Raw genomic sequence first — 56,885 nt, 5'->3', positions numbered from 1 at the left:
GAGGAGCTGCAGCGCCTTGCCCTGCGGCAACGCTGCTGTGTGGCGGTGGATTTCGAATACCGGGCTGTGCCGTTGTTTCAGCAGATGGCAGCCCTGATCGCAGAGGGGGTGCTGGGTGATCCCTGGCTGGTGAAGCTGGATTGGCTGATGAGCAGCCGCGCCGATGGCCAGCGTCCCTGGACCTGGTATTCCCAGGTGGAGCAGGGCGGCGGGGTGCTGGGCGCCCTCGGGACTCACGCCTTCGACACGCTCCACTGGCTGGTGGGCCCGACCCGCAGCCTTCGGGCCCAGCTCAGCACTGCCATCACTGAGCGTCCCCTGCCGGGGCCGGGCGAGGGTCGGGCGGCGGTGGATGCCGAAGACATCGCCCTGCTGCAGATGGTTCTGGGCACCGCCTCTGGCGTCCGCACCCCGGCCCAGGTGACGCTGGCCTCGGTGACCCGTCAGGGCCGGGGCTACTGGATCGAGCTCTATGGCAGCGAGGCCACCCTGGTGCTGGGTTCGTCCAACCAGAGCGATTATGTGCACGGCTTCCAGCTGTGGATGGCCCGGCCGGGCGAGGCGCTGCGGCCGCTCCCAGCCGATCCGTCACTCGCCTTTGCCCGCACCTGGGAGGACGGCCGGGTGGCACCGGTGCAGCGGATTCAGCAGTGGTGGGCCGAGGCGATCCGCGAGGGCCGTCCGATGCTGCCGGGCCTGGCGGAAGCGGTGGCGAGCCAGCGTTGCTGCGACTGGGCACGGCAGGGCACGTCGGGCGAGGCGTCCCTGGCGCTTGATCCCTGAGTCAGGCCGTGGAGCGGCACTGGTGAGGGCCTGGGTCTTGAGGGGGATCCCCTAGACTCGCCGCCAGACCAAGGCGGGTTGACCGACCCCGGCCCGGCTCCTGAGCCGGACCCCTTCAGAGCACGGCTCCACCCGAGCACGGCCCTACCTGTCCCCTGGTGTCACCCAGTCCCATACCCACCGATCCGAGGTTCTATCCATGGCGCTCGTTCCGCTTCGGCTGCTGCTCGACCACGCCGCTGAGAACGGCTACGGCATCCCTGCCTTCAACGTCAACAACCTGGAGCAGGTGCAGTCGATCATGGAGGCTGCCTACGAGACCGACAGCCCCGTCATCCTGCAGGCATCCCGCGGTGCCCGCCAGTACGCCGGTGAGGCCTTTCTGCGGCACCTGATCCTGGCCGCCGTTGAAACCTATCCCGACATCCCGGTGGTGATGCACCAGGACCACGGCAACAGCCCTGCCACCTGCTTCGGTGCCGCCGCCAACGGTTTCACCTCGGTGATGATGGACGGCTCACTGATGGCCGACGCCAAGTCGCCGGCCAGCTACGAGTACAACGTGGCTGTGACCAAGGAAGTGGTCGACGTGGCCCACGCCATCGGCGTGAGCGTCGAAGGCGAACTGGGTTGCCTGGGTTCCCTGGAGACCGGCATGGGTGAGGCCGAGGACGGCCACGGTTTCGAGGGCAAGCTCGACCACAGCCAGCTGCTCACCGATCCCGCTGAGGCCGCCGACTTCGTCGCCAAGACCAAGGTCGACGCCCTGGCCATCGCCATCGGCACCAGCCACGGCGCCTATAAGTTCACCCGCAAGCCCACCGGTGAAGTGCTGGCGATCAGCCGCATCGCTGAAATCCACAAGGCCATCCCCAACACCCACCTGGTGATGCACGGCTCCTCCTCGGTTCCCCAGGAGTGGCTGGACATGATCAACAAGTACGGCGGCGCCATCCCCGAGACCTACGGCGTACCCGTCGAAGAGATCCAGGAGGGCATCCGCAATGGCGTGCGCAAGGTGAACATCGACACCGACAACCGCCTCGCCTTCACTGCCGCCGTGCGGGAAGCCGCCTTCAAGGATCCCGCCAACTTCGATCCCCGCCACTTCAACAAGCCCGCCCGGGCCTACATGAAGCAGGTGTGCCTGGATCGCTACCAGCAGTTCTGGTGTGCCGGCAACGCCAGCAAGATCAAACAGCGCGACATCAACTACTACGCCGCTCTCTACGCCAAGGGCGAACTCGATCCCAAGACCGCCGTGGCCGCCTGATTGATTCCCGGTACGTCACCGGTCGACAAGCAGGCCACATTGAATCGGTCCAGGGGAGCATAAGCTCCCCTTTTTTCATGGATGCATGCCGCTCTGGCTAAGGATCAGCTATCGGTGCCTGAGGTGAAGGACTCGCTTGGGTCGCCAGGTTGGAACGACGCGGATCGAGGAGGGCCTCAATCCCTTTCTCCAGGGTCTCCTCCATGGCGATGCGAGTACCGTCGCTCACCACCACCCGCGTCAAGGTGGGCAGACCGCCGTTGCGCGCCTTGAGATACACCGGCTCGACATAGAGCAGCGCCTCGCCAACCGGCATCACCAGCAGATTTCCCTGGATCACCTGGGAACCAGCTCGATCCCAGAGACCGAACTGCTGACTGATCCTGGGATTCTGATTGATCAGGGCCTGAATCTGCTCTGGCCCGAAGATCGGTGTCTGGCTGGGGAAGCGCAGCAGCACCAGTTCACCGTAGTGGGGAGCATCGCTGCGTGCCGCAAGCCAGCCCGCCAGGTTGGGGCGTGCCAGGGGGGTGAGGGGCTGCAGCAGCAGGAATTCAGGTTGTTGCCGGCCAGCCACCTGGCCGCTGATGTGATAAGGCTTCACCGGCACCTGACTGTTGCCGTAGAGCTCCATCGGCACCTGCCAGACGTCGTCGCCGCTGTAGAACACGCGGGGATCGGTCACGTGATAGCGCAGCAACTGGGTCGTCTGTAACTCAAACTGGCGCAGGGGATAGCGGATATGGGCCTGCAAAACGTCGGGCATCTTCCAGAGGGGTTGAAACAACCCCGGGAACAGACGCCTCCAGCTGGCGATGATCGGGTCAGTGGGCTCACTCACATACAGCTGCACGGAGCCGTTGTAGGCATCGACCACGGCCTTGACGGAATTGCGCAGATAGCGGATGTCCGGGTCGCCTGGCACGGCGGCGCTGTAGGGATAGGTGCGGCTGGTGGTGAACGCATCCACGATCCAGTACTGATGCTGCGCGCGGGGGAAGTGGCCATCCTGCCTGAGTTGGACTGAAACCAGATAGGGCTCATTCTCGAAGCGGAGAAACGGCGCCAGGGTGCGAAGTCGTTCACGCACCTCGCGGCGCAGCAGCAGGCGGGTCGAGCTGGTCAGAGCCCCCTGGCTGAGCAGTTTCGGTTCGCTCAGGTAAAGCGATGCCGCCAGCCGCTGCCAGGGATGGCCGATCGGTACGCCGGCGGTGCCGCTGTACCGCGAATAGAAGTTGTCGTCTCCCTGGGGGTAATCGAACTCCTCCACCTTCGACGGAGCCAGGGCATAGGGGGAGCTGAGGGCGCCGAAGTAGAGCGCCGGCCGGCCGATCGGGATGCCGGCCTTCACGGCTGCGGCGCTGATCCCCAGTTGACGACTGCCCTGCACTCGGGTGGAAGCGCCCAGATCACTGATGAAGAATTCAGGCAGTCCATCCGGACCGCTGGTGTTCACCGGCGACACCGTGAAGCCATTGCCGTGGGTGAAGACCAGATGGCGGTTGAGCCAGGTGCGCGCCGCCGTGGGCAGGGCCGCCTGATCCATTTCCCGTGGCGTGATGATCACCTGTTGCCGCCCGCTCCCCTGGCTGTGGCGCAGTGCGTAGCGATCGACGGCCGGCTCGGAGAAGCGGTAGTAGACACGGAGCTGCTGCAGCTGGCGGTTGGTGGCCAGCAGGGGCTGGCTGTCCCAGAGGCGGATGTTGCGCAGGGTGGCCTGACCCTGCTCGACATCGGCGCGGGTCAGCCGGTCGCGTGGGTTGACATTGCGACTGGAGATCCGATCCAGCTGAAAGGCATGGCGGGTCGCTCGGATCGAGCGCTCCAGGTAGGGGGTCTCCCGCTCGAGCTCCCGCGGCTTGACCACCAACAGCTGAACCAGCGGCAGCAGCAGGGCCTCCACCAGTGGCGTGGCCGCCAGGGCGAGAGCCGTGCAGCCGATGGCGGCCCCCCGCAGGCCCCGCCGCGGCAGGGGCACCAGGATCACCACCGCCAGCGTCAACGCCAGCAGGGCAGCGAGGGTGCGCAGGGGTAAGGAGACGTGCACATCGAACCAGCCAGCTCCGGGCACGCTGCCCACGGTGCTGAGCAGGAGCTGGTGGCGTCCCAGCCAGAAGGCGGCGGCGGCCAACAGGGACAGGGCCGCCAGGGGGGCGCGCAGGGCCAGCAGCTGGGGGGGGGTGAAGCCGGCGAAACGGCCATCGCTGAGCTGGGGTGGCCGGGCCAGCACACCCCAGAGTCCGCAGGCCAGTCCTCCGATCAGCAGACAGCTCAGCAGGGTGAGCAGAAAGGCGAGTGCGGGGAAACGCAGCAGGGCGAAGCTGATGTCGGCCCCGAGCAAGGGTTCGGTGATCCCCGCATCGCGGGCCACCAGGGCCACGCTCCAGAGGCTCCAGCCTCGAGCCAGGGCCATGGCTCCCGCGGCACCCAGCACACCCGCCACCAGCCGCGCCGTTGCCATCGGCCGGATCAGCAGAGCCAGCAGGACCAGGGCGCTCGCCAGCAGCATGGGCAGGGAGGGAGGCCCCTCCAGGGCGATCAGGCCATGCAGGCGGCTCGGATCGAACGGGGCCAGCAGCAACCGCCGGGCCAGCCACAGCGCAATGGTCAGGGCCACCACCTGCAGCCCGGCCAGCAGGGTCAGAACGCCGCCATAGGCCAGGGGCGGCAGGGTGTGGCGCTCCGGAGCGAGGCGCGGCAGACGCCAGAGATGCCGCAGCCAGAGCTGCAGCCCCAGTGCCAGGGCCAGACCCACCCCGAGCCCTGCCAGCTGCAGGGTCCAGCGCAGCAGAAGCACGCCGCTGAAACCGAACTGGGCGAACCACTGCCACTCGATCCAGAGGCGCGCTGAGCTCCAGAGCAGCAGCACGCCCATCATCCCCACCACCAGAGAGAGCAGCAGGCGCTGGGGAAGGGAGAGGCCGGACAGCCGCGGCGTTGTCATGGGCACGCGGATCGCTGATTGAGCGTAGGCAGGCGCGTTGCAGCCAGCACCAGCAGCGCGACAGCCAACGTCACGATTGAAATCCCGACTCTCAAAGTCGGGATTGATGCAGGCTGCTCGAAACCGCTGATAGCCTCTGTTGAGCTTCAGTCGTAGCCGTGACGGTCACCCTCTCCCGCTCCACCCTGACGGGGCCCACCTTCACGGGGCTGCGCTGCAAGGAATGCGGCCACGCCTATGAGGCCACCGCCCGTCATGTCTGCGAAGACGTCTGCTTCGGGCCGCTGGAAGTGGTGTACGACTACGACGCGATTCGCGCCCGCGTCAGCCGCGCCACGATCGAGGCCGGCCCCACCTCGATCTGGCGCTATCGCGAGTTTCTGCCGATCCAAGGCGACCCGATCGATGTCGGCACCGGCTTCACGCCCCTGCTCAAGGCCAACCGTCTGGCCCGCCGGCTCGGTCTCAAGAATCTCTACATCAAGAACGACGGTGTCAACATGCCGACGCTCTCGTTCAAGGATCGGGTGGTGTCGGTGGCGCTCACCCGGGCCCGCGAACTGGGCTTCACCACGGTGAGCTGTGCCAGCACTGGCAACCTGGCCAATTCCACCGCCGCCATCGCCGCCCATGCCGGCCTGGAATGCTGTGTGTTCATCCCCAGTGATCTGGAGCTGGGCAAGGTGCTCGGCACCCTGATCTACAACCCCACCCTGATGGCGGTGAAGGGCAACTACGACCAGGTGAACCGCCTCTGCTCCGAGGTGGCCAACACCTATGGCTGGGGGTTTGTGAACATCAATCTGCGCCCCTATTACTCCGAAGGTTCCAAGACCCTCGGCTACGAGGTGATCGAACAGCTCGGTTGGCAACTGCCCGACCACATCGTGGCGCCCCTGGCCTCTGGTTCCCTGTTCACCAAGATCCGCAAGGGCTTTGATGAATTCATCAAGGTAGGCCTGGTGGATGAGAAGCCGGTGCGCTTCAGCGGCGCCCAGGCTGAAGGCTGCTCCCCGATCGCCCAGGCCTTCGCCGAAGGCCGCGACTTCATCACCCCGGTCAAGCCCAACACCATCGCCAAGTCGATTGCCATCGGTAACCCCGCCGATGGTCCCTATGCCATCGACATCGCCAACAGGACCGGTGGCAGCATCGCCGCGGTCAACGACGAGGAGATCGTCGAGGGCATCAAGCTGCTGGCAGAAACTGAGGGCGTGTTCACCGAGACCGCCGGAGGCACCACCATCGCCGTGCTCAAGAAGCTGGTGGAGCAGGGCAAGATCGACCCCAACGAAACCACCGTGGCCTACATCACCGGCAATGGCCTCAAGACCACCGAAGCCATTGCCTCCGCCATCGGTGAACCCTTCCTGATCGAAGCCCAGCTCGACAGCTTCAACAGTGCCTGGGAGCGGGCCCAGGCCCTGCACCGGGCCGACTGGGACACGATCGGCTGATCGCTCGTTCTTCGCTCTGTTTCTTCTTTCTTTCCTCCATGGCGATTCAGGTTCTGATCCCCACCCCCCTGCAGAAGTTCACCAGCAACGCCGCCAGCGTTGATGTGGACGCCACCAGTGTCGACGAGTTGCTTCAGGCCCTCGAAGGCCATTTCCCCGGGATCCTGGCCCGTCTGTGTGACGAGAACGGCAAGTTGCGCCGTTTTCTGAACGTCTACGTCAACAGCGAGGACATCCGCTTCCTTGACAACCAGGCCACCCCACTCAAAGACGGCGACGAAGTCAGCATCGTGCCCGCCGTAGCCGGCGGCTGACCAGGAGAGGAGGCCCATGGTTTTCCGCGCCCAGCTGTGCCTGCCAGCACTCAATGGGGCAGGGATTGTCCATAGGCTCAGCGCATCTTCCGTGCAGCTGGATCCATGACCCAAGCTCCCGATGCCCCCATGGCACTGAAGCCGGATCAGAGCGCCGCCCTGTCGATGGCGGCGGCGGGCAAGGCCCAGCTCTTTGACTACCGCCAGGCCGCCAATCCGGTGCGGCGCGGCCTGACCGAGCCGATCCCGGAGGGGCGCTGGGGGCCTGAGCTGCACGCCAACGGCCCCAGTGCCATCCTTCCCCTCGATCTCAGCGACGAACTGGGTTGTCGGGGTCCGGCCACCAGTCCTGCCCTGAGTGCCAACTTCATCCGCATCCTGGCGGGTGAAACAATCAGCGCCGGGGCCAATGCCACCAGCTTCCTGTTTTATGTCTGGCGTGGGGCCGGCCATTGCCGGCGGCCGGCCGGTGCCTACGGCGGTCCGTTCAATCAGCCCTGGAGCCAGGGGGATCTCTTCGTGCTTCCCTGCGGTGAGGCGGCCCAGCTGGAGGCCCAGGAGGAGAGCGTTCTCTACTGGGTCCATGACGAGCCCCTGCTCAACCACCTGGGGGTGAGCGCCGATCAGCCCCGCTTCGAGCCCACCCACTACCCAGGCGAGTGGCTGCGGCGGGAGTTGGCGGCCCTGGCGGCCGACCCCATCAGCGCCCGCAGCAACCGCCTCAGCCTGCTTCTGGCCAACAGCGATCTGCCCAGGAGCCGCACCGTCACCCACACCCTCTGGGCCATGTATGGGTTGGTACCGGCCGGGGCCATCCAGCCCCCCCACCGCCACCAGTCGGTGGCCCTCGACCTGGTGATCGCCTGCGCACCGGGCTGTGCCACCCTCTTTGGGCCCGAGCTCAATGCTGATGGCACGATCCGCAATCCCCTGCGCATGGAGTGGGAGCCCGGTGCAGCCTTCGTGACCCCGCCGGGCCACTGGCACGGTCACATCAACGAAAGTGGCGAAGACGCCCTGCTTCTGCCGATCCAGGACGCCGCCCTGCACACTTACCTGCGCAGCCTTGACATCCGCTTTTCCGCTCCTTGAACGACACTCTGACCAGCATTGAGCAGCTGCGGCACACCGGGCATCCCTTCATCTTGGCCGATCACCAGGGTCTGATCCTGGAAGTGAACGACAGTTTTGAACAGGTGTATGGCTGGCATCAGGCCGACCTGGTCGCCAAGCCGCTCAGTGTGATCCTGCCGGATGCCTTCAAACTGTCCCATCACCTTGGCTTTTCTCGCTTTCAGGTCACTGAAGAATCGAAGGTGCTCAACCATCCCCTGCGTCTGCGCACGGTCTGCAGCTCCGGCGCCGAAGTGGTGTCGGAGCACTACATCGTGGCCGAAAAGCGAGGCGATTACTGGTGCTTCGGCGCCACGCTCACACCCCTGCCTGAAGGCACCGAGCCCACCGTGGGCTGACCTGATCAGTGAGGGCGGATCAGATCCGGCAGGCTGAAGAGACCGAGGCTGCAATGTCTTCGGCCACTGCAGGCGATGGCTGGCCGGCACCGGCTGAAGCGGCGGCGGATTCATAGGCCTCCACGATCCGGCGGAAGTCCTCACCCTGCAGCGTTTCTTCCTCCACCAGGCGATCCACCAGGTCGTCGAGCAGGGGGCGGCGTGTCTCCAGAAGAGACACCGCCTGATCGAGGGCTTCCTGGGCCAGCGTGCGCACCCGCAGGTCAATCTCGCGGCCGGTGCGATCGGCGTAACCCGGACGGGTATGGATCAGATCACGGCCCAGAAACACTTCGGCGCCATCACCCTCCAGGGCCACTGGCCCGAGGCTGGAGAAGCCATAGCGGGTGACCATTTCGCGGCAGATCCTGCTGACCAGCAGCAGATCTCCACTGGCACCCTGGGTCACTTCGCTGGCCCCGAACACGACAAGCTCAGCGGCTCTGCCGCCCAGGGCCACCACCAGGCGAGCCTGCAGATAGGCCTTGGTGATCAGGCCGGAATCGAGGATGTCCTCGTCGGGCATCATGCGAGCAAAACCGCCCACACCACCAGCCCGAGGGAGCAGGGTCACCTTGTCGAGTTTGTCGGCATGGGGCACCAGCGTGGTGAGCAGGGCATGGCCCACCTCGTGGTAAGCGATCAGGCGTTTCTTGGCACCGTCCTGCAGGGGAGCCACCGTCAGCCCCATGGTGATCCGCTCGAGCGCATCGGAGAGGGCGGCATCGTCGAGAACGGTCTGCTGTCTGCGGGCGGTGAGGATCGCGGCCTCGTTCAGCAGGTTGGCCAGGTCGGCACCTGAAAAGCCTGGGGTGCGGCTGGCCCAGACCCCGAGGCTCACCTCGGGACCCAGGGGCCGGCTGCGGGCATGGACCGCCAGGATGGCCTCGCGGCCGCGTCGATCCGGCAGGTCGACAGTGATGCGGCGATCGAACCTGCCGGGCCGCATCAGGGCCGAATCCAGCACATCCGGACGGTTGGTGGCCGCCAACAGAATCACGCCGGAGTTTTCCTCGAAGCCGTCCATCTCGGTGAGCAGCTGGTTCAGCGTCTGCTCGCGCTCGTCATTGCCGCCACCGATGCCGGCGCCGCGCTGGCGTCCGACCGCATCGATCTCGTCAATGAAAATGATGCAGGGCGCCTTGGCCTTGGCTTTGCGGAACAGATCGCGAACCCGGCTGGCGCCGACTCCCACGAACAATTCGACGAATTCCGATGCCGCCATCGAGAAGAACGGCACACCGGCTTCGCCGGCGATCGCCTTGGCCAGCAGTGTCTTGCCGGTGCCGGGAGGGCCCACCAGAAGAACACCTCTGGGGATCTTGGCACCGAGGCTGGTGAAGCGCTCCGGTGACTGCAGAAAGGTCACCACCTCCTGCAACTCCTCCTTGGCCTCGCCGATGCCGGCCACATCTTCGAACCGCACCGTCACGGTGCCGTCCTCCTGAAGCCGCGGCTGGCTGCGGCCGAAGCCCATCGCCTTGTTGGCCGCCGAGGCGGAGCGGCGTAGCAGCAGACTCAGCCCTGTGAGCAGCAGCACCACCAGCAGCACGTTGCCCAGCAGGCCTGCCGCGGCCTCGTCCTTGCGGTCGTCGCGCACCGTGAGCGGCACGCGAGCCTCCTCCGCGGCGCGCAGCAACATCTGGTCGTTGCTGAACACCGCCACCGACTCCTTGCGGCCGTCCTGGAAGGTGACGCGCACCTCCCGCTGACGTGGCGACAGCTCCAGGTCCTTCACCAGGCCCTTGTCCAGATCCCGGAGCAGCTGGCTGTAGCTCAGCTCGGCAGGGCGGCCTGAACTGGTGCCAGCAGCCGAAGGAGCAACAGAAGAATCTGCGGCGGCTTTCGCCGGAGCCTCTGCGCCGGAGGAGGGAGAGGCGGCACCAGGAGCGGCACCATCAATGGGTTTGGACTTGGGATCCCCGTTCGGGGAGGCCGTTGAAGGGCTGGCGCTCACGGGATCTTCGTTCTGAAGACGAGCTTAGCGATTTGACGAAAGGCAAGTTGACCACGGAAGATCGTTGTTTGGCTGCTAAGGAAACCCAGGGATGGCTGTTCCCAAGAAGAAAACCTCCAAGGGCAAGCGCAATCAGCGCCATGCCACCTGGAAGGGCAAGGCTGTTGTGGCGGCCCAGAAGGCCCTCTCGATCGGCAAAGCCGTGCTGAGTGGCCGTGCCCAGGGCTTCGTCTACCCCGTTGCTGACGACGACTCCAGCGCAGACTGAGGATGGAGGTCGGCCTGAGGGCCTGGCCCGCTCCAGAGGCAGCGGCGTCTGCTGTCCAGCAGGATCACAGCTTCAGCGGACAGGTTCTGGTACCAGTTGGGCGGCAGGCTGTAGAGGCAGGAGCGCACCAACCCCTCCAGACGCTCCATCGGTAAAGCCGATCCACTCAGTCGGCGTTGCCTGGCTTCGGCCTGAAAGCGCCAGCGCCGCGCCAGGCTCCAGCGCTGGGGGCGCAGTTGCCATAGCGCACTCAGCTCCTGCCAGAGGGGCTGATAGCTCTTGAGATGGCAATTCCAGATCGGCAGCCAGGCCTGTTCCTCCGCACTCAACCCCGTAGGGATGGGGCTGATCAGCCGATCAGCAGTGGCGCTGTGCGTTCCTGCGAATCTTTTTTCGGCCGCGTAGCTCTCGTTGGAAAGAAGGGCCTGAAGAGTGGCTTCCGATACCTCCCGGCAGCCCAGGAGCCAGCCGTCGAGCAGGAGCAGCTGCGGTTCGCCTTGCCACTGGCCACAGCGATCCCCTTCCCCCTGCCGCAGCCGCTTATCGAAGCGGGGCAGCACCAGCGTTCCGCCCCGGCGCCACTGGGCGATGGCAGCCTGGGCCAGGGCGGGATCGTGGCTGCCGGGTGGACCGCGCAGCACACCGAAGGGATTGCCGGCCATGGCCTGCTTTCGCTCCGTCCAAGGCAGATAGAGGTCGTCGATCGATGCCACCGCGATCGGCAGGTCCAGCTCCCGGGCGAGCCGTGTGATCAGGGCCAGCAGGGTGCTCTTGCCAGCGCCGATCGGGCCATTCAGGCCGAACACATGGCGTTGGCCGCTGTCGACCAGCTGGCGGCAGCGTTCCAGCAGCGGCAGCCAGCCGCCCCAGAGCAGCGATGGATGGGCCGTCGGCGCTGGGCTCAGGTGCGCCAGTTGGGTCTTCCACTTCTGCACCCAGCTGACCGGCTCAGTGACGCCGCCGATGGCCAGCAGGTCTCTGTAGGGCTGTTCAGGAAACATCCTGGCCGGTTCCGGTAGCCAGAGCGGGGCGGCGGAATCGTTCATCCCCGAATCGGTCACGACGCGACTCACGATCCCAGCTTGAACGCCTCCAGCACCACGGCGTACACCCCACCCATCCGCAGGTTGTCAACCAGAACCCAGATCAGGGGTGGCTCCTGCCGGACCCAGCGGGTGCGGAGCCGCACCAGCAGTTCGGTCCCCAGCACACAACCCAGCACCACCATGGGCCTCCCTCCTGGGGCCTTCAGCAGGAGTAGGGAGGTGAGGTTCTGGCCCAGGTAGAAGCCGATCAGCAGGGCCAGCAGGGCCAGGCTGCGCACCCGCCAACCTCCTGCCACCGCACCGCGCAGCTGCTGCAGCCAGCGGTCCTGGGCCTGTTGCCAGCGGGTCTGGCTGAGGGGAAGGCGGGTCATGGGCGTGCCGGATTTCAGGCCGGATCCAGCAACGATTGCAGATAGGAGAGCGTGATCTGCCCCTGCACGCAAGTCGGCCCCCGCTCGATCCGGTTGGGATGCTCCGCCTCACCAAGGTGATCCACCACGGCGGCGGCCTTGGCGAAGGCCTGGGCCGGCTCGGCCGCGCTGAAGGCGCTGCGGCTGATCAGGCAGGTAAGCCCCGCCCCGCAGGCGGCCCGCAGACCGTTGACGGAATCCTCAAGGGCGAGGCTGCGGCCGGGCGCCACCCTCAGCCGCTCGCAGGCGAGCTGATAGGCCTCGGGGTCTGGTTTCTTGCGGGTCACGTCGCCTCCGCAGATCCACACCGGAAGCAGGCTGACCGCTTCAGGCAGCTGCGCCTCCATCAGAGCTGCCACCGCCTCGCGTCCGCTGGTGGTCACGATCGCCTGGGCCAGCCCTGCTGCTGCCGCCTGCCTCATCAGCCGCACCACACCGGGTCGCAGCTCCACCCGCCCCTCGCCCAGCAGGCGGCGGTAGTGCTGTTGCTTGCGGCGTTGCAGCGCCTGCACCCGTTCCGGGTCCGGCGCGACGCCCTCCACCGCGGTGAGGAAGGCGCTGATCCGCTCGTGGCCGCCGCTGATCGCCAACAGGCGGCCGTAGGTGTCCACATCCCAGTGCCAGGGCAGGCCCGCCTCGGCGAAGGCAGCGTTGAAGGCCGGCCGGTGTCCGTCGCGCTCGGTTTCGGCGATGGTGCCGTCCACATCCCAGAGCAGGGCCTCCAGTGGCATCGGCAGGTTGACAACGTCTGACCTCAGGCTGCCAGGCCTGCGGCAGCGCCGCAGAATGGGGAGCCTTCGCCGCGCACCGTTGCTCCCTGAGCATCCCGAGCAACGCTGGCAGCTACCGCCGCCCTTGCCCGCAGGCGATCTCACGCCCTCGCTGGATGGCCAGGCATTGCCAGCCGAGCTGCTGGCGGTGTTGCGTCGCCGCGGGCTGGAGAGTGCCGCCGCGATCGAGGCCCTGCTCGATCCACCGGCAGCCCCCGATCCCCATGCCCATTTCGCCGATCTGGCCGTGGCGGTGCAGCGGCTGGAGCAGGCCTGTCGCGAGGGTGAACGGTTAGCGATCTGCGGCGATTACGACGCCGATGGCATGACCAGCACGGCCCTGCTGGTGGGGGTGCTGCAGCGCCTGGGCGCCCGGCCGATGGCCGCCATCCCCAGTCGGCAGGACGATGGCTACGGCCTCAATGCCGCCATGGTCGAACGGCTGGCTGGCGAAGGGATTGCCCTGCTGGTTACGGTCGACAACGGCATCGCCGCCGCGGAGGCCCTTGAGCGCGCCCGCCAGCTGGCCGTGGAGGTGATCCTCACCGACCATCACACGATTCCTGAGCAGCGGCCGCCCTACCTGGCCCTGCTCCATCCGGCCTGCACGCCGCCCGAGTCCCCCTTCCGCAGCCTGGCCGGGGTGGGCCTCGCCTACGTGCTGGCCATGGCCCTCAGCCAGCAGATGGGCAGCCGCCAGGGTCTGGACGCTGCCCGCGATCTGTTCTGCATCGGCACCATTGCCGACATGGCGCCCCTGCTGGGGGTGAACCGGCGCTGGTTGCTGGATGGCCTGCCCCAGCTGCGCCGCAGCCGCCTGGCCGGCCTGCAGGCCCTGCAGCGGGTGGCGGGCCTGGAGGACGATGCTGTGGATGCCCAGGTGGTGGGTTTCCAGCTCGCTCCGCGGATCAACGCGGTGGGGCGCCTCGGCGATCCCGAGCTGGTGGTGGAGCTGCTCACCACCGACGACCCTGATCGCGCTCTGGAGCTGGCGCGTGACTGTGAAGCCCTCAACCGCCAGCGGCGCGAACTCTGCGGCGCCATCGAGGCCGAGGCCATTGCCCTGGTCGACGCCGATGGCCCCCATCGCAGCCACTTCCTGCTGCTCGCTCAGAGCCATTGGCACCACGGGGTGATCGGCATCGTCGCTTCGCGCCTGGTGGAGCGCTATGGCCGGCCGGTGGCCCTGCTGGCCGGCGAGGGAAACGGCCGCTTGAGGGCCTCGGTGCGGGCCCCGCGTGGTTTTGCCGTGGACAGGGCTCTGCAGGAGTGCACCGATCTGCTGGAGCGCCATGGCGGCCATCCCGCCGCCGGGGGGTTCACGGTGCTGGCCGAACGGGTGGCGGCCCTGCATGAGCGGCTCGATGGCCTCGCCGCCGCCTGGCTGGGGGGCCAGGCCGGTGGCCCGGTGGTGGAGCCGGATGCGCTGCTGCGGTTGGAGCGGATCGACCGGCCGTTCTGGCGGCAGCTGCAGCGGCTCGAGCCCTTCGGGATCGGCCATGCCACGCCGGTGTTCTGGGCTGCGGACTGCCAGGTGAGCAGCCAGAAGTTGCTGCGTGGTGGCCATCTCGAGCTGGAACTGCGCCAGGGGGAGGCGGCCCTGCGGGCAATCGCCTGGCGCTGGCAGGGCGAGGCTGTGGTGCCACCGCGGGTGGACGTGGCTTTCCAGCTGCGCAACAACCGCTGGCAGGGGACCGAACGGCTGCAGCTGGAGTTGGTGGCCCTGCGACCCAGCGGTGCCGAGGAGGTGCTGCTGCAACGGGCCCATCGCACCTACCGATGTCGCCGCCAGGGGGAGGCGGTGCTGATCTGCAATGCCGCCGGTGAGAAGCTGCTGTCTCTCCCCGATGGTCGCCTCACCGACGCCGATAGCGGCTGCAGCCGGCCCGAGCATCCGTACCTGCGCACCCTGGTGCAGGAGGCTTCGATGGCCTTGGGACTGGTGGCCTGATGGTGCGCCCCAGCCCCCGTGCCCAGATCCAGCATCTCGGTCGCCATCTGATCGACCTGGGATTTCTCGGCCTGATGGTGGGGGCCGCCTGCTGGCCCCTGAACCTGGTGGACCGCTGGCAGGATCGCCTGCTGGAGAGGATGCCCGGTTTCGGCGGGGGGGCGTGGTCGGCCGCCAGTCTGGCGCTGGTGCTGGTGCCGCTGGTGGTGATGCCCCTGCTGCTGGTGCTGCAGGCGGGCCCCTGGAAGGACGGGCGGGGATCGGGCATCCCCCAGACGATGGAAAGCCTTCACGATCCGGAGCGGCGGGAGCTGCTGCTGGCGGCCACGCCCACCTGGCGGCGCTCCCTGCTCTGGACGGTCGCCAGCCTCGCCCTGTTCTCGCTGGGACGGGAAGGCCCGGTGGTGCAGGTGGGGGCCAGTGTGGCCCATGCCCTGCGCCGTCGCTTCCCGGCGCTGCTGCGGGGGCTGGTTCCTGGAGGCGTATTGGCGATCGCTGCCGGAGCCGGTTTGGCGGGTGGCTTCAACAGCCCCCTGATGGGGGTGGTGTTCATGGCTGAGGAGCTCACCGGTCGCTTTCAGTCGGCCCTGATCTGGCCGGGCTTGATGGTCTGTGCCACCGCTGCCCTGATGAGCCATTGGGGTGGCGAACCGCTCTACGGACTTGGGGTGGTGGCCAATGCCACCCCTGAGACCGAACTGCTGCTCTGGGCGGTGCCGATTGGCCTGTCAGCCGGACTGCTGGGGGGGGCGTTTGCCTCGCTGCTGCTGGCGACAGCGCGACAGCTGCGCGTTCGGGTGCTCCGCCACCCCTGGCTCTGGGGGCTGGGGCTGGGTCTTCTGTTGAGTCTAATGCTGCTGGTCAGCGGCGGCCTCAGCGGCGGGGATGGCGAGCGCCTGATGACCCTGCTGATCGATGACCAGAAGCCCATTGCCACCGGCTGGCGGTGGTTGGGGCTGTTGGTTCTGCGAATTGTGGCCCCGATCATCCCGCTGGCGGCAGGTGTGCCAGGCGGCCTGATCGATCCGGCCTTCACCCTGGGGGCCGTCTTCGGCTCCGGGGTGATCGAGTGGTTCGGTGGTGATCCTCACGTGGGTCTGGCTCTTGGCATGGTGGCGGCCCTGGCCGGCGCCACCCAGTTGCCGGTGATGAGCATGCTCTTTGCCCTGCACATGGCAGGAGATCAGCAGCTGCTGGCCGGCCTGCTGCTGGCAGGTGCCCTGGGGGCCTATGCAGGGCGGATGTTGCTGAAATTGCCGGTGTACCACGCTCTGGCGGCCCTGGATCAGCCGAATTCGAACGCAGGCAGCGAGGCTACGTCGTGAAGTGATGTTGCATCGTCTGAGGCCCAGACCGCTTGCATTGGTGCGCGGCATTGCTGGCACATAGAATTGGATTTGGAGGAGTCCTGACTCAGGAATCGCCTCCCTAGGGCTATCTCCTCTCCGGTAAAGGCCCACCACAGACGAGGCAGTACTGCATCATGGGTAAGGCCATCCCTGGTCGTGGTGGTGGTCGCAGTGACGAGAGGAGCGGAGCCCATCGAGGACAAAGCAAGCGGGCCAGGCCTGCCCGTCCTCACAGTGATGTTTCGAAGGACTCGAACTTTTCGCCCACCTCCGTCGGGCTGGCTGAGCTGGAGGCACCTCTCGATCTGATCGAGTGCAATGACCTCTCGATTCGGCGACCCGATGCCGTACAAGCTTGCGCAGCCGTACTCATCTTCGCCGAGGGAGAGCATCCCTTGGTGGCAGCCTCGGAGAACTGTGCGGCTCTGTTTGACCTCAGCCTGCCGGAGCTGTTGAAGCGCTCACCTGAGCAGCTCTTCGGTGGGGAGGCTGCCGCCGTTCTCGCCGGGGTGTTGACCCAGGATCGAGGTCTTCAGAATTTTTCCCTCGAGACCAGCAGCGGTCTTTCCCTTCAGGCGAGCTGTTTCTCCTGCAGGCCCTACGTGGGGCTCTGCCTGGAGCACCCGAGCCTTGCGGACCATGCCGGTCGGCAAGAGGAGCCGAGTCCAACGGAGCTGTTGCGGTCCATCACCACCGCCACTTGCCTGCTACAGACGATCGATGAAGCCTCGGAGGATGGATTGGAGCCTTTCTCCAACACCATGGTGAACGTGGTGCGCACCATCACCGGATTTGACCGGGTGATGCTCTATCGCTTTGATTCTGATTGGAACGGCATTGTCATTGCTGAAGATCGGGCCCCAGAGGTGGCGACCTCCTACCTGGGATTGCACTTTCCTTCTTCGGACATTCCCAGGGCAGCGCGGCATTTATTTCATGCCAATTCGGTACGCACCTTGGTGGACATGCAGCGCCCAGCTTCAGCTCTGCAGTACACCAAGGCGTATAGCCAGGCTCAACCTGTCGATTTGGGCCAATGCCATTATCGCGATGTGTCGGATGTTCATCGTCGCTATCTAGTCAACATGGGAGTGCGTTCTTCCCTCACTTTCGCATTGTCGGTCAATAACAAGCTCTGGGGGCTGATTGCCTGTCACAACATGGACCGCTCCCGGCAGATCAGTCCCACTCAGCTGGTCATCTTCAAAAGTTTTAGTGACATTATGTCAGTGGGGCTCTCGCGGATCTTGGCGCGGCAAGAGAAGCAGGCTCTAGATGAGATCACGAGGCTTTGCAATTGGATTCGCGATCAGTCGGCCAAGTCAGTTTCCACTAACTTTGTAGAGGTAATTCTCAGGCCAATCGTTGATCAACTGCCTGATCTTATCGGTTGCGATGGATTTGTCTACATCTCTCCGGCGGTACTGTTTTCCAGTGATAACGCTCCCAGTGCTTCCGGCATCGAGAAAGTGCGTTGTTTCTTTCGTGATTGGTCGCGTCATCAGCAATCATCCAGTCTAATCACAGCACGTCTGCGTGATTACGGTGTTTCCCTCTCCAGTTCAGATCAAACGAAGGCTGCTGGTGTCATTGCGATTCAAAATGCTGATGATGCTACGAAGATGTTGTTATTCCGCCGACCCCGATTATTCTCCAGCACCTGGGCTGGAGATCCGAAGCATCGTGTGGTCAGGCTTGAGGGTGGTGGTGGGCTTGACCCCCGTTCCTCCTTTGAACGTTTTGTCGAGGAAAATCATCACAGCTGCTTGGAGTGGACCCTGGCCGACCAGGCCGTGGCGTTCCAGCTGTTTGATACGCTCAGCCATGCTCAATTTGTGATGGATCGCCGCGACAGTTTCGAGGCACTGAAAATCGCGAAGCTAGAAGCGATTGAGGCAACCGAACGCATGACTCATGCAGCCATGCACGATGAGCTCACGGGACTGGCAAATCGGCGCATGCTTGAGATTGAACTGCAAGGCTCGATTGAACGGAGTCTCCTCAGCCTCGATGAGCCTGAAGCTAAGCTCACGGCACTATTGCATCTCGATCTTGATGGATTCAAGCGGGTGAACGATACCCTTGGTCATGATTCAGGTGATCAGTTGCTGGTCATGGTCGCTAATTCAATTCGTGGATGCCTTCGGCGCGAAGATCTGGCGGCGCGAATGGGTGGCGATGAGTTCATCGTGCTAACTTCTTGCGGCCGAAGTAAGGATGCTATTGAAGCATTGGCTTCGAGATTGCTTCAGGTTCTGAGCAATCCAATCCAGATTTCGGGTAAAGTCTGCCGGATCAGCGCAAGCATCGGCATCGCGATTGTCAATCGCCAGGATAATTCGTCCTCAAGCCTGCTGCGTCGAGCGGATATTGCTCTGTATGAGAGCAAGCGAAAAGGCAAGGGCTGCTATTCTTTCTATGATGAAAATCTCGACAAGGCTTTTAATCAGGAAGTTCAGCTTGCCGAGGAATTTGAGATCGGTTTTTCCCGATCCGAATTGCTACTTTATTACCAACCCCTCTTTCGTGCCGATTCTCGCCGCTTGGTAGGGGCTGAGGCTCTGGTGCGCTGGAATCACCCCAGGATGGGATTGCTTGCACCGGGACAGTTCTTCAATGCTGTGGATCAGGCCAGGATGATGCCCGCATTAGATCATTTCTCCCTGAGCCAGGCGCGTGACGATCTCCGGAGATGGATGGAGCAGGGGTTGTCGCTGAGCAAACTATCCGTGAATGTGTCTGCGGATCGGTTGCTATCACAGGATCTTGTCAAGCACGTCCGCGCTCTGGACTTCCCTGATGGGGTACTCGTGTTTGAGCTGCTTGAGTCGATTTATCTGGATTATCCCGATCAGGATCTCCTGGACAAGATCCGCGACCTGCAGGATCTGGGGGTACGAATCGAGCTGGACGACTTCGGCACAGGACGCACCTCTGTGATCAGCCTGATGTCCGTCAAACCCTCCGGCATCAAGCTGGATCGAGGCCTGGTGATTCCAAGCCAGGAATCGCAAGACGCTCGGTGTCTGATGAAATTGGTGGTCGATATGGGCCACTCACTGGGGATCTCCGTAACGGCAGAGGGAGTGGAAAACATGGGAACCGCAAAGCTGGCGCACGACTTTGGATGCGACATGTTGCAAGGATATGGACTGGGAAGGCCAATGCCCCCAGATCATTTCCTGGGCTTCGCACTGAAAAATCATGCAGAAACCATGGCCTAGATCAGCATGCACCCCCATCATGCCACGACCGAAACTAATAATATGATGGCGTGATCCCAACCGTTTCATTATCTCTCTTAAGCATCATCAAGTAATGCTTATTCTGTTCACGCGCTCGTTTTTGATGCAAATCCCAGCTGCTTAAGTGGGAAAAGTAGATACAGGATCAAATGACTGCGAAATGAGTGAATTGATCGTGCTGATAAATAATCAACGAACTATTTGAGATCAGTGCAACTCACAGCGGCTCGGACGTCATTGAGCCAAAGGAGTTGATCCGTTGGGCGCTTTTCAGAGTGCGCCGCGACGGTAAAAGAGGATGAAGATCACGGCCGGCCCGGCAATGGTGATCAAGGCCAGGGCAGCGAAGTTGGCAATCAGGTGAAAATCAATGCCCATGACGGGTCAGGTCGGTTGTGGATTTGCCCCGCACTCTACGGATGGCCTGGGGGGAGGTCCTGACCTGCGCGTTGATTGTGAAGCGATGTCACAACCGCCCGGCTTCGGGCTGCCAACCCGCTGTCTGCGAGGCCCCTCGCCATGCTGATCGCTGGAATCACCATTTTCTTTGCATGAGTAAGCCGGAACGCTGGCAGTGCATCGCCTGCTGCGGCGCCTGCTGCCGGCTCGATCCCAGCCTGCGCGAGGACGCCATCGCGGCGCTCAGCGACGAGCAGCGCCGCACGTACCTCGCGATGGTGGGCGAAGACGGCTGGTGCATCCACTACGACACCGGTGCCCGTCGATGCCGGATCTACGAGGATCGGCCTGATTTCTGCAGGGTTGAGAACCTCATGGCCCTGTTCGGCGCCGAGGCCGGTGAGGCGGATGCCCTGGCGATCGACTGTTGCAAACAGCAGATCCGCAGCGAATACGGCGGCCGTGGCAGGGTGATGCGGCGATTCCGGCGCGCCATTCGCCAACGGCCATGAGCAGCACCTCCGGCAGCGACAACAGCCACGCCGGCAGCTGGGGAGCTGCCTTCCTCACCACAGCCACCACCGTGTTTCTGGCGGAGCTGGGGGACAAGACCCAGCTGGCCGCCCTTCTGCTGTCGGCGCAGTCCGGTCAGCCGGTGGTGGTGTTCATCGGGGCCTCCCTGGCCCTGATCAGCTCCAGCCTGGTGGGGGTGGTGCTGGGCCGCTGGCTGGCCAGTGTCATGCCGGCCCATCAGCTCGAGCGACTGGCCGGGCTGGTGATGGTTGCTCTGGGGCTCTGGCTCGGTCGCCAGGCCGTGCTTCACCTGTCTTCGCTGCACCCTGACCTGCTGCATCTCCCCCAGATCCAGCCCTGAAGGGCCTCGCACCGAGGTCTAACCCTGTGGCTTCCTTCGAACTCCCGCCCTTGCCATGCCGCTCGCCCTCCTGGCTTCAACCTTCGCCACGGTGTTTCTGGCGGAACTGGGCGACAAGACCCAGCTCGCCATCGTCACGATCAGCGGCACCTCGAGCCGCCCCACGGCGGTGTTCGCCGGCAGTTCCGTGGCCCTGGTGCTGGCCAGCCTGCTTGGGGCGGCTGCCGGTGGCTCCCTGTCCAGTGTGGTGCCCACCGATCTGCTGCAACTGGTGGCCTCCCTTGGCTTTCTGGTGATCGGCCTGCGCCTGATTCAGCGCTCCAGGGTCAGCGAGGACGACCTGGCCGGTGGCGAAGCACTGGCCGGTGACGATCTGGTGAGGGTCGACGGGGTGGTGTCCAGCGCTCAGGAACCCCCGGCCTGAGCGATCCGATCCCCGGCTTCACATCGATCCGGCACTGAGATCGTTCCTCCTGGTTGGTCGACTGGCTGGTCGTCTGGTTGTTCGCCTGGGTTCTCCCCTGGTCATGGTCTCGGCTTTGTTGTGGGGCCAGGGTCGGCTGCTGCCTAAAGTCTTGTCTAGAAAAGCATCGCTGCCGCGCCCACGCTTCACGGCCGGACAGCTTCGGTGCCTTTTGCCGTCACGGTTCCACCAGCGCACCCTCGCCGCATGAAGTTCACGGTCGCCGACCTGCTCGACCAGCTCACACCCGACAGCACCGTGCCCGTGGCACAACTGGAGAAGGCCCTCGGTCTCTCCGGAGAGCCTGAGCAGCAGCACCTGCGCATCGGCCTCGATGGTCTGGTGCGTCTGGGTCTGCTGGAGGAGAGCGAGGCCGGTCTGCAGCGGCGCCAGGATGACACCCTGATCGAGGCGAGGCTGCGCTGCTCGAGCAAGGGCTTCTGCTTTGCCCTGCGGGATGACGGCGGCGAAGACATCTACATCCGTGACCACCAGCTCAACCACGCCTGGAACGGCGATCGGGTGCTGGTGCGCATCACCCGCGAGGGTGGCCGCCGCCGTTCACCCGAAGGCGGCGTGCAATGCATTCTGGAACGGGCCACCAGCAGCCTCCTGGCCCAGGTGGAGGAGCAGAACGATCGGCTGTTGGCCGTGCCGCTTGACGATCGGCTGCTCACCAGCCTGGAGCTGCCCAGTGCTGATGCCGTTCACCTCGACCCCAGTCAGTCTTCGGTGGTCGAGGTCATGGTGGACCGTTACCCGGTGGGCCAGTTCGCTCCCCAGGGCCACGTGGAGCGCCAGCTGCCCATCCACGGTGGCGTGGAGGCCGACCTCGACCTGCTGCTCACCAAACATGGCTTGCGGGAGCGGCCTGCCGCACCGCGCGCCACCCTCCGGACCCCGGCTCCCAAGGATCGGATCGATCTCACCGCGCAGACCACCCTTCTGCTGGAAGCCTGGAGCAACGAGGCCCCGGGGCTGCCGGCGCTGGCTCTTGAACCCCGCGAAGACGGCGCCGGCTGGCGACTGTGGGTCCATGCCCCCTGCGTGGCGGAACGCCTGGCCCTTGGCTCCTCGCTGGATCTGTGGCTGCGGGAGCAGGCCGAGGCCTTCTGCGTCGGTCCCTCCTGGCTGCCCCTGCTCACCCCTGCCCTGGCCAAGGCGAGTGCGTTCCAGCCCGGCCGCAGTGAGTCGGCCCTCTCGGTGGCCCTTGATCTTTCCCCCGACGGCGCGCTGGAGCATTACCGTTTCAGCCGGAGCATAATCCGCCCCACGGCACGGGTCGACCTGGCCGCCCTCACGGCCCTGGCGGAGCGCAAACCCAAGGCCCGCACGGTGCCGGCCGGCCTCAAGGCGCTCAAAGATCACATCCCGCTGATCGAACAGCTGATTGGTGTGGCTGAGCTGTTGCGCCAGCGCCGTTTGGCGGGGGGCTCGATCGATCTGGCCCTGCCGATGCCTGCGATCCCCGGCCTTGGCGATCTGCTCACCCCTGGCCCCGATGGCGCCAGCCAGGGCTGGATGGTGGACCTGCCGCTGCAGCATCCCGTGGCCCTGCTGCGGGAAGCCGTGTTGCTGGCCCATCGTGCTCTGGGGGGGCACCTGGCCGCCCTGAACCTGCCGGCCCTGTATGCCATCAATCCAGCCGCCGAAGCGAGCGAACTGAACGAGGTGGCCAAGGCTGCCCTGGCCCTCGAAATCCCCCTGGAACTCTCGGCTGAAGGCAATGCCAGCGCCGCCGAGCTGGCCGCCGCCTTCGCCGCCACCGACCGCAGCCGGGTGTTGCAGCAGCAGTTGCGCGACACGCTGGAGCCTGTTCAGATCAGCGAGGTGCCGGGTCCCAATGCGGTGGCAGGCGAGGAGGTGGCGGTGGCCCCCTGGTGTTGCCCCGGTCTGCACTACGCCGACCTCTGGAACCAGCAGCTGCTCACCAGCCTGCTGGTTGATGGCAAGGATCGCCCCACGGTCCGTCACAAGGTGACCGTCGATCTGGCCAGTGATGCCTGCCGTTCCGCCACGATCGACTGGTCGTTGCTCACTCCCAGCCAGCTGACTCCTTATCAGGAGGCGATCGCCCACGGCCTGGCCCAGAGGCTTCAGGGCCGGGCTCGCTTCCTGCAGGAGGTACAGAGCGATGCCCTCGCCATGGCCCAGGCCCGGCAGGCCGAGCCGCTGGTGGGTCAGGTGATGCCGGGGGTGATCAGTGGCGTGCAGAGCTACGGGTTCTTCGTGGAAGTGCCGCCCTCCCAGGTGGAAGGTCTCGTGCACGTCAGCTCCCTCAAGGACGACTGGTACGAGTACCGGGCCCGCCAGAACCGATTGGTGGGGCGTAAGAACCGCCGCACCTACATGTTGGGCGATGCCGTGGAGGTGGAGATCCAGAAGGTGGATGCCCTGCGCCATCAGATCGACCTGGTGGTGCTCCTGCCCGAAGGCGATGACCTGACAGACAGCAGCGAGATGACCAGTAGCTCCGGGCCTGATGCTCTGGGTGCCTCCTCCTTCGACAGCCCTGGCTTCGCCGCCTCTGCTGACGGGACTTCCCAGTTCGGTGCTGACGAGGACGAATCCTCCAGCGACGACGACCTCAGCCAGGACTGAGCGCGTGACCCTGCCGGTGGTTCTAGCTGTGTCCGGGGCCTCCGCTCAGCCCCTGGCTGAACGGGCCCTGCAGCTGTTGCTGCAGGCCGGAGAAACCGTGGAGATGGTCACCAGCCGTGGCGCCATCGGGGTCTGGCAGGCGGAACTGGGCCTGCGGGTTCCATCCGAACCCGACCTTCAGGAGCGGTTCTGGCGAGAGCGCACCGGTTGCAACGGCGGCCAGCTCCGCTGCCACCGCTGGAATGACCAGGGGGCGGCGATTGCCAGTGGCAGCTACCGCACCCGCGGCATGGTCATCCTGCCGGCGAGCATGGGCACGGTGGGGCGGATTGCCTCGGGCGTGGCCCTCGATCTGGTGGAGCGTGCCGCCGATGTTCACCTCAAGGAGGGCAGACCGCTGGTGATTGCCCCGCGGGAAACTCCCTGGAGCCTGGTGCATCTGCGCAATCTCACGGCCCTGGCCGAGGCCGGCGCTCGGATCGCGCCGCCCGTTCCCGCCTGGTATCAGCAGCCCCGCAGCCTCGACGACATGGTGGATTTTCTGGTGATCCGCGTCTTCGACGTGCTGGGTTACGACCTGGGCCCGCTCAACCGCTGGCAGGGCCGGCCGGCGCTGCGTTGAATCTGCGTTGCATTGCACCTGTGCTGTGTTGAGTCCCTGCCGAGCTGATCCCCTGCTGTGACTCCGCTTCTGCGTCGCCTGCTGTTGCTGCCCTTGCTGGCGCCCCTTCTGGCGGTGCTCGTGGTGGCTGCCCTCAATCCCCGTCCGCCCTTGCGGCTGCGGCTGCTGCTCTGGGTCAGCCCGCCGCTGCCCAGCGGGCTGTGGCTGGCCACCGCCGGCCTTGCCGGAGCGGCCCTCAGCGCCACCGCCACGGCCCTGGCCCTGCGGGGGGGATCATCAGGCCCCACTGCGGCGGAGTCGCCGCCGTTTGCAGCAAGGCGTCGCTCCCGCACGGGTGCCGAGGCCGGTTCGGAGTCCTGGTCGGAGGGGGCTGGTCGCCAGGAACCCTGGGACGCCCCCCCTCCCGGCACTGCCGGGCCGGGCCGCTCCCCCGGCGAACCACCGCCGACTGTGAGTGTTCCCTATCGGGTGGTGCGGCAGGGATCGGCAACGGCCCAGGCGACCACGACAACAGCGGCCCGTGCCGCGTGGACAGCTGAGCCGAGGGCCGCTGCCTCCAGGTCCGCGGGCGCCGCATCCTCGGATGGGTCCAGCGCAGACCTTGGAGACTGGGGAACCCCGCCGCCCGGCGAAGACTGGTGAGCAGGTACTCTGTCAGGACTGCCTAGAGTCGATACCAGCACCCCGCTACGAGGCCAGCTCCGGTGAGCGATTCCGCCAATCCCGCCCCTCAGCCTGCCGCCAGCCCGGCTCCTGCCAGCCCAGCCGCCGCTGCTCCTGCTGCTGCCGCTGCTGCGGCGAAGCCCAAGGCCAAGCCACCGGCCCCGGAAGACCAGCCCTTCGCCAGCTTCGTGCCGGACCTGCTGCTGCCGGCCCTGGCCAAGGAGATCGAGGCCTATGGCGGCCCAACTCCCGACCTTCGCTTCTGCGAGGGCCCGATGCCGGTGGTGGGCAGTCCCTGTTGGATGGTGCAGGGCAGCCTGCCGGGGGATCGCCGCTTCTGGCTCTGCTTCACCCAGCCGGACATCTCCAGCGCCAAGACCGTGGCGGTGGCCGAGTCGGGCAGTGAACCCAGCCTGCTGGAGTCGTTTCTGATCGACGAGCGCAAGATCACGCTGGCTCTCCTGGTTTCTCGCCTGGTGCAGCGGCTGAATGGCCAGAAGTGGCTCGGCCCGAACTGATCACTGCCTCCAGATCGAGACGCACTGTCACATCCAGTCGGCAGCGGAGTTGCCCCCACTACGATGGGGCCACGCTCGATGCCGACCTGCGCGATGGTGCCACCCGCTGCCACGACCGCCCCAGCCGCAGCCGCGATCCCCGATGCCGCCATCGGCACCGCGGATGCGCCGGCGTTCAAGGATCCGGTGAAGGACACGATCCTGACGCCGCGCTTCTACACCACGGATTTCGACGCCATGGCGGCGATGGATCTGCGGCCCAACGAGGTGGAGCTGGAGGCGATCTGCGAGGAATTCCGCAAGGACTACAACCGTCACCACTTCGTGCGGAACGAGGAGTTTGAGGGCGCGGCCGACAAGCTCGACCCTGAAACCCGCAAGGTGTTCGTGGAGTTCCTTGAGCAGAGCTGCACCTCCGAATTCTCGGGCTTCCTGCTCTACAAGGAACTCAGCCGTCGGATCAAGGAGAAGAATCCGCTGCTGGCGGAGTGTTTCGCCCATATGGCCCGCGATGAGGCCCGGCATGCCGGCTTCCTCAACAAGTCGATGAGTGATTTCGGGCTGCAGCTGGATCTTGGCTTCCTCACCGCCAACAAGGCCTACACATTCTTCAAGCCGAAGTTTATCTTCTACGCCACCTATCTCTCCGAGAAGATCGGCTACTGGCGTTATATCGCTATCTACCGGCACCTTGAGCAGCACCCGGAAAGCAAGATCTTCCCGATCTTCAACTTCTTCGAAAACTGGTGTCAGGACGAGAACCGCCATGGCGATTTCTTTGATGCCCTGATGAAGGCCCAGCCCGACACCGTGCGCGGCTTCACCGCCCGCCTCTGGTGCCGCTTCTTCCTGTTGGCCGTGTTCGCCACGATGTATGTGCGCGACGTGGCCCGCAAGGAGTTCTATGAAGCCCTGGGGCTCGATGCCCGCGATTACGACAAGTACGTGATCGCCAAAACCAACGAGACCTCCGCCCGCGTCTTCCCCGTGGTGCTGGATGTGGAGAACCCCAAGTTCTACGAGCGCCTTGAGCGCCTCGTCCAGAACAACGCGGCCCTCGCCGCTGCCGACAGCTCCGAGGCTCCCGCTCCGATCAGAGCCCTGCGCAAGCTTCCCTTCTGGGCGGCCAACGGCCTGGAGATGGCGAAACTGTTCCTGATGGCGCCCATCCGCAGCGAGCGCTTCCAGCCGGCGGTGCGCTGAGGCCGGGCTGCCTGGCTAGCCTCACTGCCATCACCACTGGTCTGCAGCCCGCTGCGACTGGCCGGTGATGGCTTTTTGATTTCTGCAAGACACCGCCTTGGTCGCGTCCCTCCCCAGCAACGCTCCAGCGGCCGAGGCGCCGCGCGCCAGTGCCGGCCCTTCCGGTTTTGATGCCAGCTGGAGTGGTCGCCTGGAGCCTCTGCTCAGCGCCGGCCGCGGTGCTGGTGCCGATCTGGTGGAGGTGTTTCTCGAGCGCACCGACCACCTTGGCGTGCTCGCCGAACAGGACACGATCACCAACGTGAGCCCGGCCTTAGGCATGGGTGCCGGCATCCGCGTCTTCCTCGGGGAACGGGATGGCTTTGTCTCCACCAATGATCTCAGTGCGGCGGGTCTGATGGCCGCCCTTGATCAGGCTCTGGGCATGCTGGCTCTGGTGCGCAGTGTCCCGGATCGATCCCCCTTTGAGGGTCTTCCCGGTCTGCGTGACTTTGGTGCCGCCAAGCTCGACTGGCTCGACCGCTGCCCCGACCTGCGCGAAGCCACCCATCGTTTGCTGGAAGGCACTGATCGGCTGCAACGGCATGGCAGCCACCTTCAGGCCCGCCGCGGCAGTTACGCCCGCGACTGGCAGGAGGTGCTGGTGGCCGCCAGCGATGGCACCTTTGCCCGCGATATCCGGCTGCATCAATCCGTGGGACTGAATGTGCTGGCCGCCGATGGCGATCACCGCGCCGGCGTGGGACGCCGCTACGGCACCTCCGGCCGACCGGACGACCTGCGCCAGTGGAACGCCGAGACCTCAGCCCAGGAGGTCTGTGCCAGCGCCAGCACCATGCTCTACGCCGACTACGTCGAGGCCGGACAGTGCCCGGTGGTGCTGGCCAACCGCTTCGGCGGCGTGATCTTCCACGAAGCCTGCGGCCATCTGCTGGAAACCACCCAGGTGGAGCGGGGCACCACTCCCTTCGCCGACCGGGTCGGCTCCGCGATTGCCCATGAGGCCGTCACCGCCATCGACGAAGGCCTCAGCGATGGCGCCTTCGGTTCCCTCTCGATGGATGACGAGGGCATGGAGCCCCAGCGCACCGTGCTGATCGAGAATGGCGTGCTGCAGCGTTTCCTCAGCGACCGCGCCGGCGAGCGGCGCACCGGCCATGCGCGCACCGGCAGCGGCCGGCGCCAGAGCCATTCGTTTGCCGCCGCCAGCCGCATGCGCAACACCTACATCGCCGCTGGACCCCATACGCCCGCTGAGCTGATCGCCTCGGTGGATCGGGGTCTCTACTGCAAGGCCATGGGTGGCGGCAGCGTCGGACCCACCGGCCAGTTCAACTTTGCCGTGGAGGAGGGCTATCTGATCGAGAACGGTGAACTCACCAAGCCGGTGAAGGGCGCCACCTTGATCGGTGAGGCCAAGGAGGTGATGCCCCGCATCTCCATGTGCGCCGATGACCTTGAACTGGCTGCGGGCTTCTGCGGCTCGGTGAGCGGCAGCATCTTCGTGACCGTGGGCCAGCCCCACATCAAGGTGGATTCGATCACCGTGGGAGGCCGCTGAGTCATGACCCGCTCTCCTTCCGGTCTCGATGCCGAGACCCTCCGCTCCCGCCTCGATCAGATGGCCGCCCGTTCGGGCATTCGCCAGTGGGATCTTGGTGCCGCCTGCAGCACCGACACCTCGGTGCAGGTCGACCGCGGCGAGGCGAAGCAGATGAAAGGGGCTCAGCGCAGCTCCATCACCGTGCGGGTCTGGAACGACGACGGCCTTGTGGGCATCACCAGCACCTCTGATCTGTCCGATGCCGGCCTGGAGCGGGCCCTGGCCGGTGCCAGTGAGGCCAGCGCCTTCGGGAATGCCGACGACATCCCCGCCTTCTCGCCACTGGCCACTGCGCCGTTGCAGCCCCTGGATCAACCGATCAAGGACCCGGTCAGCATCCTTGATCTGCTCGCCACCCTCAAGGATGCGGAGCACCAGCTGCTGGAGAGCCATCCCGCCATCGACACCGTTCCCTACAACGGTCTGGCCCAGCGCAGCAGCGACCGCATCTATCTCAACAGTGCCGGTGCCTGCCGCCAGCAGCAGCTCACCACTGCCAGCCTCTATCTCTACGCCCGGGCCGAAGAAGCCGGCCGCAAACCACGCAGTGCCGGTGCGGTGCGCCTGGCCTACGGCGCCGCTGACCTCGACATCGCCGGCTGCATCGAGGAGGCCGCTGGGCTCACGGCCTCCCACCTCGATTACGCCCCGATCGAGACCGGCCGTTACACCTGCGTGTTCAGCCCCGAGGCCTTTCTTGATCTGATCGGCGCCTTCAGCAACCTGTTCAATGCCCGCGCCGTGCTCGATGGCGTCAGCCTCAGCAACCGGGAGTCGCTGGGGGAGTCTCTTGCCGTTCCCTTCCTCGACCTGCACGACCACGGCCGCCATCCCGGCAACATCGGCGCCTCTGCCTTCGATGGTGAAGGCACACCCACGGCCCGCTTGGCCTTGCTGGAGGGGGGCGTGTTGCGCCATTTCCTCCATTCGGAAGCCACCGCCCGTGCCTTTGGTGTGGCTCCCACGGGCCATGCGGGCATGGGTGCCAAGGTGTCGGTGGGTCCCGATTGGTTTGAGATCGGTCCCACCCCGGGCAGCGGCGGCGGCCAGCAGGGCCTGAATCGCTTCACCGCTGCCGATCCGATCGTCTGGATCGACTCACTCTCGGCGCTTCATGCCGGCGTCAAGGCCAGCCAGGGGTCGTTCTCCTTGCCCTTCGACGGCTGGTTGCTCAGACGCGGTGAACGCCGCTCGATCGAGGCCGCCACCGTGGCCGGGGATATCCGCCAGGTCTTGAAGGCGATCGTCGGTTTCGAGGGGGAGCCGCAGATCACCCCGGATGGGGTCTGCCCGCATGTCTGGGTGGAAGGGCTTTCGATCACCGGCGAGGCCTGACGCTCCGGCCCCGCGATGGCGTTGAAGATCCTGTTCTGGGGCACTCCTGCCTACGCAGTTCCCAGCCTTGATGCCCTGGTGGCAGCAGGCCATCAGCTGGTGGGCGTGGTGACCCAGCCGGATCGGCGGCGTGGCCGTGGCAAGGCGCTTCAGCCTTCGCCGGTGAAGGCACGGGCCCTGGAGCTGGGCTTACCCGTGTTCACACCCGAACGGATCCGACGCGAACCCGAGTGCCAGGCCCAGCTGGCTGCCCTCGGCGCCGACCTCTACGTGGTGGTGGCCTTCGGCCAGATCCTGCCGCCAGCGGTGCTGTCCCAGCCGCCGCTGGGCTGTTGGAACGGCCATGGCTCCCTGCTGCCTCGCTGGCGTGGCGCCGGCCCGATCCAGTGGAGCCTGCTGGAGGGGGATGCCGAGACCGGCGTGGGGATCATGGCGATGGAGGAGGGGCTCGATACCGGGCCGGTGCTGCTGGAGCGCCGTCTGCCGATCGGCCTGATCGAGAACGCCGAGCAACTCGGCCAGCGGCTCAGTCAGCTCACCGCCGAGCTTCTGATCGAGAGCCTGCCCCTGATCGAGGCGGCCGGATCCGGCCCGGAGGCGGAGCGGCTGCAGCGGCTCGGGGTACGGACTCAGAGCGAAGAGGGCACGACCTACGCCCGCATGCTCACCAAGGACGACCTCCAGATCGACTGGGCCAGCTCGGCCCTGACCCTGCATCGCCAGGTGATGGGCCTCTACCCCGGCGCCGTGAGCCAGTGGCGGGGCAAACGCATCAAGCTGCTGGCCACCGAGCCTCTGGTGCAGCGCCTGCGCGACCAGCTCAGCGAAGCGGGGGCGGCGTTGTGTGATCGCTGGAGTCAGCCAGGAGTGCCAGAGCTCCCCACGCAGTCAGGAGTGCCCGATCGTTCGAGTGAGGCCGTTCCTGGCACGGTGCTGGCCGTGGCACAGGGGGTGGGACTGGTGATTGCCACGGGTGGTTGTCCCGTGTTGCTGCGCACGGCGCAACTGGAGGGCAAGGCTCCTGCGGCGGGCCAGAGCCTGCTGCAACAGCTGGGGGCCCAGCCAGGGGATCGCTTCGGCGTCTGATCCTGGCTCCGACGCGCTGGCCCAACCGGCGTCTGAGCCTTGATCAGGCTGCCGTTGCCTCTTCTTGAGCCGGAGTTTCAGACAGGGATACCGTGGCTGGCAGTCGTTCGGAACGTTCGGCAGGCATCAGTCCCACATCGACACCCAGGTGCTGATCCGGGCGGCCGGTGATCAGCAGGGCCGTGCGCTGGCGGGTGGCGATCTGCCACATCCACTTGCTGAACAGCGCGATCCGGTTCTCCGTGTCGGGGATGAAGGCCAGATGGGCCAGGGCCCAGACGATCCAGCCGGCCAGGCCGGTGAGATGCAGGCCGCGCAGATCCGCCACGGCATACCAGGGGCCGATCACCGCCATGCTGCCCAGATCCATCCAACGGAACGGTGCATGGGGCTGGTCGTTGAGCTTGGCGAGCAGGTCGCTGGCCACCCAACCGCCCATCTGCACGGCCGGTCCGGCCATGCCAGGCACGGCTTTGCTGTCCTGGGTGTGGCTGTAGCAGCAGAGATCACCCACCACCCGGATTTCGGGATGGCCCGGCACCGAAAAATCCGGGTTGACCACCACACGACCGCCCCGATCCAGCTCACAGCCGGTGGCGTCCGCCAGACGCTTGCCCAGCCTTGAGGCCCGCACACCGGCCGTCCAGCAGATGGTTGCCGCTTCCAGCTCGTCTACGAGTTTGGTGGCGGTGCTGCGCATCAGAACCCGGCCGGGCTGAATGCTCTCCACCATGGTGTTGAGCCGCAGATCCACCCCCTGACGGGTGAGATAGTGACCGGCATCGGCGGATAGGGCTGGCGCCATGGTCGGCAAGACCCGATCCACCGCATCGAGCAGCACCACCTGACAGTCTTCGCGCTTCAGTTGTTTGAAGTCGCAGCGGACGGAGCGGTGCATCAGCTCGATCAACGAACCGGCCAGTTCGCAGCCGGCCGGACCTGCCCCCACCACCACGGCGGTCTGCAGAAAGCGACGGCGTTCCGGATCGCGGGTCTGTTCCGCTTCCTCGAGGGCCATCAGCAGGCGCCGGCGGATTTCATCGGCGTGCTCCAGGATCTTCATCGGTGGCGCCAGCGGCCGCCACTCCTCGCGGCCGAAGTAGGTGCTGCCCGACCCGCTGGCCAGGATGAGGTGGTCGTAGCTGAGGCGGCGATCGTTGAGCACCACTTCGCGCTTGTCGGCATGGATGTCCACCACCTCGCCCAGCAGAATCTGCAGGTTGGGGGCCTGCCCCACCATCTGCCGCAAGGGTGAGGCCACATCGGCCTCGGAAACCAGGCCTGAGGCCACCTGGTAGAGCAGGGGCTGGAACAGGTTGAAGTTCCGCTTATCGATCAGTGTGACCCGAACATCCTTGTTCTTGAGGGTGTGGCAAACCTTCAGACCCGCAAACCCACCACCCACCACCACCACATGGGGACAGCTGCGCAGCGACTCCTGGGGGGGATCGAGTTCGAGATAGTAGTGCTGGTTTGCCATTGCCGGCTCAGGGATAGCAGTTGGGAACAAAGAACTGCTCATTCATCGGCGGCCGTTGGTAATCACCACCGCTCTTGCGAGGTGGGAGTTCAATGGCTTCGGGCGTCATGTCCTTGTAGGGCACCTTGCTCAACAGATGGCGGATGCAGTTGAGCCGGGCGCGACGTTTGTCATCCGCCTCGACGGTGAACCAGGGTGCTTCGGGGATGTTGGTATGCAGGAACATGTCGTCTTTAGCCTTGCTGAATTCCACCCAGCGATCCCTGGATTCGAGATCCATCGGGCTCAACTTCCAGCGGCGGGCAGGATCCTGGAGCCTGGAGCGGAACCGTGCTTCCTGCTCGTCATCGCTGACCGAGAACCAGTACTTGATCAAGGTGATGCCACTTCTGACCAGCATCCTTTCGAATTCGGGACAAGACAGCATGAATTCATCCACCTGTTCAGGCGTGCAGAATCCCATCACCCGTTCCACGCCGGCCCGGTTATACCAGCTGCGATCGAACAGAACCAGTTCGCCAGAGGAGGGAAAATTCTCGACGTAACGCTGGAAATACCATTGATTTTTCTGCCTGTCCGATGGGGTCCCCAAGGCCACCACATTGCAGCCTCGGGGATTGAGGGGCTCCGTGATGCGCTTGATCGTGCCGCCTTTTCCGGCAGCATCGCGGCCCTCAAAGAGGATGATAATGCGATAGCCAACATGTTTGATCCAATATTGCATCTTCACCAGCTCCACTTGCAGCCTTTCCAGCTCTTTCTCGTACAACTTGCGATTCAGTTTGGGTTGCTTGCCTTCGGAATTGACGGAGAAGTCGTCGAGAATCGGCGATGGATGGTAGCGGTCAAGGGAGACAGCCTTGCTGGGTCCATGCTTGCTCTTGCCGCTGATGAGATTGTTGGCTTTCTTCTTTTTCTTCTTCTTTTTTTTCTCCTTCATGCCATTCTTGATTTCCTTCTTGTCTTTGGCCGTTTCGGTCAGGTCCATCTCCAGTTCATTGTCTGCCATGGGGACGAAGTCGATCGGCGGCATTGACCAAGTTAAGCCCCCTGGTCCTTCAGCCGTTGGCCATCGTCGCTACAGCATCTCAAACCCGTCACTATTTGCGTGATCTCGACGGAATCAAGTGGTGTCGTTCGTGTTGTTCTTTCAAGACTTCAGGTCGAACCTGGCAGGCCTGCTCTGAATTCAGAGGCTCTGCTGGATCCTGTCGGGGTGGCCTGGGCAAGTGACGTGGGCAAGAGACTGGAGAAAGATTCGTCATGGCACGGATGTGAGTCTGAAGCTCAGATCCGGCGAGTGCTTTGGCTTGCCAGCCCCTCCTTGATCCATGTGTTCCGATGGATGGCTAGCGGCAGATCACAAGATGATGATCAGATTAATCTGCTCTGGAGACGAATTGATGATTGCCATTGCTCGTGATTGATGACATCCACAAGATGGCAAGGATTCAGGAATGGCCTCAACTACAGATAAACCATGGTGCACGAAAGCCAGGGGTTTGACTAATGGCAGAAGTCGAATCAGTGGCAGAAGCTCAGACCAGTGTCGAGGAGCGGTGGCTGTCGTGCAGACCTTCGAGCTGGCTGTAGACCGACACCAGCTGATCACGGATGGGCGCCGAATCGGAGATGCGATTCAGCGACAGGAGCATCGATTCGATCTGGGCCTTGCAGTCGATCAGAACGCGGCATTCGGTGCTTCCGGGTTCGTAGGGCATGGAGCTGCGAGAGCTGGAGGCAGGGACACCGCTATCTGAACGCACTCTGCTGATTCGGACTGTCAAAACGACTGCGGTTTTGACAGATGCTCAGCCCCGTCGCTGGGGCCGCCGGCCGGATTCAGGGCGACCTGCTTCGGACCGCCCGCCGCCCCCACCACGGCGGCCACTCGGTGCAGATGATGAAGTCCTGCGGCTGCCTGTGCGGGGTGGGCCGCCCCGGCCCCGGCCGCCGCTCAGATCCAGGGGAGGCGCTGACAGAACCTTGGGTTCAAACCCAGGCACCTCCTGGCGCGGCAGGGCGGTGCCGATCATCTTCTCGATGGCACGCAGCAGCTCATGCTCCTCCGCCGCCACGAGAGACACGGCGTGGCCGTTGTGGCCGGCACGGCCGGTGCGGCCGATGCGATGGACATAGTCTTCCGCCTGGTTGGGCAGATCCAGATTCACCACGTGGGGCAACTGGTGAATGTCGATGCCGCGGGCGGCAAGATCGGTCGCCACCAGAACCCGCAACTCGCCGCTCTTGAATCCCGCCAGGGCCCTGGTGCGGGCCCCCTGGCTCTTGTTGCCGTGGATCGCCGCCGCCGCCATCCCCTCCTGGGTGAGCCGTTCGGCCAGGCGGTTGGCGCCGTGCTTGGTGCGGGAGAACACCAGCACTTGCCGCCAGTCATTGCTGGCAATCAGATGGCAGAGCAGATCCGGTTTCCGCCCCATGTCGCAGGGATGGAGGATGTGCTCCACCGTGGTGGCGGTTCGATTCTCGGGGGAGGCCTGAAGCTGCAGGGGGTTGTGCAGCAGCCCCGTGGCCAGCCGGCGGATCGAGGGGTTGAAGGTTGCTGAGAACAGCAGGTTCTGACGCTTGGCCGGCAGCAGGGCCAGGATCTTCTGGATGTCGCGGATGAAGCCCATGTCGAGCATCCGATCGGCTTCATCGAGCACCAGGATCTCGACGCGATCCAGGCGGAGAGCCTTCTGCTGATGGAGATCCATCAGCCGACCGGGCGTGGCCACCAGCACGTCGGTGCCCCGCTGCAGACGGGAGATCTGGGGATTCACCTTCACTCCACCGAAGACCACGTCGGAGCGCAGATCCAGGTAGCGGCCATAGGCGGTCACGCTTTCACCCACCTGGGCGGCGAGTTCGCGGGTGGGGGTGAGCACCAGGGCTCGAACCACGCCGGCCCGGGCATGGGGCCCATGGCGCAGACGCTCCAGCATCGGCAGGGTGAAGCCGGCGGTCTTGCCGGTGCCGGTCTGGGCGGCGGCCATCACGTCGCGGCCGCTCAGCACTGCCGGAATGCAATCCCGCTGAATCGGCGAGGGAACCCGATAGCCCTTGTCGGCCACAGCCCTCAACAGAGGCTCGCCGAGCCCAAGAGAGTCGAAGTCGACGGCGGGGGGCTCGCCGGTGGAATCGGGAGAGCGCTGCAGGGGAAGCCATTCGTGGTTCATCACCCTAGGGGGTGGGGTCGGAACTCCCAGCCCCGTTACAGGCAGGCTCACGATGGAATGCAGCGACGCAGCGGTCTGCTGCTCCTTGAGTGCTTTGCTTCGCTTAGAGAGCCAGCGTGATCGTCACGACCGGACCGCTCGGACACCGGTTCATGTGGTGGCGTTGGTGAAGTGAGCGCAGCGGTCACAGGGCCCCTCCGGGAGCACGGCGCAGCGGAGCAAGGGCGTGCGGGCATTGAAGCGGCAGGAGGGATCACCGATCACCCACCGGCCCTGCCACCACCGGGCATCGGCAGGCTGGCTCTGGGCTTTCACCTCCAGAGCGATGGTCGCCAGCTCGTAGCGGCCGTTGCGCAGTTGATAGCGGTGCCGGCGTTGCAGCACCAGAAAGCTTGTGCCTCCGCAGGTGATCCAGCGGCCGGGTTGGGGGATCTCGCCGAGCTCGGCCACCTCAAGCCGATCCAGCAGCCGGTCGCTGTCGATCTGGCGCAGTTCCACCCGCAGGCGGCTGGTGGTCTCAGGGTCGGCCATGGCCGCTCTCTTCGAGGTCGAGGCTCCTGCTGGGCAGGCTCCCTGTCTCCAGGGCAGGGACGGGACGGCGCACTGAGAAGCCCCAGGCGAACAGCAGTCCCACCACGATCAGCAGCGACCATTCTGGCGGCACCACCTGGGGCAACGCCAGCCGCAGCAACAGGCGGATGCCCACCAGTCCCACCGCCAGGTAACCGGCCGTCTCCAGATGGCGGAACACCCCCAGCCAGCGGATGAACAGTTCGGCGGTGAGCCGCAGCGCGATCACCCCCAGAACGCCGCCGAGCATCACCAGCCACAGCCGATCACTCACCGCCACCGCGGCGGCGACGCTGTCGAGGGAGAAGGCCAGGTCCGTGAGGGCCAGGGTGGCCACCACCGAACCCAGCGAGGCATGGTGATGCCCTTGAGACGGGTGGGAGCCATGGGCTGGCAGAGCCTCAGGCCTGGCTCCCTCCTCCGGCTCGTCGTCGTCTGCGTTGAGTCCGAGCAGCTGGCTGCCGCTCAACCAGAGCAGATAGCCCGCCGCCAGGAGCTGGAGGGGCCAGAAGTCGAGCACCCACTCCGCGGCGGCGATCAGGCCGAGGCGGAACACCAGAGCCAGGAGCAGGCCAAGGTTCAGGGCCTTTTCCTGGCCGGCGCGATCGCCCACCCGGCGGGAGATCGCGGCCAGGGCGATGGCGTTGTCGGCCGAAAGCACTGCCTCCAGCGCCAGCAGCAGCGGCAGCAGCAGCAGCACCTCTCCCCACTGATCCGCCGACGCCAGTAATGGGGTGATCGACTCGATCGACTCCGCTTCCATTGCGCTTCCCGGCGACCGCAGCGGGGCCTGAAAGGGTCACTCTAGAAACGCGCCTTCCTCCTCCACTTCGATGTTGCTCGAGGTCCAGCTGGTCCACGCTGAAGTGGGCGCCCGGGTGGTGCGGGCCCATGCCGTTGCCGCTGGCGTGCCCCTGGGCAGCGCCCTGGGGGAAGGCGCGACGGCTGAGGAGGCGGAAGACCGAGCCCGGGAACGGCTGCTGGCTCAGATCGGCCCTCTTGCTTCTTCCGCACTGGTGCATCGCCCTGCTGCGGTCAAGCCACCTCCGCAGCCTCCATCGCCACAGCCGTCAGTCCCGCAGCCGCGACCCCACCCAGCACCGATCGCCCCATCCGGTCCTGTCGACCTCACGCCTGCCGCCAAGCCAGTGGAGCCCGAACCCGAACCTGCCGCCGAACCTCAGGCCCCCGCTGAGCCCGCCGCCGAACCGCCCCCGGATCCTGAAGACTGGAGCGCTGAGTTGGCCCGACTCGATCTCGCCCTGCAGCGCCTGGGTTGGAAGCGGGAGCAGGAATGCCTCTATCTGGAGAGGGCCTTCGGCCATCCCAGCCGCAGCCGCCTCACCACCTATGCCGATCTGATGGCTTATCTGCGGGCGGTGGAGAGTCTTGGCGTGCCCAGCGATCCAGCTGCCGCGCCGCTGCCGCTGCGCCGCTGCGATCTGCTCAGTCAGTGCGATGGATTGCTGCAGTTGCTGGGCTGGGATGCCCAGCGAGGTCGGCGATTCCTGGAGGAGCAGTTCAACCGCGGCAGTCGCCAGCAACTCAGCGACGATGAATTGCTGCGGTTCAACATGCTGCTGGAGACCGCGATGCTGGAGCAGGCTGCGACCTGACAGAGAGCCAATCTCCTGGCTCAGCTCAGGCAGTGGCTCTCGACCAGGGCACGCCCCAGTTCGAGATGGTGCTGGTTGGCATAGGCCTCCCGCTCCAGTACCTGTTCACTGGGTGACGCCTTGGCATAGATCGGCTCATCGAGGTTGCGTTCCAGCCGAGCATCCATGCGCGTGGTGAGCCCCAGCGGCCGTGGTGCCGCGCGCAGATTCCCGTTGCCGCAGCTCTGAGCCACGTGAATCGCCTCATGGTTGAGCACTTTGGCAAATTCCTCGCTGCCCTTCTCCACCACATCCGGGCGGATGCGCAGGGTGCCGGCCCTGGGATCCCACTCGCCTGCCGCACCCTGTTTGTGGGGCTGCACCAGGTCGATGCGCACCTGCGCCCGCTCCAGGCTGTCAAGCAACGCCACGATGGCGTTGCGTTCCTGCAGAAAGCTGGGGGGGGCGATCAATCAGGTCCTTGATCTCCGGGATGGAGAGCTCTGGATCGCCGCTGCGGCGTTTGTAGAGGTAGCGGGTGCCGCCATCGGGCAGAGCCTCGGCGCGGGGGATCCATTCGCGATCTGCGGCGGCCAGATCGTCCATCAACTGGCCGCGGGCCTGGGGGTCCAGGCCCGCCGGACCCTCCTCCACGCGGGCATCGATGGCAGCATTGGTGCCAGAGGGTTGGTCGGGTCCCAGCAGCCGGGGGAGGATGAGAGTCCCCAGGCCGAGGAGCAGCAGGGTTCCAGCCAGCATGGGCCAGGGTCCCGTCGAGGTCATCCGCACAAGCGGGTGGCCGCAGCGGCCGCAGAGCACGTGCCGTCAGCGCGGCGGTGGGCCCGCAGGGGCTGGGATTGACAGGTGGGACAGCGGTAGACGGCCAGGACCGGAACCGGCGCGTTTGCCGGACTCGCTCGATCCAGTCTGGCCAGCACCAGGCCGGCAGTGCCGCCGCAGAAGCTGCAGGCTCAGATCAAGTCGATTGTGGTTGGCGTAGGCCTCCTGCTCCACAATCCGTTCCGTGGGCGAGGCACTGGCATAGACCCGATGGGACAGCTGGCGATCGAGGACCGCGGAGGCTGGTCGCGGTAAGCCGAGGGGCTTTGGCATGGAGCGCAAGCGGCCGCTGCTGCAGCTCTGGGCCACATGGATCGCTTCGTGGTTCAGCATGCGGGCGAAGCTGCGGCTGCCCCGATTGGCGGCGTCTGGCCGGATGCGCAACACGGCTGTCTTCGGTTCCCATTCCGCCAGGGCGCCACTCTTGCGGGGCGGGCCCAGCACCAGGGTGACGCCGAGGCGGCGCAGGGCCTGCAGGAGGGCGGTGATCACAACCCGTTCTTTCTCGTAGCTCTGCGGATTGGCAACCAGACGGCGCAACTGGGTCGCCGTGAGAGGCGTTTCGCCCGGTTCCCTGCGGTAGGTGATGGCGACCCCGCCGCCGGGACCGGGGATGGAGGTCATCCGCGGCCGGCTGCGCTGATCCCCTTGATCGAGCTGGCGAAACAGCTGCAGCTCCTGACTGGGGGTGAGGGCGGCGTCCTGGGGCCGCAGGGCCGTGGCGGCACTGGCCTGCCGCAGCCAGGTCCGGCCAGGGCCCAGACCGGCTGCCAGCAACGGTGCCAGGACCAGCAGGGTTCCTGTGATCGTTGCCACTCCATCCATGCGCCTGGCCCCTTCAGGGGATCCGGCAGGGCAGCGCCAGGAGAATCGCGGGGGGAATCGCATCACGATCTCCAGGCTGCAACGCCGCGGCCCTTCTGGCCAGACCATGCCGCGATGCCCGCCACCGGTTGCGAAGATCTGGGGTCGTTCGCCCCAGCTCCCGATGCCCCTCACCGCCCTGGTGCGTCAGCTGCAGCAGGCGACCCTCACCAGTGAGGTGCTGGAGCGCAGCAAGCGGCCCCAGCGCCTGCGGCTGAGCGGTGCCGGCCGGGCGGCGCGGGCCCTGGTCAGCAGTGCCCTGGCGGGGGCCGCCGACGCGCCGCTGCTGGTGGTGGTGCCCACCCTTGAGGAAGCCGGCCGCTGGGCGGCCCTGCTGGAGCTGATGGGCTGGGGCAGCTGCCAGCTCTACCCCACCAGCGAGGGCAGCCCCTACGAGCCCTTTGATCCCACCAGTGAGATCACCTGGGGTCAGCTGCAGGTGCTCAGCGAACTGCTGGACGGGACGGAGCAGGGGGCGAAGACTGGCAACGCCCGTCGCCTTGCCATCGTCGCCACGGAGCGGGCTCTCCAGCCACACCTTCCGCCGCCCGAAGCCCTCAGAGCCGAGTGCCTGAGCCTGCGCAAGGGCGATACGGTCGATCTCGAGGTGCTGGCTGCAACGCTGACGCGCCTGGGTTACGAGCGGGTGCCCACGATCGAGCAGGAGGGCAGCTGGAGCCGCCGCGGCGACATCGTCGATGTGTTTCCAGTGAGTGCTGAGCTGCCCGTGCGGCTGGAGTTCTTCGGCGAGGAGCTGGAGAAGCTGCGGGAGTTCGATCCGGCCTCGCAGCGCTCCCTTGATGGCATCGCCGTGGTGCGGCTCACCCCCACCGGCTATGGCCCGCTGATCGCCGAGGCCCTGCGCGAGTCGATGCCCGATGGGCTGGAGCAGCTGCTCAGCCCCGAGGCCACCGAGCAGTTGCTGGAGGGCGGCACACCGGAGGGGATGCGGCGCCTGCTGGGTCTGGCCTGGGAGCGACCCGCCTCACTGCTCAGCTATCTGCCGGCCAACACCCTGATCGCGGTGGATGAGCGGCGCCATTGCCTCTCCCATGGCCAGCTGTGGGTCGACCACGCCGGCGACCACTACCGGGATGTCTGCGAGGAATTGGCGCGGGCCTCGGGCGACACCGATGCTGCCGCCATCGCTGCCCTGCTGCCGCCGCTGCTGCATCGCCCGCCGCTTGAGGCCCTGGAGCAGATCGATGGCTTCGCCGGCTTTGATCTGGCGGAACTGCACGAGACCGACAACCACCCCAACAGCCTGGATCTGGCCAGCCGCTCGGTGCCGGCCTATCCCAACGCCTTCGGCAAGCTGGCGGGCCTGGTCAAGGGCTTCGTGGCGGAGAAGGCAAGAGTGTGGCTGCTCTCGGCCCAGCCCAGCCGCGCCGTTGCCCTGCTGGAGGAACACGACTGCCTCGCCCGCTTCGTTCCCAATCCGGCCGACTTTCCGGCCATCGATCGATTGATCGAGCAGTACACCCCCGTGGCGCTCAAGACGCGGGGCACCGCTGAGATCGAGGGCCTGCAATTGCCGGCCTGGAAGCTGGTACTGATCACCGATCGCGAGTTCTTCGGCCAGCACGCCCTGGCGGCCACGGGCTATGTGCGCCGGCGTCGCAAGGCCGCCAGTCGCACGGTCGACCCGAACAAGATGCAGCCGGGTGATTTCGTGGTGCACCGCAACCATGGCATCGGCCGCTTCCTGAAGCTGGAAAAGCTGGCGATCAGCGGTGAATCGCGCGATTACCTGGTGGTGCAATACGCCGATGGGTTGCTGCGCGTCGCCGCCGACCAGCTGGGCAGCCTCGGCCGCTACCGCGCCACCAGCGACAACCCGCCGGATCTGAACCGCATGGGCGGTGTGGCCTGGACCAGGGCCAAGGAGCGGGCCCAGAAGGCGATCCGCAAGGTGGCGCTCGATCTGGTGAAGCTCTACGCCGAACGGCACCAGGCACCGGGGTTTGCCTTCCCCGCGGATGGCCCCTGGCAGAACGAACTCGAAGACTCGTTCCCCTACGAACCCACCCCCGATCAGGTGAAGGCGATCGCGGACGTCAAGCGTGACATGGAGCAGTCCAAGCCGATGGATCGGCTGGTCTGCGGCGACGTGGGCTTCGGCAAGACCGAGGTGGCGATCCGCGCCATCTTCAAGGCCGTCACTGCAGGCAAGCAGGTGGCGATGCTGGCCCCCACCACGGTGCTGGCGCAGCAGCACTGGCGCACCTTGAGTGAGCGTTTTGCCCCCTATCCGCTCAAGGTGAGCCTGCTGAACCGCTTCCGCACCGCTACCGAACGCAAGGCGATCAGCGAGGGGCTGGCCGCCGGCACCGTGGATGTGGTGGTGGGCACCCATCAGCTGCTGGGCAAGGGCACCCGCTTTCAGCAGCTGGGCCTGCTGGTGGTGGATGAGGAGCAGCGTTTCGGTGTGAATCAGAAGGAAAAGATCAAGGCACTGCGGAAGGATGTGGATGTGCTCACCCTCTCGGCCACGCCAATCCCCCGCACCCTCTATATGAGCCTGTCGGGGGTGCGGGAAATGAGCCTGATCACCACGCCGCCGCCGATGCGTCGCCCGATCAAGACCCATCTGGCCTCCCTGGATGAAGAGGCGGTGCGCAGTGCCATCCGTCAGGAACTGGATCGCGGTGGCCAGGTGTTCTATGTGGTGCCGCGGGTGCAGGGGATTGAGGAGGTGGCCGCCCAGCTGCGGGTGATGCTGCCGGGGTTGCGGCTGCTGGTGGCCCACGGCCAGATGGCGGAGGGAGAACTGGAGAGCGCCATGGTGGCGTTCAATGCCGGTGAGGCCGATCTGATGCTCTGCACCACGATCGTGGAGAGCGGTCTGGATATTCCCCGCGTCAACACGATCCTGATCGAGGATGCCCACATATTCGGCCTGGCCCAGCTCTATCAGCTGCGTGGTCGGGTAGGACGCAGCGGCATCCAGGCCCATGCCTGGCTGTTCTATCCCGGTGATGCGTCCCTCAGTGAAGCGGCGCGGCAACGGCTGCGGGCGATTCAGGAATTCGCCCAGCTCGGCAGTGGCTACCAGCTGGCCATGCGCGACATGGAGATCCGCGGCGTGGGCAATCTGCTGGGGGTGGAGCAGAGCGGCCAGATGGAAACGATCGGCTTCGATCTCTATATGGAGATGCTGCAGGAATCCCTCGCGGAGATCCAGGGGCAGGACATCCCCGCCGTGGACGACACCCAGATCGATCTACCGATCACGGCCTTTATCCCAGGCGACTGGATCACCGAGAACGACGAGAAGATGGCGGCCTACCGGGCGGCTGCCGACTGCTCCAGCCAGGAGGCTCTGGTGGAGCTGGCCGCCGGCTGGGTCGATCGCTATGGCGCCATCCCGGCACCGGTGATCTCGCTGCTGCAGCTGATGAAGCTGAAGCTGCTGGCCAGGCGTTGCGGCTTCTCCCGCATCAAATCAGAGAAACCCAACATCGCCCTGGAAACACCGATGGAGGAGCCCGCCTTCCGCCTGCTGCGTCAGGGTCTGCCCCAGCACCTGCACGGCCGGTTGGTCTATCAGGCCGGTAGTGGCAGCACCGCCAAGGTGCTGGCCCGTGGCCTGGGGGTGCTGCCGATGGATAAGCAGCTGGACCAGCTGATGGAATGGCTCAACCAGATGGCCGCCCAGATCCCCGGGGCGGACGGCCTCACCGAGACTGAGCGGGCAGCGCAGATGAAGGCCCAGAACCAGGCGGTGCTGAGCCTTTGAACGGCGATGATGGCAGTGATCGCTGTGGTGGCCAACCACCATGAACAGAACCAGCTGCCCAGGCGCAAGCCCATGCTCCAGGAGCCAGCCCATGGCCCAGACGCAAGCCGGATGTTCTGTTCCCGCCCGCAGGTGAGATGACACGGCTGGCCGGCTGGAACAGAGTTGGTCTGGAGGCTCGTTTATTCTTCTGATGTTCAGCCAGCTCCTTTCCGCCTCCAAAGCCTCCAAGGCGCTCAGAGAGAGCCTGCGCCTGATTCGCAATTACCAGAACGACGTTTCCCCACCGCAATTTCGTCGTGACAATCTGATCTTTCTGCCGATCCCATGCAGTGGCGGAGATCTTTTCCTTGATGCCTATCTTGGTTTCCAGATCAGGCCTCTGACGGTGGAGGAATGTTTCAGGTGCGATCGGCTGTTCTTCAGTTCAGCGTTTGTCTATGCTTTTGTCCGTCATCCGATCGATCGCTTTCTCGCGGTTATTCGCCGTGTGGATGCGGGCCAGCAGATCACTGAGCTGACCGCTTTACGCCGTGAATTGATGCGTTTTGGATCGTCAGCAGATGCGATTGCCGCCAACGTTGAAGCCGATTCACCGTTGCTGTCCCATCCCCTGTTTCGACCTCAGCATAGGTTCCTGGAGTTCAAGGAAAAGCTCTATGTTGATCGTGTGTTCAAGGCGGAGACCTGGAAAGCCGATCTTGATCTGTTGCAGACAATCACAGGCATCCAGCTTCGCTCACCCGACCCTGTCCAGGTGGAAGCGGCCCTGTCAATCGATGCGTCAGCATCAGGGCTAAGTGATGTGGCGATCGCCAACCTACGCAGGATCTATGCTAAGGACTTTGACCTGTTTGGATACCTCTGACTGATGACTTATGGTTAAAGTTCTTTGATTGATTCGCAAACCTATGGGCACCCTGATTGAGAACTGCCATGAACTATCTCACTGATCATCCGGTAGCGCGACGCATCTTCAATGCAATCAGAGATCGACCCTATGCCTGGGCTGTCTCTTCAGAAAGTCCGGCGAACAATTGCTATGTCAAGGGTATCGCGTTGCTTCAGCGGTTGGGAGTGCTGGGATATGGGGTTCGCGGGCGAGTTGGCGAGATCTGTTTCGGAGATATCATCCCTGCAGGAATTCAGAGCCTGCATCCCTCTGAATTCCTGCCCACCCACTTCTGGGTTGAGATCTGGTTGGATGGCGGTTGGCATGTTCTTGATTGCAGTTATGATCCACCCCTTGCAGAGGCTGGGTTGGTTGTGAATCAGTGGGACAGCAACAGGACGTGCTTTGAAATCACTAAAGTCTACTCACAAGAAGACATCATTGCCTATCAGATGCAATGGGAGGATCAGGGCCTTCTGTGCAGCTACTTTGAACTGGTGGCTCCGTTCGCGTGCGCATTCAATCAGTGGCTTGAGAATGTGCGAGTCGGTCCAAAGCTTGTTTGCCCTGAACCTGATGCTCAGTTGCCTGCATGACAGGATAATCTCGCTAGGGTGATATTGTCATGCCTCCATCAAGCGGGAGTGATACGCCATGGATGAAGTCTGATGCTGCGCTGGCAAGGAACAGGGCGACATTGGCGACCTCCTTGGGTTCGCCAAAGCGATGCAAGGGGATTCTCTTTTCCTTCAGTTCTCTCTGTTCCTTCATGGCCGGTTTATCCCAGATTGCGTGCCCCATATCAGTGAGGATCACTGTCGGGCAGATAGCATTCACGTGGATTTTATGCGGACCCCATTCAACCGCCATGGTGCGTGTGAGCTGATTCAGTGCCGCCTTAGATGCGGCGTAGGCACTCAGGCCTGGCGAGCCGACAAAGGCTCCAATCGACGAAATATTCACAATCTTCCCACTTCCTCGTGCGATCATCTGAGGAACTAAGGCTTGAGAAAGTAGTAGAACAGAGCGCAGATTCAAGTCAAAAGTCTCGTCCCACTCAGCCTGGCTAGTTTCCAGAATCGGTTTGACTATGGCGGCGATGCCTGCATTGTTGACGAGAACATCCCATGCAGGGCAAAGTTCCAGGGCTTTGTCTCCCGCTCTTTGTGCTCCTTCGGCGCAAGCCAGGTCTGCCGTGATCACATCGCAGTGTCGCCCTTTCCCTTCTACAAGGCGCTTTGTGTTGTGGAGTCCTGCCGTGTTCCTGCCGATCACTCCGATATCAGCTCCGGCTTCGGCAAATGTTTCAGCGATGGCTGCACCCAAGCCCTTTGAATCGCCTGAGATCAGCGCCCTTTGGCCATCCAGTCTGAAGTCCTTCATGGTTTCGACTCTCATTTCAGGTACGCATCACAAGATCTTTTCAGTTTTTCAAGCCTCAAGATCTCATTCTGCGGATCATGCTAATGAGGCCGGGAGGCACTGCGCAGTTTGGTCACGATCTTTCATTTCTGTCAGCCGGTTTGTTGTGCTGGAGCTTCTCTCCACAATCGCTTGCAATGTCAGCTAGAGAGTTGTAAGACGTGCCAGTCTAGCTTTCAGTCGTCAACCTGCTTCCGCTCCCCCGGTTCAGGAGACAGGTAGCGGTGACGCAACGTCCAGATTCTGGCCCAAGGGCTGTCAATATCGTCATCAAGACGAGCCAGTGGCCGGTTCCCATCACTCCCAGCTTCTGGACCTTTGGATGTCGCAGGCAATTCCCGGGACTCCTGGCGGATCGAGCGGTAGCCGCCCCGCCTCGCAGCAGGCTCATCAGCACCGTCGCCCGCAGAGCGGAAGGATGCTGCTGGGATATCACGCTTTGGTGGAGAACTTCTTTTCCCACCCTGAAACTGGACATGGACCTTGATGACGATCGGCAAGTCCTGATTTCACCCCAGCAACTGCAGTGCGATCCTGCTTCTTGATTGAGGGCTACGACAACCCTGAACGACGCCTCTCATCTGACGTGGCCCCCGGAAACTGAGCCCGTTCGACTACGGGCAGGAGTTCATCCCTGTCCGTACACTCATCCCAGAGAAGCTCTGAGACCTGCCCACCGAAAAGAGGGAACCTCAATGGCTTGCTCAGCTTGGCTGAGTTGGCTGACCAGGACCAGGCGGTTCTGAGCCTGTGAGCTCGGCAGTGGTCAGGGGTCTGTCCCCCTCCAGCACCACGGTGGCCAGGGCCGGAAACAGCAGCACTGTGAGTGCGGCGGCTGCCACGAGCACGGTGGCATCAGGTGGTGTCAACAGACCTGCCTGACGCGCCATCACGGCCATGGCCACCACCAGGGGCAGCTGGGTGGCGTTGTCCAGAGCCAGAGCCAGCCGCGACCGGGGGCTGAGCTGCTTTCGGAGCAGCAGCCAGACGGGAAGCCCCCGCACCAGCAGCATGGCTAACGCCAGCAGTGGTACCAGTCCCCAGAGGCTTGGCGCCTGAGCCAGCGCACGGACGTCAAGCTGCATGCCTGACACGATGAAAAACAGTGGAATCGCAAAGGCCTGGCCCAGACCATCCAGTCGTTCTCCGATCTTGAGACGATGCCGATGGGCAGTGCCCTCACGCACCAGCAGGCCGAGCACAAGTCCCCCCAGCGCCAGGTTGATCTGAACGACGTTATTGAGCACCACCATCAGGATCAGCGCACCCACGACCAGGCGGGTGGGCAACTGGGCCGATCGCTGCATGGTGTGCTCAAACAGTTCCTCCCAGCGGGACTGATGCCTTCGCACCAGCAGCAGTCCCAAGATCGAAACGGAGCCAAAGGCAACGAGAATGGTGGCCTCTTCTGGAGCACGCTGTCCTGCCAGCAGCAGGCTGAAAATCACGGTGGGCGCCACCTCTCCGAGGGTGGCCACGCTGATGAGCGTGCGGGCATAGCTCTCCGGGAGGTGGGTGCGATCCCGCAGCACCGGCATCAGGATGCCCAGGGCTGTGGTGGTGAGTGCCAGAGCCACGATCTGGAGATTGTCGAAACCAGCGAAGCTCACCAGCAGCATCGCCACGACCACGGCGAGGCCGGCGGACGCAAACCAGGCCGTGAGGGCACGCTGCAGCGGCTTGCCGCGCAGCAGGTCCGGCTGGATCTCAAGGCCGGCCACCAGAAACAGCATCCCCATGCCGAAGGCGGAGATGTTCGTGAGAAAGGGACCAACACTCACCAGGTGCAGACCCTGAGGACCGATCCATGCCCCGAGCGCCATCTCAAGCACGCCAGCGGGCAGTGGTAGCCACGGCAGCATCGCCGGGAGCCAGGCCGTCAGTAGGGACTCCTGAAAAAGATTCTCGGCCCATCGGCGCCGGATTCGTCCGTTTGCTTCGCGTTAATCAGGCTGGCAAGCGCGGTGACATCAAGTCGGCCAGATCTCAAAAGCATGGCTTGCAGATGCCCTCAGGCGCTCTGATCGCTGACCAGGCCATAAAAAAGCTGTAGATCCACCCAAAAAGAAGGACAAAAAAGAGGCGCAGCAGCCTCAAGACCTTTTCCGCGCACATCACGACAAAGGCCATCGAGATGGAGGATTCGGCACCAGCTGGTAGACGAGCCATGATCAGATCCAGGGAATACTTGCGCTTTCCAGAGCCAAAGACGCCTTCCACTTCATTGCGTCGAGCTTGATCAGATCGGAGCTGGTGCTTGTGTGCAGTGGTGACATCAGGATCCTTGGGCGGGCGACCCAATCGCTTGCCGGAGAGGCGAATACCGTTCCTCGTGCAGAAATGCCTATTCTTGGCCGTGATATAAATCCGGTCGGCGCAGATTCGCTCTGGGTAAGATCCTGTATCCAGCTTGTATTTTTCCGCCTGAGCGATAAGGTCTTCTCCTTCGTTGTAGGGGTTCCAGCTTGTGCGGTGCAAGAACGGAAAGCCGTTTTGAACCGAAACACTGATTTTGGCTCCAAACTCCACCGCAGCACGTGCTTTGCCTCGCACCATTGGGCGGATATGGGTCTGCACAAGATTCACCAGGCGGTCTGGAATGCTGTTGGTCTGAGAGGCGAGCAGAAGGCCCTGTTGCCGCTCCAACTCGCTGCAGGCCAACAACTTCTGCCACCAATGCCTCTTAAGCTCGGAAAGCCTTGCCCCGCAGCCGATCAGAGCATCAATGGCCTTGAGATTCTGCCGCACATAGCCAAGCTGATGTTTAATGGCAGCCTTCACTTTGCGGCGACGTGGTCGTTTTTGCTTCGCCACTCTCAGGAAATGAGCACGAGCAAGGCCACGGTCGTAGCGAGGTCGATGTCTCCTGAATCCCGATGACTGACTGCACAGATCATCAATGACTCGCTCGGTCGTTGTGCGAGCCTCGTTGAGGAGCTTGAGGTCTCTGGGATAGGTGATGTCGGCTGGAGTGCAACTGGCATCAATCGTGAGAGTGCCCCAATTCTTTCCTTCTGGCCAGTCAGCAGGCTTGATCAACGCATCAAGTTCTAGCTGAGCGCCTCCTCCACTGGAATCACGATCATCATGGTCGTCATCGTCTGCTGCCTGAGCAAGTGCTTCCAGAAGGATCTCTTTGCCGCGCTGCACCACCAGCTCGTTGATACGGCGCAGATCCTCGTCAGAAAAACGCTTGCGAAAGTGCACCATCATCGAGGCATCAAACGGTGCCTTAGCTGTGTAGCCCGCAAAGCCGAGAAAGAACTGAATATAGGCGTTCTCTCTGATCTGATGGACTGTCTCTTCGTCGGTGAGCCCTAACTTCTGTTTGATGTAGAGAGCACCAAAGGCCATTCTCACTGATTTGGCTGGAGCGCCAATTGTGGCGCTGAATTGAGGGGCATAGGTTTCTTCCAGCTCATCCCATGGGATCAGCCCCTCCAGTTGAACCCAGCGATTCTCGGGATCAAGTGTGCCGCCAAATGGCAGGTGGAACTCCTTGATTGAGATCTGACCGTTATTGTGCCTCCGGTACATATGGAACGATCAGGAGTAAAGGCAATCACGGATTGCCTGATTCACGGCCACTTTAGCGGTTTCTCATGCTTGAGACCAGCTGCGGCGCAATGGATCTGGATTGTTCAGGAGTCCCTCAGTAGGGACTCCTGAAAAAGATTCTCGGCCCATCGGCGCCGGATTCGTCCGTTTGCTTCGCGTTAATCAGGCTGGCAAGCGCGGTGACATCAAGTCGGCCAGATCTCAAAAGCATGGCTTGCAGATGCCCTCAGGCGCTCTGATCGCTGACCAGGCCATAAAAAAGCTGTAGATCCACCCAAAAAGAAGGACAAAAAAGAGGCGCAGCAGCCTCAAGACCTTTTCCGCGCACATCACGACAAAGGCCATCGAGATGGAGGATTCGGCACCAGCTGGTAGACGAGCCATGATCAGATCCAGGGAATACTTGCGCTTTCCAGAGCCAAAGACGCCTTCCACTTCATTGCGTCGAGCTTGATCAGATCGGAGCTGGTGCTTGTGTGCAGTGGTGACATCAGGATCCTTGGGCGGGCGACCCAATCGCTTGCCGGAGAGGCGAATACCGTTCCTCGTGCAGAAATGCCTATTCTTGGCCGTGATATAAATCCGGTCGGCGCAGATTCGCTCTGGGTAAGATCCTGTATCCAGCTTGTATTTTTCCGCCTGAGCGATAAGGTCTTCTCCTTCGTTGTAGGGGTTCCAGCTTATGCGGTGCAAGAACGGAAAGCCGTTTTGAACCGAAACACTGATTTTGGCTCCAAACTCCACCGCAGCACGTGCTTTGCCTCGCACCATTGGGCGGATATGGGTCTGCACAAGATTCACCAGGCGGTCTGGAATGCTGTTGGTCTGAGAGGCGAGCAGAAGGCCCTGTTGCCGCTCCAACTCGCTGCAGGCCAACAACTTCTGCCACCAATGCCTCTTAAGCTCGGAAAGCCTTGCCCCGCAGCCGATCAGAGCATCAATGGCCTTGAGATTCTGCCGCACATAGCCAAGCTGATGTTTAATGGCAGCCTTCACTTTGCGGCGACGTGGTCGTTTTTGCTTCGCCACTCTCAGGAAATGAGCACGAGCAAGGCCACGGTCGTAGCGAGGTCGATGTCTCCTGAATCCCGATGACTGACTGCACAGATCATCAATGACTCGCTCGGTCGTTGTGCGAGCCTCGTTGAGGAGCTTGAGGTCTCTGGGATAGGTGATGTCGGCTGGAGTGCAACTGGCATCAATCGTGAGAGTGCCCCAATTCTTTCCTTCTGGCCAGTCAGCAGGCTTGATCAACGCATCAAGTTCTAGCTGAGCGCCTCCTCCACTGGAATCACGATCATCATGGTCGTCATCGTCTGCTGCCTGAGCAAGTGCTTCCAGAAGGATCTCTTTGCCGCGCTGCACCACCAGCTCGTTGATACGGCGCAGATCCTCGTCAGAAAAACGCTTGCGAAAGTGCACCATCATCGAGGCATCAAACGGTGCCTTAGCTGTGTAGCCCGCAAAGCCGAGAAAGAACTGAATATAGGCGTTCTCTCTGATCTGATGGACTGTCTCTTCGTCGGTGAGCCCTAACTTCTGTTTGATGTAGAGAGCACCAAAGGCCATTCTCACTGATTTGGCTGGAGCGCCAATTGTGGCGCTGAATTGAGGGGCATAGGTTTCTTCCAGCTCATCCCATGGGATCAGCCCCTCCAGTTGAACCCAGCGATTCTCGGGATCAAGTGTGCCGCCAAATGGCAGGTGGAACTCCTTGATTGAGATCTGACCGTTATTGTGCCTCCGGTACATATGGAACGATCAGGAGTAAAGGCAATCACGGATTGCCTGATTCACGGCCACTTTAGCGGTTTCTCATGCTTGAGACCAGCTGCGGCGCAATGGATCTGGATTGTTCAGGAGTCCCCAAGAAGTCTTGTGGTATCAGGCTTCGAGAGATAGTGACACTTGGATCACACCAGCAGCGAATAACTCTGTTCAGGAGAAAGTTCCTGCCTCAGAGGTTGACGAGGGGGCCTGTTCAGAATGGCCAGTTCGCCTCAACTGGCTATGGACCGTATATAACTGAGCTCACGATCATGCTTTTGGCTAAACCATGGAGGCATCTTGATTCTTTCGGAGACGTTGTAAGTGTCAATTCTAAAGCATCCGGTAGCGGCGGTATTTACGACCAGAGATCAGAGATCTGATTGAATACAGCTTCGCCTATCTGCTGCCCAAGCAGGAGCCCACCCTGGTTTGCGTCGTCAAAATGAATGCCACCATAAATACGAGAAATCCCTGATTCCAGCCAGGCGTCTTGCCATGTAGCCCAAGACAGTGTAATCGGGATATTCTTTGACTTCTCAATTAGTGATGTTGTGGTTACAGAGGCGCCAAAATATGCGTTGCCAGTGATAAGATCGATGATCTTGCCAGCGGCAGAGGAAAACGTACTGTGCCCAGATACAAATTCGGCAAAAGGCGGAGAGTATCCTGCTCCAAGTGTCTGATACGTCTCCCAGTCGACGCCATTGATAAGCTCTCGCTGCTGTGTCTCTCTAGAGTAGGCAAAGACTTGAATTCCAGGAGCCAGCAAATCCTCGTCGCGTAGCAGGCCAAGACGACTGAGTTCTGTGATCGCTGATTGAGGCCGACCATAATCAGTTTCTGTCTTTAAGCCCCAGGCGGCCACCCCAGCTGAATAAAGGGCTTGTCCGATAGCAAAGAAGAGACGTGCGTCTTCGCTTCGATTGTTATCGTTTAGCTCTGATGCAAATCTGCCGAATTCCATCCATGTACCAGGCGGGAAGCCTGTTCCTGCTCCATCCTCCCAGAACTCTGCAATCAGCTTCTCTTCTGGCGTGAGATTTGCGCTGGCGTCGACAACGCGCTGAGCCTGAGCGATGAACCTGGGGTTGATCAGTGTACCTATGAGCTCAGTGGTAATGGGCTGGGTTTGTCCATCATAAGTTATTGTCCCATTGGCCAAGTCATATGAAGCACCATCAACAAGTAAGAAAGGCTCGGGTCGTGAAACGCTATCCTTGAGAGTATCCAGCTTTTTCCCGTCAAGAATCTGACGTACATCTCCCCACTGCGGCGTCAAGAATGTTTGCAAGCCACTGGATGGATCTCCCCCTACACGGTACTCGGGGCTCCAGCGATCTATGATCCGAATCTCTGCCGGCCCGCCATTCACGGACTCGTAATTGACAGAATCAGTAGAGCCGTCGTTGGCATAAAAATCATTGACACGGACTGCAATCTTATTGCCAAGCTTGCGTGCCTTCGCATCTAACTTGGATGGAATCGATTTTAAAATACTTGGCAGTGATAGCTCAATCAGCGGCGCTGAGTCGGGAGCTTGCGCAAGCATCGTTGCGCCGGCTGCGTAGGCAGTTACATTGTCTATGAACTTTTCACGGAGTTCATCGCTTAGATCTTTGGTGAATTTTATGACTTGACGCTCAAGTAGTCGGTCCGACTTCTTCGATCCTAGGCTTGTGAAGCTATTGGGGTCAAAAAGTTGATCAGCTTCGTAAAATGCCGAGCCTGCTGCTGCATAGAAACGTGCCGCAATTGTCGGTCCGATGAGGCCGTCTATCTTGACGGTCTTCGATGCAACCGCTTCGGTCGCTAGATGTGCGAGTTCGAAGATGACGGTCGTATTGCCATCTGTGCTTACTGTTTCGGTGTTAAGGGTAGGGGAGTCGAGATCAACCCGCTGCAGGATTGGTTTCGAGACTTCTATCGCGTCCAGGGCGCGCCTTTCTGAGTTCGACACAGTTCCAAGATAGAACGATCCTCTTGTCTAACCCATCGTGGTCCCGAACCATCTCTTGGGCCTGAATCGGCTAGAACTCATCTGACTTTATTCAGGGCTGATGGCCTGAGCTGGTTCTCGCCAGCCCAGCAATGGCAGCAAGCCCTTGATGTCGTGCGACAACGCGGCCAGGTCTTTGATGATCGACCAGAACCCATCGAAGTGCAGCGCATCCATCGTCAGGCTCCTGAGCGTGGCCATGATCTGAACGCCGTTGTCCTCGCGGTCGCGTTGGGCGCCTTTCTGTCGCTGGGTATCGCGAGACCGGTGCCAGCTGTTCTCCATGTTCCGGCGATCACAGACCTGCTGCGGCAAGGCCCCTGAGGTGGGTGCCTTTTATTGGACAGTTCCGGCCCCTGACATCGTTAACCCAGGACGGGTGGAACATGGTTCGGCCTCAGTGTAGACCGCGTGGGGAGTTTTGCCTCCAAGGGAACTGTGAGGTCTTACATGGCAATACCGCCACAGGAAGCGGGCCAGGCTGATTTCAGCGTCCCAGCCATCGCTGTATGCCCGTAGGTAGACCTCCTCGTACTTGACAGTCCTCCACAGCCGTTCAACAAGGATGTTGTCGTAGCACCGCTTTCTGCCGGACCAGCTGATCTGGATCCGCTCCCCTTTGAGTCTGGCCACAAAGTCAGCGGACGTGAACTGACAGCCTTGATCGGAGTGGAAGATCTCTGGCCTACGGCCGCCTCCCAAGGCCATCTCCAGGGCCTCCAGACAGAACTTCGTGTCAAGGCTGTTGGAGAGCCTCCAGCTGAGCACATGCCTGGAATGGAGATCCATGATCGCCACCAGATAGAGGAACCCTTTCTGCAGAGGGATGTAGGTGATGTCGGTCGCCCAGACCTGATCCACCGACGTGACCTGCGTGAGGTCCACCAGGCAGGGGAACCGCACGGACGGATCACCTGGAACCGTCGTCCGGGGCTTCTGGTAGATCGCCCGTAATCCCATGCGCCGCATGAGGTTTCGCACTCGATCTCGGCTGATCGGGATACCATCTTGGGCCAGATAGTCCACCATCCGGCGGCTGCCGCTGCAGGGATCCTCCAGGTAGAGAGCATCGATCCTGGCCATGATCCGCAGCGTCGATACACGGACCGGTGTCGGCCGGTAGTACAGCGTGGATCGAGGCAGCCCCAGCAGCGCACACTGCCTGCTGATGCTGAGCTCGGGGTGGTCGTGATCGACCAGCTTGCGCAGTTCACGGGCATCAGAGCAGTTGAGACTTTTTTTTGAGCCACTCCAGCTCCATCTGCAGCCGTCCGATCTGCTGGAACAGCTCCGCCTCCTTGGCCTGCCCCTCCTCCTTGTCCTTGGTCTTCTTGCCTCGGGTGAAGAGCTCGCTGGCACCGTCCAGGAGCTGCCGCTTCCACTGGCTCACCTGGATCGGGTGGATGGCGTGGTCGGCGGCGATCTCCTGGATCGTCTTGCGGCCACTGATCGCCTCCATGGCGACCCTGGCCTTGAACTCGGGGCTGTGGGTGCGGCGCTTGCTCATCGGTGGGAGCCCCTTTCAGGGGCGGTACCCCGCCTCAGAGGTTAACGATGGGGCCTGTCCAGAAAAGCCAGACCACCTCACCCGGCACCGACGAACCGGTAGCAGAAACTGCCCTGGTTCATCCACGGCATCCACTGCTCGCCTCACCTGCTTCCAGATCGCTGGCTTCACCTGTCACTCATCCTGCAGGCTCGGCCGAGGCCCGGCCCCAGCATCAGGGCCGGATCCATCGCCAGTGCCTGGCGGGCGCTGGTGTCTACATCCAGCAGCACCGCAGAGGCGGCCAGCTGCTGGACCATGCAGGGGGGCGTTGCAGCACAACGGGCAATCCTAATGCCGGAAATGTCAAGCTTCCGATGCAGGAAGACGTGGTTTTTGATGTAGCCAAGAACGAGACGGCCAAGGCGTTTCGTCTGGGCACCAGCTTCTACTCCCTCTTCTGTTTCCAGTCACTCCTGCTTCTCAGGGGCGACCGTGGCGAGTTTCTGAACCCCCTGTGGCTCAGCAGCTTGGTCTTCACCGTCTCGTCGGTGATGTCGTTCCATTCCAGCACCCCCTCAGGTTGCTTTGTTGCCCGCAGATCCGCCCCGCCCAGGGCCGTGAGCGCCCCCAGGATTGTCCTGAAGCTCGGCAGCGTCGCTGAGGTGGCTCCTGACGGTCGTGGTCAATGGGGGCACTGCCCTGCCTCCAGTGATCCCAGCAGGATTGGGGGCCGACAAGCTTGATGTGCCCTGCAATGGCTCAGAACCCGTTTTCGACCACGAGCTCCTTCAGCGGGAGCTGGCCGGGCTTTGGCCAGGGCTCCTGGGTGCCCTTGCCGATCGCCACCATCGGCCCCATCACGTGGTCTGCCGGCAGGTGGATCAGCTCGGCCAGTTTCTCGATCTCGAAGCCGATCATCGGACAGCTCTGATAGCCCATGCCGGTGGCGGCCAGCATCAGGGTCTGCATGGCCAGGCCGATCGAGCGCTGGGCTTCATCGCGCTGCAGCCACTCCCTCCCGTCATGGAAAGGGCCCATCCAGCCCACCAGCAGATCGGCCACCGGCTGGGGAGCTCCTGCCCAGTAGCGCTGCGGCTGCTTGCTCCAGGCCTTGACGTCGGCGGTGAACAACACCAGCAGCGAGGCATCGGTGATCTGGGCCTGGTCGTTGCCGTACTCCTTGCGGATCGTGCTCCGCAGCGCCGGATCACGCAGGATCACAAACCGCCAGTGCTGGATGTTGAAGCTGGTGGGCGCCTGGATGGTGGCCTCGAGCAGCCGCCGTTCCTCCTCCGCGGTCAAGCGATGGCTCGGATCGAAGTGCTTCACGGCCCGCCGCGCGTAGATGGCGTCGATCACGTCCATGGCAAGGCGGGGCAGAGGTTCTGGATGTCGACCCTATCGGCCCCGGCTGGATTTCTCCAGATCTCCACAATCCTGCCGCTGACCAAGCCGGTCACGGGGGGGCATGGGACAGTCGATTGGTCGTGTCGGCTGCATGGTTGGTTGGACAGCACCTCTCGCAGCCGATCGCGCAACCTCTGCAGCGGCTGCACCAGGTCGACATCGTCCAGCAGGCCTCGCTCGGGCAGGCAGGTTTCATCGCTGCGCCGCACATCACTGAAGCGGGCCACGGCCTGCGACACCGTCTCCGAGAAGTCGGGTCTAGCCGCCAGCAGTTCCCTGAAACTGCCACTGGGGATGTCAAACACGAGGCTGTCTTCCGTGGCCCACATCGAGGTGGGATAAGCCACCGGCAGTCGATGGGGTTGTTCACCGAAGAACTCCGCCTCACCGAAGCTGAACAGTTGGCGGCTGATGCGATCCGTCTCCTGGATGGCGGTGATGCGACCCTCCAGTACCAGATGGAGCGCAAGACTGTCTTCTGCCTTGTGGATCAGCACCTCTCCGGCTGCAACCCTTCGGCGAGCGTCGCTTCCACCAGTTCACGCAGCCTGCGGGCATCGAGATTGCTGAAACAGGGAATCTCTGCCAGCCGCTGCTCCCGTGCCGGCAGGGGCTTCGGATGAGGCTTCGGTTATGGCGCGGTGGGCGTCTCACCGGCCTGCGGCCTCGCCATCCTGCTGGGCAGGAGTTGCATCATCTGCTTCTCGCCCTGAAGGTGAATCCCACGGGCGCTGAGTCCATGCTGAATGGCGTAAGTCAGGGCGCTGCGCAGCAGGGCCTGGCTATGGATGGCGCTAGTCCAGACCCACAACTCGAACTCCAGCTTCTGTGGCACCGCCAACCCCGCCTCCAGCAAAGCCTCCGTCACTAGCAGGGGTTACAGCTCTACATCACGCTCACCACCACATCGACCCGCCCGTCGCTGCTCGCGTCGCTGAGCTTGTGTACCGGGGTGTTGGTGATCATGGCGTTGGGCAGCACGATCTCTGGCCCCTGGAACGTGCGGATCACCGTGGAGCGAAAGGAGATCTCGCGGATGTAGTCGCAGATGGAGGCGGATTCGATCAGATCGCCCACCTTGAGCCTGCTCTTCAGCAGCAGGGTGAGGCCACTGCTGAGGTTGCGGGTCAGGTCCTGCAATCCGAAGCAAACACCGACGCTACGGGCCCCGTACATGGGGACTCCTGAAAAAGATTCTCGGCCCATCGGCGCCGGATTCGTCCGTTTGCTTCGCGTTAATCAGGCTGGCAAGCGCGGTGACATCAAGTCGGCCAGATCTCAAAAGCATGGCTTGCAGATGCCCTCAGGCGCTCTGATCGCTGACCAGGCCATAAAAAAGCTGTAGATCCACCCAAAAAGAAGGACAAAAAAGAGGCGCAGCAGCCTCAAGACCTTTTCCGCGCACATCACGACAAAGGCCATCGAGATGGAGGATTCGGCAC

53 protein-coding genes (2 of these 53 running past the window's edge) are annotated in these 56,885 nt (G+C 63.4%); 25 read left to right on the top strand and 28 right to left on the bottom strand.

Features of this window, described 5'->3' with window-relative positions:
* A protein-coding gene (locus tag H8F24_RS17125) for a Gfo/Idh/MocA family protein (protein WP_197170331.1) crosses the window boundary here: on the top strand, nucleotides 1-783 show its 3' portion. Its footprint begins 351 nt before the window's first position; the window shows 783 of its 1,134 coding nt (coding positions 352-1,134); its start codon lies off the left edge, out of view; the stop codon is at nucleotides 781-783.
* 199 nt (nucleotides 784-982) lie between these two features.
* A complete protein-coding gene (gene fba, locus H8F24_RS17120) occupies nucleotides 983-2,056 on the top strand; it encodes a class II fructose-bisphosphate aldolase (RefSeq protein WP_197156084.1) in 1,074 nt (357 codons plus the stop codon).
* Nucleotides 2,057-2,153: 97 nt separating this feature from the next.
* Here fba and H8F24_RS17115 read toward each other — a convergent pair whose 3' ends face one another.
* Nucleotides 2,154-5,000, bottom strand: a complete 2,847-nt coding sequence (locus tag H8F24_RS17115; RefSeq protein ID WP_231597930.1) for a UPF0182 family protein — start codon at nucleotides 4,998-5,000, stop codon at nucleotides 2,154-2,156.
* A gap of 158 nt (nucleotides 5,001-5,158) precedes the next feature.
* Between H8F24_RS17115 and thrC the strand changes: the two genes are divergently transcribed.
* The 4 genes from thrC to H8F24_RS17095 all read left to right on the top strand — a co-directional run bounded on the left by thrC (nucleotide 5,159) and on the right by H8F24_RS17095 (nucleotide 8,243).
* Entirely contained in the window at nucleotides 5,159-6,457 is a 1,299-nt protein-coding gene (gene thrC / locus H8F24_RS17110; protein ID WP_197156082.1) for a threonine synthase, read from the top strand.
* Nucleotides 6,458-6,495: 38 nt separating this feature from the next.
* Nucleotides 6,496-6,771 (top strand): MoaD/ThiS family protein, encoded by a 276-nt coding sequence (locus H8F24_RS17105; protein ID WP_197156080.1) that lies wholly within the window; start codon nucleotides 6,496-6,498, stop codon nucleotides 6,769-6,771.
* Between the two features lie 105 nt (nucleotides 6,772-6,876).
* Nucleotides 6,877-7,863, top strand: coding sequence for a cupin (locus H8F24_RS17100; RefSeq protein ID WP_231597929.1), 987 nt, complete (start codon nucleotides 6,877-6,879; stop codon nucleotides 7,861-7,863).
* Nucleotides 7,860-8,243 carry a PAS domain S-box protein gene (locus tag H8F24_RS17095; RefSeq protein ID WP_231597928.1) on the top strand — a complete coding sequence of 128 codons (384 nt, stop codon included), beginning with the start codon at nucleotides 7,860-7,862 and terminating at the stop codon, nucleotides 8,241-8,243. The genes H8F24_RS17100 and H8F24_RS17095 overlap by 4 nt, the downstream gene beginning before the upstream one ends.
* Nucleotides 8,244-8,262: 19 nt before the next feature.
* Here H8F24_RS17095 and ftsH read toward each other — a convergent pair whose 3' ends face one another.
* Nucleotides 8,263-10,062, bottom strand: a complete 1,800-nt coding sequence (gene ftsH, locus H8F24_RS17090; RefSeq protein WP_231598327.1) for an ATP-dependent zinc metalloprotease FtsH — start codon at nucleotides 10,060-10,062, stop codon at nucleotides 8,263-8,265.
* Between the two features lie 268 nt (nucleotides 10,063-10,330).
* Between ftsH and rpmF the strand changes: the two genes are divergently transcribed.
* Nucleotides 10,331-10,507, top strand: coding sequence for a 50S ribosomal protein L32 (gene rpmF, locus H8F24_RS17085; RefSeq protein WP_197156077.1), 177 nt, complete (start codon nucleotides 10,331-10,333; stop codon nucleotides 10,505-10,507).
* On the opposite strand, the gene H8F24_RS17080 is transcribed toward rpmF, so the two are convergent.
* The 3 genes from H8F24_RS17080 to H8F24_RS17070 are packed head-to-tail and all read right to left on the bottom strand — an operon-like array spanning nucleotide 10,471 to nucleotide 12,694.
* The gene (locus H8F24_RS17080; RefSeq protein ID WP_197170329.1) at nucleotides 10,471-11,580 is read right to left on the bottom strand and encodes a hypothetical protein; all 1,110 of its coding nucleotides are present in this window, start codon (nucleotides 11,578-11,580) and stop codon (nucleotides 10,471-10,473) included. The genes rpmF and H8F24_RS17080 overlap by 37 nt on opposite strands.
* Complete coding sequence (locus H8F24_RS17075; RefSeq protein ID WP_197156073.1) at nucleotides 11,577-11,924, bottom strand: DUF565 domain-containing protein; 348 nt, start codon at nucleotides 11,922-11,924, stop codon at nucleotides 11,577-11,579. Before H8F24_RS17075 ends, H8F24_RS17080 begins: the two co-directional genes overlap by 4 nt.
* A 14-nt stretch (nucleotides 11,925-11,938) precedes the next feature.
* On the bottom strand, nucleotides 11,939-12,694 hold the full coding sequence (locus H8F24_RS17070; RefSeq protein ID WP_197170328.1) for an HAD-IA family hydrolase: 756 nt from the start codon (nucleotides 12,692-12,694) through the stop codon (nucleotides 11,939-11,941).
* 55 nt (nucleotides 12,695-12,749) lie between these two features.
* Here H8F24_RS17070 and recJ point away from each other — a divergent pair, with 55 nt between their 5' ends.
* The 3 genes from recJ to H8F24_RS17055 all read left to right on the top strand — a co-directional run bounded on the left by recJ (nucleotide 12,750) and on the right by H8F24_RS17055 (nucleotide 19,257).
* Nucleotides 12,750-14,684, top strand: coding sequence for a single-stranded-DNA-specific exonuclease RecJ (recJ, locus tag H8F24_RS17065; RefSeq protein ID WP_197170327.1), 1,935 nt, complete (start codon nucleotides 12,750-12,752; stop codon nucleotides 14,682-14,684).
* Nucleotides 14,684-16,009 (top strand): chloride channel protein, encoded by a 1,326-nt coding sequence (locus tag H8F24_RS17060; RefSeq protein ID WP_197170326.1) that lies wholly within the window; start codon nucleotides 14,684-14,686, stop codon nucleotides 16,007-16,009. Before recJ ends, H8F24_RS17060 begins: the two co-directional genes overlap by 1 nt.
* Nucleotides 16,010-16,431: 422 nt before the next feature.
* Complete coding sequence (locus H8F24_RS17055; protein ID WP_231598326.1) at nucleotides 16,432-19,257, top strand: EAL domain-containing protein; 2,826 nt, start codon at nucleotides 16,432-16,434, stop codon at nucleotides 19,255-19,257.
* Between the two features lie 291 nt (nucleotides 19,258-19,548).
* Here the strand turns inward: H8F24_RS17055 and psb30 are convergent, their stop codons facing one another.
* Nucleotides 19,549-19,656, bottom strand: a complete 108-nt coding sequence (gene psb30, locus H8F24_RS17050) for a photosystem II reaction center protein Ycf12/Psb30 (RefSeq protein ID WP_197156052.1) — start codon at nucleotides 19,654-19,656, stop codon at nucleotides 19,549-19,551.
* A 173-nt stretch (nucleotides 19,657-19,829) separates the two neighbouring features.
* Between psb30 and H8F24_RS17045 the strand changes: the two genes are divergently transcribed.
* The 11 genes from H8F24_RS17045 to fmt all read left to right on the top strand — a co-directional run bounded on the left by H8F24_RS17045 (nucleotide 19,830) and on the right by fmt (nucleotide 30,645).
* Nucleotides 19,830-20,189, top strand: a complete 360-nt coding sequence (locus tag H8F24_RS17045; protein WP_197156049.1) for a YkgJ family cysteine cluster protein — start codon at nucleotides 19,830-19,832, stop codon at nucleotides 20,187-20,189.
* A complete protein-coding gene (locus H8F24_RS17040; protein ID WP_197156047.1) occupies nucleotides 20,186-20,551 on the top strand; it encodes a TMEM165/GDT1 family protein in 366 nt (121 codons plus the stop codon). Before H8F24_RS17045 ends, H8F24_RS17040 begins: the two co-directional genes overlap by 4 nt.
* Before the next feature lie 55 nt (nucleotides 20,552-20,606).
* Entirely contained in the window at nucleotides 20,607-20,975 is a 369-nt protein-coding gene (locus tag H8F24_RS17035; protein ID WP_197170324.1) for a TMEM165/GDT1 family protein, read from the top strand.
* A 246-nt stretch (nucleotides 20,976-21,221) separates the two neighbouring features.
* Nucleotides 21,222-23,615 (top strand): RNB domain-containing ribonuclease, encoded by a 2,394-nt coding sequence (locus H8F24_RS17030; protein ID WP_197170323.1) that lies wholly within the window; start codon nucleotides 21,222-21,224, stop codon nucleotides 23,613-23,615.
* A gap of 4 nt (nucleotides 23,616-23,619) precedes the next feature.
* Nucleotides 23,620-24,237, top strand: a complete 618-nt coding sequence (locus H8F24_RS17025) for a flavin prenyltransferase UbiX (RefSeq protein ID WP_231597927.1) — start codon at nucleotides 23,620-23,622, stop codon at nucleotides 24,235-24,237.
* 57 nt (nucleotides 24,238-24,294) lie between these two features.
* Entirely contained in the window at nucleotides 24,295-24,879 is a 585-nt protein-coding gene (locus H8F24_RS17020) for a hypothetical protein (RefSeq protein ID WP_197170321.1), read from the top strand.
* Nucleotides 24,880-24,941: 62 nt separating this feature from the next.
* Nucleotides 24,942-25,418: a DUF2996 domain-containing protein gene (locus tag H8F24_RS17015; RefSeq protein ID WP_197156036.1), complete on the top strand. Its 477-nt coding sequence runs from the start codon at nucleotides 24,942-24,944 to the stop codon at nucleotides 25,416-25,418.
* Nucleotides 25,419-25,511: 93 nt separating this feature from the next.
* Nucleotides 25,512-26,621, top strand: coding sequence for a magnesium-protoporphyrin IX monomethyl ester (oxidative) cyclase (acsF, locus tag H8F24_RS17010; RefSeq protein ID WP_197156034.1), 1,110 nt, complete (start codon nucleotides 25,512-25,514; stop codon nucleotides 26,619-26,621).
* 190 nt (nucleotides 26,622-26,811) lie between these two features.
* Nucleotides 26,812-28,182: a TldD/PmbA family protein gene (locus H8F24_RS17005; RefSeq protein WP_231598325.1), complete on the top strand. Its 1,371-nt coding sequence runs from the start codon at nucleotides 26,812-26,814 to the stop codon at nucleotides 28,180-28,182.
* Between the two features lie 3 nt (nucleotides 28,183-28,185).
* A complete protein-coding gene (locus tag H8F24_RS17000; RefSeq protein WP_197156029.1) occupies nucleotides 28,186-29,559 on the top strand; it encodes a TldD/PmbA family protein in 1,374 nt (457 codons plus the stop codon).
* A gap of 21 nt (nucleotides 29,560-29,580) precedes the next feature.
* Nucleotides 29,581-30,645: a methionyl-tRNA formyltransferase gene (fmt, locus tag H8F24_RS16995; protein WP_197172517.1), complete on the top strand. Its 1,065-nt coding sequence runs from the start codon at nucleotides 29,581-29,583 to the stop codon at nucleotides 30,643-30,645.
* A gap of 43 nt (nucleotides 30,646-30,688) precedes the next feature.
* On the opposite strand, the gene H8F24_RS16990 is transcribed toward fmt, so the two are convergent.
* From H8F24_RS16990 to H8F24_RS16965, 6 genes are all read right to left on the bottom strand, one after another.
* Nucleotides 30,689-32,125 carry an NAD(P)/FAD-dependent oxidoreductase gene (locus H8F24_RS16990; protein WP_197156026.1) on the bottom strand — a complete coding sequence of 479 codons (1,437 nt, stop codon included), beginning with the start codon at nucleotides 32,123-32,125 and terminating at the stop codon, nucleotides 30,689-30,691.
* Nucleotides 32,126-32,132: 7 nt separating this feature from the next.
* Nucleotides 32,133-33,065 (bottom strand): polyphosphate kinase 2, encoded by a 933-nt coding sequence (ppk2, locus tag H8F24_RS16985; protein WP_370594717.1) that lies wholly within the window; start codon nucleotides 33,063-33,065, stop codon nucleotides 32,133-32,135.
* 598 nt (nucleotides 33,066-33,663) lie between these two features.
* Nucleotides 33,664-33,846 (bottom strand): hypothetical protein, encoded by a 183-nt coding sequence (locus tag H8F24_RS16980; protein ID WP_197156020.1) that lies wholly within the window; start codon nucleotides 33,844-33,846, stop codon nucleotides 33,664-33,666.
* Nucleotides 33,847-33,936: 90 nt separating this feature from the next.
* Complete coding sequence (locus H8F24_RS16975) at nucleotides 33,937-35,301, bottom strand: DEAD/DEAH box helicase (RefSeq protein ID WP_197170319.1); 1,365 nt, start codon at nucleotides 35,299-35,301, stop codon at nucleotides 33,937-33,939.
* A gap of 150 nt (nucleotides 35,302-35,451) precedes the next feature.
* Nucleotides 35,452-35,805, bottom strand: coding sequence for a DUF6464 family protein (locus H8F24_RS16970; RefSeq protein WP_197159309.1), 354 nt, complete (start codon nucleotides 35,803-35,805; stop codon nucleotides 35,452-35,454).
* 13 nt (nucleotides 35,806-35,818) lie between these two features.
* On the bottom strand, nucleotides 35,819-36,634 hold the full coding sequence (locus tag H8F24_RS16965) for a hypothetical protein (RefSeq protein ID WP_197156015.1): 816 nt from the start codon (nucleotides 36,632-36,634) through the stop codon (nucleotides 35,819-35,821).
* Between the two features lie 70 nt (nucleotides 36,635-36,704).
* On the opposite strand from H8F24_RS16965, the gene H8F24_RS16960 reads away from it, so the two are divergent.
* Complete coding sequence (locus tag H8F24_RS16960; RefSeq protein ID WP_197170318.1) at nucleotides 36,705-37,487, top strand: hypothetical protein; 783 nt, start codon at nucleotides 36,705-36,707, stop codon at nucleotides 37,485-37,487.
* A gap of 20 nt (nucleotides 37,488-37,507) precedes the next feature.
* On the opposite strand, the gene H8F24_RS16955 is transcribed toward H8F24_RS16960, so the two are convergent.
* From H8F24_RS16955 to H8F24_RS16945, 3 genes are read right to left on the bottom strand one after another with little or no spacing between them, the layout of a single operon-like run.
* Complete coding sequence (locus H8F24_RS16955) at nucleotides 37,508-37,939, bottom strand: hypothetical protein (protein WP_197170317.1); 432 nt, start codon at nucleotides 37,937-37,939, stop codon at nucleotides 37,508-37,510.
* Nucleotides 37,884-38,249, bottom strand: a complete 366-nt coding sequence (locus H8F24_RS16950) for a hypothetical protein (protein WP_197170316.1) — start codon at nucleotides 38,247-38,249, stop codon at nucleotides 37,884-37,886. The genes H8F24_RS16955 and H8F24_RS16950 overlap by 56 nt, the downstream gene beginning before the upstream one ends.
* Nucleotides 38,250-38,291: 42 nt before the next feature.
* Nucleotides 38,292-39,131 (bottom strand): hypothetical protein, encoded by an 840-nt coding sequence (locus tag H8F24_RS16945; RefSeq protein WP_197170315.1) that lies wholly within the window; start codon nucleotides 39,129-39,131, stop codon nucleotides 38,292-38,294.
* Between the two features lie 163 nt (nucleotides 39,132-39,294).
* Between H8F24_RS16945 and mfd the strand changes: the two genes are divergently transcribed.
* From mfd to H8F24_RS16930, 3 genes are all read left to right on the top strand, one after another.
* Nucleotides 39,295-42,909: a transcription-repair coupling factor gene (mfd, locus tag H8F24_RS16940; RefSeq protein ID WP_197170314.1), complete on the top strand. Its 3,615-nt coding sequence runs from the start codon at nucleotides 39,295-39,297 to the stop codon at nucleotides 42,907-42,909.
* A 193-nt stretch (nucleotides 42,910-43,102) separates the two neighbouring features.
* On the top strand, nucleotides 43,103-43,777 hold the full coding sequence (locus H8F24_RS16935) for a hypothetical protein (RefSeq protein ID WP_197170313.1): 675 nt from the start codon (nucleotides 43,103-43,105) through the stop codon (nucleotides 43,775-43,777).
* Between the two features lie 68 nt (nucleotides 43,778-43,845).
* On the top strand, nucleotides 43,846-44,397 hold the full coding sequence (locus tag H8F24_RS16930; protein ID WP_197170312.1) for a hypothetical protein: 552 nt from the start codon (nucleotides 43,846-43,848) through the stop codon (nucleotides 44,395-44,397).
* A 13-nt stretch (nucleotides 44,398-44,410) separates the two neighbouring features.
* Here the strand turns inward: H8F24_RS16930 and H8F24_RS16925 are convergent, their stop codons facing one another.
* The 13 genes from H8F24_RS16925 to H8F24_RS16875 form a co-directional block, all read right to left on the bottom strand.
* Nucleotides 44,411-45,184, bottom strand: a complete 774-nt coding sequence (locus tag H8F24_RS16925; RefSeq protein ID WP_197170311.1) for an SDR family NAD(P)-dependent oxidoreductase — start codon at nucleotides 45,182-45,184, stop codon at nucleotides 44,411-44,413.
* A 743-nt stretch (nucleotides 45,185-45,927) separates the two neighbouring features.
* Nucleotides 45,928-47,046, bottom strand: a complete 1,119-nt coding sequence (locus tag H8F24_RS16920) for a cation:proton antiporter (protein ID WP_231597926.1) — start codon at nucleotides 47,044-47,046, stop codon at nucleotides 45,928-45,930.
* A 163-nt stretch (nucleotides 47,047-47,209) separates the two neighbouring features.
* Nucleotides 47,210-48,760, bottom strand: coding sequence for an IS5 family transposase (locus tag H8F24_RS16915; RefSeq protein WP_197170305.1), 1,551 nt, complete (start codon nucleotides 48,758-48,760; stop codon nucleotides 47,210-47,212).
* Nucleotides 48,761-48,982: 222 nt separating this feature from the next.
* Nucleotides 48,983-50,533: an IS5 family transposase gene (locus H8F24_RS16910; RefSeq protein ID WP_197155761.1), complete on the bottom strand. Its 1,551-nt coding sequence runs from the start codon at nucleotides 50,531-50,533 to the stop codon at nucleotides 48,983-48,985.
* A gap of 373 nt (nucleotides 50,534-50,906) precedes the next feature.
* Complete coding sequence (locus H8F24_RS16905; RefSeq protein WP_197170309.1) at nucleotides 50,907-52,508, bottom strand: vanadium-dependent haloperoxidase; 1,602 nt, start codon at nucleotides 52,506-52,508, stop codon at nucleotides 50,907-50,909.
* A gap of 87 nt (nucleotides 52,509-52,595) precedes the next feature.
* Nucleotides 52,596-52,862, bottom strand: coding sequence for a hypothetical protein (locus H8F24_RS16900; protein ID WP_197170308.1), 267 nt, complete (start codon nucleotides 52,860-52,862; stop codon nucleotides 52,596-52,598).
* 21 nt (nucleotides 52,863-52,883) lie between these two features.
* Complete coding sequence (locus H8F24_RS16895; RefSeq protein WP_231598221.1) at nucleotides 52,884-53,717, bottom strand: IS3 family transposase; 834 nt, start codon at nucleotides 53,715-53,717, stop codon at nucleotides 52,884-52,886.
* A gap of 49 nt (nucleotides 53,718-53,766) precedes the next feature.
* Nucleotides 53,767-54,054 (bottom strand): transposase, encoded by a 288-nt coding sequence (locus H8F24_RS19750; protein ID WP_231597691.1) that lies wholly within the window; start codon nucleotides 54,052-54,054, stop codon nucleotides 53,767-53,769.
* 167 nt (nucleotides 54,055-54,221) lie between these two features.
* Nucleotides 54,222-54,353: a hypothetical protein gene (locus tag H8F24_RS19990; protein WP_255518215.1), complete on the bottom strand. Its 132-nt coding sequence runs from the start codon at nucleotides 54,351-54,353 to the stop codon at nucleotides 54,222-54,224.
* 442 nt (nucleotides 54,354-54,795) lie between these two features.
* Nucleotides 54,796-55,401, bottom strand: a complete 606-nt coding sequence (locus H8F24_RS16890; RefSeq protein ID WP_197170307.1) for a nitroreductase family protein — start codon at nucleotides 55,399-55,401, stop codon at nucleotides 54,796-54,798.
* Nucleotides 55,392-55,940, bottom strand: coding sequence for a Crp/Fnr family transcriptional regulator (locus tag H8F24_RS16885; protein WP_197155937.1), 549 nt, complete (start codon nucleotides 55,938-55,940; stop codon nucleotides 55,392-55,394). The genes H8F24_RS16890 and H8F24_RS16885 overlap by 10 nt, the downstream gene beginning before the upstream one ends.
* Nucleotides 55,941-56,328: 388 nt before the next feature.
* Nucleotides 56,329-56,619, bottom strand: coding sequence for a mechanosensitive ion channel domain-containing protein (locus H8F24_RS16880; protein WP_197170306.1), 291 nt, complete (start codon nucleotides 56,617-56,619; stop codon nucleotides 56,329-56,331).
* 102 nt (nucleotides 56,620-56,721) lie between these two features.
* Nucleotides 56,722-56,885 carry the end of an IS5 family transposase gene (locus H8F24_RS16875; protein WP_197170305.1) on the bottom strand. Its footprint extends 1,387 nt past the window's final position, so only the last 164 of its 1,551 coding nucleotides appear in the window; its start codon lies beyond the right edge, outside the window; its stop codon occupies nucleotides 56,722-56,724.

The organism is Synechococcus sp. CBW1002, from assembly GCF_015840915.1.
Classification (GTDB): domain Bacteria; phylum Cyanobacteriota; class Cyanobacteriia; order PCC-6307; family Cyanobiaceae; genus CBW1002.
The sequence above is the reverse complement of the archived record's forward strand: the minus strand, read 5'-3'. Positions and strand labels throughout refer to the sequence as shown.

Excerpts from the sequence above, each read along its gene's own strand:
- psb30 (WP_197156052.1), bottom strand. The coding sequence starts at position 19,656 with ATGGGCATTGATTTTCACCTGATTGCCAACTTCGCTGCCCTGGCCTTG.
- H8F24_RS17030 (WP_197170323.1), top strand. The coding sequence starts at position 21,222 with ATGAAGTTCACGGTCGCCGACCTGCTCGACCAGCTCACACCCGACAGC.
- H8F24_RS16880 (WP_197170306.1), bottom strand. The coding sequence starts at position 56,619 with ATGTACGGGGCCCGTAGCGTCGGTGTTTGCTTCGGATTGCAGGACCTG.
- H8F24_RS17060 (WP_197170326.1), top strand. The coding sequence starts at position 14,684 with ATGGTGCGCCCCAGCCCCCGTGCCCAGATCCAGCATCTCGGTCGCCAT.
- H8F24_RS16990 (WP_197156026.1), bottom strand. The coding sequence starts at position 32,125 with ATGGCAAACCAGCACTACTATCTCGAACTCGATCCCCCCCAGGAGTCG.
- H8F24_RS16890 (WP_197170307.1), bottom strand. The coding sequence starts at position 55,401 with ATGGACGTGATCGACGCCATCTACGCGCGGCGGGCCGTGAAGCACTTC.
- ppk2 (WP_370594717.1), bottom strand. The coding sequence starts at position 33,065 with ATGAAGGAGAAAAAAAAGAAGAAGAAAAAGAAGAAAGCCAACAATCTC.
- H8F24_RS16945 (WP_197170315.1), bottom strand. The coding sequence starts at position 39,131 with ATGGATGGAGTGGCAACGATCACAGGAACCCTGCTGGTCCTGGCACCG.
- H8F24_RS17040 (WP_197156047.1), top strand. The coding sequence starts at position 20,186 with ATGAGCAGCACCTCCGGCAGCGACAACAGCCACGCCGGCAGCTGGGGA.
- H8F24_RS17070 (WP_197170328.1), bottom strand. The coding sequence starts at position 12,694 with ATGCCACTGGAGGCCCTGCTCTGGGATGTGGACGGCACCATCGCCGAA.
- H8F24_RS16950 (WP_197170316.1), bottom strand. The coding sequence starts at position 38,249 with ATGACCTCGACGGGACCCTGGCCCATGCTGGCTGGAACCCTGCTGCTC.
- H8F24_RS16935 (WP_197170313.1), top strand. The coding sequence starts at position 43,103 with ATGTTCAGCCAGCTCCTTTCCGCCTCCAAAGCCTCCAAGGCGCTCAGA.
- H8F24_RS16960 (WP_197170318.1), top strand. The coding sequence starts at position 36,705 with ATGTTGCTCGAGGTCCAGCTGGTCCACGCTGAAGTGGGCGCCCGGGTG.
- H8F24_RS17000 (WP_197156029.1), top strand. The coding sequence starts at position 28,186 with ATGACCCGCTCTCCTTCCGGTCTCGATGCCGAGACCCTCCGCTCCCGC.
- H8F24_RS17035 (WP_197170324.1), top strand. The coding sequence starts at position 20,607 with ATGCCGCTCGCCCTCCTGGCTTCAACCTTCGCCACGGTGTTTCTGGCG.
- H8F24_RS16925 (WP_197170311.1), bottom strand. The coding sequence starts at position 45,184 with ATGAAGGACTTCAGACTGGATGGCCAAAGGGCGCTGATCTCAGGCGAT.
- rpmF (WP_197156077.1), top strand. The coding sequence starts at position 10,331 with ATGGCTGTTCCCAAGAAGAAAACCTCCAAGGGCAAGCGCAATCAGCGC.
- H8F24_RS16930 (WP_197170312.1), top strand. The coding sequence starts at position 43,846 with ATGAACTATCTCACTGATCATCCGGTAGCGCGACGCATCTTCAATGCA.
- H8F24_RS17115 (WP_231597930.1), bottom strand. The coding sequence starts at position 5,000 with ATGACAACGCCGCGGCTGTCCGGCCTCTCCCTTCCCCAGCGCCTGCTG.
- mfd (WP_197170314.1), top strand. The coding sequence starts at position 39,295 with ATGCCCCTCACCGCCCTGGTGCGTCAGCTGCAGCAGGCGACCCTCACC.
- H8F24_RS16980 (WP_197156020.1), bottom strand. The coding sequence starts at position 33,846 with ATGCCCTACGAACCCGGAAGCACCGAATGCCGCGTTCTGATCGACTGC.
- H8F24_RS17045 (WP_197156049.1), top strand. The coding sequence starts at position 19,830 with ATGAGTAAGCCGGAACGCTGGCAGTGCATCGCCTGCTGCGGCGCCTGC.
- H8F24_RS16965 (WP_197156015.1), bottom strand. The coding sequence starts at position 36,634 with ATGGAAGCGGAGTCGATCGAGTCGATCACCCCATTACTGGCGTCGGCG.
- H8F24_RS17105 (WP_197156080.1), top strand. The coding sequence starts at position 6,496 with ATGGCGATTCAGGTTCTGATCCCCACCCCCCTGCAGAAGTTCACCAGC.
- H8F24_RS16920 (WP_231597926.1), bottom strand. The coding sequence starts at position 47,046 with ATGGCGCTCGGGGCATGGATCGGTCCTCAGGGTCTGCACCTGGTGAGT.
- H8F24_RS16910 (WP_197155761.1), bottom strand. The coding sequence starts at position 50,533 with ATGTACCGGAGGCACAATAACGGTCAGATCTCAATCAAGGAGTTCCAC.
- recJ (WP_197170327.1), top strand. The coding sequence starts at position 12,750 with ATGGGGAGCCTTCGCCGCGCACCGTTGCTCCCTGAGCATCCCGAGCAA.
- H8F24_RS17075 (WP_197156073.1), bottom strand. The coding sequence starts at position 11,924 with ATGACCCGCCTTCCCCTCAGCCAGACCCGCTGGCAACAGGCCCAGGAC.
- H8F24_RS16975 (WP_197170319.1), bottom strand. The coding sequence starts at position 35,301 with ATGAACCACGAATGGCTTCCCCTGCAGCGCTCTCCCGATTCCACCGGC.
- H8F24_RS16915 (WP_197170305.1), bottom strand. The coding sequence starts at position 48,760 with ATGTACCGGAGGCACAATAACGGTCAGATCTCAATCAAGGAGTTCCAC.
- H8F24_RS19750 (WP_231597691.1), bottom strand. The coding sequence starts at position 54,054 with ATGAGCAAGCGCCGCACCCACAGCCCCGAGTTCAAGGCCAGGGTCGCC.
- fba (WP_197156084.1), top strand. The coding sequence starts at position 983 with ATGGCGCTCGTTCCGCTTCGGCTGCTGCTCGACCACGCCGCTGAGAAC.
- H8F24_RS17100 (WP_231597929.1), top strand. The coding sequence starts at position 6,877 with ATGACCCAAGCTCCCGATGCCCCCATGGCACTGAAGCCGGATCAGAGC.
- H8F24_RS19990 (WP_255518215.1), bottom strand. The coding sequence starts at position 54,353 with ATGGTCCAGCAGCTGGCCGCCTCTGCGGTGCTGCTGGATGTAGACACC.
- acsF (WP_197156034.1), top strand. The coding sequence starts at position 25,512 with ATGGTGCCACCCGCTGCCACGACCGCCCCAGCCGCAGCCGCGATCCCC.